General features: G+C 52.9%; 56 protein-coding genes. 26 read left to right on the forward strand and 30 right to left on the reverse strand.

All coding sequences use genetic code 11. The features are described 5' to 3' along the window. A partial coding sequence (locus AC0LWT_RS32470; RefSeq protein ID WP_474685438.1) for a hypothetical protein occupies nt 1-356 on the reverse strand: 356 nt, incomplete at its 3' end. Nucleotides 357-570: 214 nt separating this feature from the next. On the opposite strand from AC0LWT_RS32470, the gene AC0LWT_RS32475 reads away from it, so the two are divergent. Continuing rightward, a complete protein-coding gene (locus tag AC0LWT_RS32475) occupies nt 571-1620 on the forward strand; it encodes a hypothetical protein (RefSeq protein WP_474685439.1) in 1050 nt (349 codons plus the stop codon). 2438 nt (nt 1621-4058) lie between these two features. On the opposite strand, the gene AC0LWT_RS32480 is transcribed toward AC0LWT_RS32475, so the two are convergent. The 8 genes from AC0LWT_RS32480 to AC0LWT_RS32515 form a co-directional block, all read right to left on the reverse strand. Further along, nucleotides 4059-4502: a phage tail protein gene (locus AC0LWT_RS32480; RefSeq protein ID WP_474685440.1), complete on the reverse strand. Its 444-nt coding sequence runs from the start codon at nt 4500-4502 to the stop codon at nt 4059-4061. Between the two features lie 6 nt (nt 4503-4508). Then, the gene (locus tag AC0LWT_RS32485) at nt 4509-4709 is read right to left on the reverse strand and encodes a DUF6760 family protein (protein WP_474685515.1); all 201 of its coding nucleotides are present in this window, start codon (nt 4707-4709) and stop codon (nt 4509-4511) included. Beyond that, nucleotides 4706-5083, reverse strand: coding sequence for a phage tail assembly protein (locus tag AC0LWT_RS32490; RefSeq protein ID WP_474685441.1), 378 nt, complete (start codon nt 5081-5083; stop codon nt 4706-4708). The genes AC0LWT_RS32485 and AC0LWT_RS32490 overlap by 4 nt, the downstream gene beginning before the upstream one ends. An 81-nt stretch (nt 5084-5164) precedes the next feature. Then, nucleotides 5165-5599, reverse strand: a complete 435-nt coding sequence (locus tag AC0LWT_RS32495; protein ID WP_474685442.1) for a phage tail protein — start codon at nt 5597-5599, stop codon at nt 5165-5167. A gap of 63 nt (nt 5600-5662) precedes the next feature. Beyond that, nucleotides 5663-7396 (reverse strand): phage tail sheath subtilisin-like domain-containing protein, encoded by a 1734-nt coding sequence (locus AC0LWT_RS32500; RefSeq protein ID WP_474685443.1) that lies wholly within the window; start codon nt 7394-7396, stop codon nt 5663-5665. Between the two features lie 131 nt (nt 7397-7527). Beyond that, a complete protein-coding gene (locus AC0LWT_RS32505) occupies nt 7528-8337 on the reverse strand; it encodes a hypothetical protein (RefSeq protein WP_474685444.1) in 810 nt (269 codons plus the stop codon). Nucleotides 8338-8366: 29 nt separating this feature from the next. Then, on the reverse strand, nt 8367-8936 hold the full coding sequence (locus AC0LWT_RS32510) for a Pvc16 family protein (RefSeq protein ID WP_474685516.1): 570 nt from the start codon (nt 8934-8936) through the stop codon (nt 8367-8369). A 163-nt stretch (nt 8937-9099) separates the two neighbouring features. After that, on the reverse strand, nt 9100-11310 hold the full coding sequence (locus AC0LWT_RS32515; protein ID WP_474685445.1) for an AAA family ATPase: 2211 nt from the start codon (nt 11308-11310) through the stop codon (nt 9100-9102). 247 nt (nt 11311-11557) lie between these two features. Here AC0LWT_RS32515 and AC0LWT_RS32520 point away from each other — a divergent pair, with 247 nt between their 5' ends. Together AC0LWT_RS32520 and AC0LWT_RS32525 are read left to right on the forward strand one after the other, a co-directional pair. After that, nucleotides 11558-12649: a GGDEF domain-containing protein gene (locus AC0LWT_RS32520; protein ID WP_474685446.1), complete on the forward strand. Its 1092-nt coding sequence runs from the start codon at nt 11558-11560 to the stop codon at nt 12647-12649. A 137-nt stretch (nt 12650-12786) separates the two neighbouring features. Beyond that, a complete protein-coding gene (locus AC0LWT_RS32525) occupies nt 12787-13431 on the forward strand; it encodes an SOS response-associated peptidase (RefSeq protein ID WP_474685447.1) in 645 nt (214 codons plus the stop codon). A 135-nt stretch (nt 13432-13566) separates the two neighbouring features. On the opposite strand, the gene AC0LWT_RS32530 is transcribed toward AC0LWT_RS32525, so the two are convergent. Next, entirely contained in the window at nt 13567-13992 is a 426-nt protein-coding gene (locus tag AC0LWT_RS32530; protein WP_474685448.1) for a DUF1284 domain-containing protein, read from the reverse strand. A gap of 193 nt (nt 13993-14185) precedes the next feature. Between AC0LWT_RS32530 and AC0LWT_RS32535 the strand changes: the two genes are divergently transcribed. The 3 genes from AC0LWT_RS32535 to AC0LWT_RS32545 are packed head-to-tail and all read left to right on the forward strand — an operon-like array spanning nt 14186 to nt 16518. Then, complete coding sequence (locus AC0LWT_RS32535) at nt 14186-14596, forward strand: GntR family transcriptional regulator (RefSeq protein ID WP_474685449.1); 411 nt, start codon at nt 14186-14188, stop codon at nt 14594-14596. Beyond that, nucleotides 14571-15455 carry an ABC transporter ATP-binding protein gene (locus tag AC0LWT_RS32540; protein ID WP_474685450.1) on the forward strand — a complete coding sequence of 295 codons (885 nt, stop codon included), beginning with the start codon at nt 14571-14573 and terminating at the stop codon, nt 15453-15455. The genes AC0LWT_RS32535 and AC0LWT_RS32540 overlap by 26 nt, the downstream gene beginning before the upstream one ends. Beyond that, nucleotides 15445-16518, forward strand: coding sequence for a hypothetical protein (locus tag AC0LWT_RS32545; RefSeq protein WP_474685451.1), 1074 nt, complete (start codon nt 15445-15447; stop codon nt 16516-16518). Before AC0LWT_RS32540 ends, AC0LWT_RS32545 begins: the two co-directional genes overlap by 11 nt. Before the next feature lie 388 nt (nt 16519-16906). Here the strand turns inward: AC0LWT_RS32545 and AC0LWT_RS32550 are convergent, their stop codons facing one another. From AC0LWT_RS32550 to AC0LWT_RS32570, 5 genes are all read right to left on the reverse strand, one after another. Then, entirely contained in the window at nt 16907-17278 is a 372-nt protein-coding gene (locus AC0LWT_RS32550; RefSeq protein WP_474685452.1) for a hypothetical protein, read from the reverse strand. 214 nt (nt 17279-17492) lie between these two features. After that, entirely contained in the window at nt 17493-18734 is a 1242-nt protein-coding gene (locus AC0LWT_RS32555) for an FAD-dependent monooxygenase (protein WP_474685453.1), read from the reverse strand. 157 nt (nt 18735-18891) lie between these two features. After that, nucleotides 18892-19503, reverse strand: coding sequence for a TetR/AcrR family transcriptional regulator (locus tag AC0LWT_RS32560; RefSeq protein WP_474685454.1), 612 nt, complete (start codon nt 19501-19503; stop codon nt 18892-18894). A gap of 788 nt (nt 19504-20291) precedes the next feature. Continuing rightward, nucleotides 20292-20864: an NUDIX domain-containing protein gene (locus AC0LWT_RS32565; RefSeq protein ID WP_474685455.1), complete on the reverse strand. Its 573-nt coding sequence runs from the start codon at nt 20862-20864 to the stop codon at nt 20292-20294. Nucleotides 20865-20963: 99 nt separating this feature from the next. After that, nucleotides 20964-21680 (reverse strand): TetR/AcrR family transcriptional regulator C-terminal domain-containing protein, encoded by a 717-nt coding sequence (locus tag AC0LWT_RS32570; RefSeq protein WP_474685456.1) that lies wholly within the window; start codon nt 21678-21680, stop codon nt 20964-20966. 109 nt (nt 21681-21789) lie between these two features. Between AC0LWT_RS32570 and AC0LWT_RS32575 the strand changes: the two genes are divergently transcribed. Then, nucleotides 21790-22470: a DUF6022 family protein gene (locus AC0LWT_RS32575; RefSeq protein ID WP_474685457.1), complete on the forward strand. Its 681-nt coding sequence runs from the start codon at nt 21790-21792 to the stop codon at nt 22468-22470. A 61-nt stretch (nt 22471-22531) separates the two neighbouring features. On the opposite strand, the gene AC0LWT_RS32580 is transcribed toward AC0LWT_RS32575, so the two are convergent. Beyond that, nucleotides 22532-23314, reverse strand: a complete 783-nt coding sequence (locus tag AC0LWT_RS32580) for a class I SAM-dependent methyltransferase (RefSeq protein ID WP_474685458.1) — start codon at nt 23312-23314, stop codon at nt 22532-22534. Between the two features lie 331 nt (nt 23315-23645). Between AC0LWT_RS32580 and AC0LWT_RS32585 the strand changes: the two genes are divergently transcribed. From AC0LWT_RS32585 to AC0LWT_RS32635, 11 genes are all read left to right on the forward strand, one after another. Continuing rightward, a complete protein-coding gene (locus AC0LWT_RS32585; RefSeq protein ID WP_474685459.1) occupies nt 23646-23861 on the forward strand; it encodes a hypothetical protein in 216 nt (71 codons plus the stop codon). Nucleotides 23862-24857: 996 nt separating this feature from the next. Further along, on the forward strand, nt 24858-25589 hold the full coding sequence (locus AC0LWT_RS32590; RefSeq protein WP_474685460.1) for a FadR/GntR family transcriptional regulator: 732 nt from the start codon (nt 24858-24860) through the stop codon (nt 25587-25589). A 111-nt stretch (nt 25590-25700) separates the two neighbouring features. Beyond that, on the forward strand, nt 25701-26897 hold the full coding sequence (locus AC0LWT_RS32595; protein ID WP_474685461.1) for a M20 metallopeptidase family protein: 1197 nt from the start codon (nt 25701-25703) through the stop codon (nt 26895-26897). 27 nt (nt 26898-26924) lie between these two features. Continuing rightward, nucleotides 26925-28481 carry an ABC transporter substrate-binding protein gene (locus tag AC0LWT_RS32600; protein WP_474685462.1) on the forward strand — a complete coding sequence of 519 codons (1557 nt, stop codon included), beginning with the start codon at nt 26925-26927 and terminating at the stop codon, nt 28479-28481. Between the two features lie 87 nt (nt 28482-28568). Then, nucleotides 28569-29486 carry an ABC transporter permease gene (locus AC0LWT_RS32605; protein ID WP_474685463.1) on the forward strand — a complete coding sequence of 306 codons (918 nt, stop codon included), beginning with the start codon at nt 28569-28571 and terminating at the stop codon, nt 29484-29486. 50 nt (nt 29487-29536) lie between these two features. Further along, nucleotides 29537-30433, forward strand: a complete 897-nt coding sequence (locus tag AC0LWT_RS32610) for an ABC transporter permease (RefSeq protein WP_474685517.1) — start codon at nt 29537-29539, stop codon at nt 30431-30433. Between the two features lie 25 nt (nt 30434-30458). After that, complete coding sequence (locus AC0LWT_RS32615; protein ID WP_474685464.1) at nt 30459-31436, forward strand: ABC transporter ATP-binding protein; 978 nt, start codon at nt 30459-30461, stop codon at nt 31434-31436. Continuing rightward, entirely contained in the window at nt 31433-32422 is a 990-nt protein-coding gene (locus AC0LWT_RS32620; RefSeq protein ID WP_474685465.1) for an ABC transporter ATP-binding protein, read from the forward strand. Before AC0LWT_RS32615 ends, AC0LWT_RS32620 begins: the two co-directional genes overlap by 4 nt. A gap of 34 nt (nt 32423-32456) precedes the next feature. Next, the gene (locus AC0LWT_RS32625; RefSeq protein WP_474685466.1) at nt 32457-33269 is read left to right on the forward strand and encodes a carbon-nitrogen hydrolase family protein; all 813 of its coding nucleotides are present in this window, start codon (nt 32457-32459) and stop codon (nt 33267-33269) included. A 23-nt stretch (nt 33270-33292) separates the two neighbouring features. Further along, nucleotides 33293-34513, forward strand: a complete 1221-nt coding sequence (locus tag AC0LWT_RS32630) for a trans-sulfuration enzyme family protein (protein ID WP_474685467.1) — start codon at nt 33293-33295, stop codon at nt 34511-34513. Between the two features lie 55 nt (nt 34514-34568). Continuing rightward, nucleotides 34569-36536: a S9 family peptidase gene (locus AC0LWT_RS32635; RefSeq protein ID WP_474685468.1), complete on the forward strand. Its 1968-nt coding sequence runs from the start codon at nt 34569-34571 to the stop codon at nt 36534-36536. Between the two features lie 437 nt (nt 36537-36973). Here AC0LWT_RS32635 and AC0LWT_RS32640 read toward each other — a convergent pair whose 3' ends face one another. Beyond that, nucleotides 36974-37426, reverse strand: coding sequence for a hypothetical protein (locus tag AC0LWT_RS32640; RefSeq protein WP_474685469.1), 453 nt, complete (start codon nt 37424-37426; stop codon nt 36974-36976). Between the two features lie 231 nt (nt 37427-37657). Between AC0LWT_RS32640 and AC0LWT_RS32645 the strand changes: the two genes are divergently transcribed. Continuing rightward, on the forward strand, nt 37658-38557 hold the full coding sequence (locus AC0LWT_RS32645; RefSeq protein WP_474685470.1) for an alpha/beta hydrolase family protein: 900 nt from the start codon (nt 37658-37660) through the stop codon (nt 38555-38557). Nucleotides 38558-39277: 720 nt separating this feature from the next. After that, the gene (locus tag AC0LWT_RS32650; RefSeq protein WP_474685471.1) at nt 39278-39499 is read left to right on the forward strand and encodes a hypothetical protein; all 222 of its coding nucleotides are present in this window, start codon (nt 39278-39280) and stop codon (nt 39497-39499) included. A 349-nt stretch (nt 39500-39848) separates the two neighbouring features. Here the strand turns inward: AC0LWT_RS32650 and AC0LWT_RS32655 are convergent, their stop codons facing one another. From AC0LWT_RS32655 to AC0LWT_RS32670, 4 genes are all read right to left on the reverse strand, one after another. Further along, the gene (locus AC0LWT_RS32655; RefSeq protein WP_474685472.1) at nt 39849-40256 is read right to left on the reverse strand and encodes a hypothetical protein; all 408 of its coding nucleotides are present in this window, start codon (nt 40254-40256) and stop codon (nt 39849-39851) included. A gap of 290 nt (nt 40257-40546) precedes the next feature. After that, nucleotides 40547-40879, reverse strand: coding sequence for an ArsR/SmtB family transcription factor (locus AC0LWT_RS32660; RefSeq protein ID WP_474685473.1), 333 nt, complete (start codon nt 40877-40879; stop codon nt 40547-40549). A gap of 1 nt (nt 40880) precedes the next feature. Further along, complete coding sequence (locus tag AC0LWT_RS32665; protein WP_474685474.1) at nt 40881-41306, reverse strand: SRPBCC family protein; 426 nt, start codon at nt 41304-41306, stop codon at nt 40881-40883. 141 nt (nt 41307-41447) lie between these two features. Continuing rightward, on the reverse strand, nt 41448-42569 hold the full coding sequence (locus tag AC0LWT_RS32670; protein WP_474685518.1) for an NADH-dependent flavin oxidoreductase: 1122 nt from the start codon (nt 42567-42569) through the stop codon (nt 41448-41450). Nucleotides 42570-42788: 219 nt separating this feature from the next. Between AC0LWT_RS32670 and AC0LWT_RS32675 the strand changes: the two genes are divergently transcribed. The 4 genes from AC0LWT_RS32675 (at nt 42789) to AC0LWT_RS32690 (ending at nt 45150) form a co-directional block, all read left to right on the forward strand. Beyond that, the gene (locus AC0LWT_RS32675) at nt 42789-43211 is read left to right on the forward strand and encodes a MerR family transcriptional regulator (RefSeq protein ID WP_474685475.1); all 423 of its coding nucleotides are present in this window, start codon (nt 42789-42791) and stop codon (nt 43209-43211) included. 166 nt (nt 43212-43377) lie between these two features. Further along, on the forward strand, nt 43378-43710 hold the full coding sequence (locus tag AC0LWT_RS32680; protein WP_474685476.1) for a winged helix-turn-helix transcriptional regulator: 333 nt from the start codon (nt 43378-43380) through the stop codon (nt 43708-43710). A 238-nt stretch (nt 43711-43948) separates the two neighbouring features. Further along, nucleotides 43949-44677 carry an NAD(P)-dependent oxidoreductase gene (locus AC0LWT_RS32685; protein WP_474685477.1) on the forward strand — a complete coding sequence of 243 codons (729 nt, stop codon included), beginning with the start codon at nt 43949-43951 and terminating at the stop codon, nt 44675-44677. A gap of 14 nt (nt 44678-44691) precedes the next feature. Further along, on the forward strand, nt 44692-45150 hold the full coding sequence (locus AC0LWT_RS32690; protein WP_474685478.1) for a DUF2269 family protein: 459 nt from the start codon (nt 44692-44694) through the stop codon (nt 45148-45150). Between the two features lie 253 nt (nt 45151-45403). Here the strand turns inward: AC0LWT_RS32690 and modB are convergent, their stop codons facing one another. Next, nucleotides 45404-46075, reverse strand: a complete 672-nt coding sequence (modB, locus tag AC0LWT_RS32695) for a molybdate ABC transporter permease subunit (RefSeq protein ID WP_474685479.1) — start codon at nt 46073-46075, stop codon at nt 45404-45406. Next, nucleotides 46072-46929 (reverse strand): molybdate ABC transporter substrate-binding protein, encoded by an 858-nt coding sequence (gene modA / locus AC0LWT_RS32700; protein WP_474685480.1) that lies wholly within the window; start codon nt 46927-46929, stop codon nt 46072-46074. The genes modB and modA overlap by 4 nt, the downstream gene beginning before the upstream one ends. Before the next feature lie 172 nt (nt 46930-47101). Here modA and AC0LWT_RS32705 point away from each other — a divergent pair, with 172 nt between their 5' ends. Then, on the forward strand, nt 47102-48049 hold the full coding sequence (locus AC0LWT_RS32705; RefSeq protein ID WP_474685519.1) for a substrate-binding domain-containing protein: 948 nt from the start codon (nt 47102-47104) through the stop codon (nt 48047-48049). A 104-nt stretch (nt 48050-48153) separates the two neighbouring features. Here the strand turns inward: AC0LWT_RS32705 and AC0LWT_RS32710 are convergent, their stop codons facing one another. Beyond that, the gene (locus tag AC0LWT_RS32710) at nt 48154-48864 is read right to left on the reverse strand and encodes a DUF421 domain-containing protein (protein ID WP_474685481.1); all 711 of its coding nucleotides are present in this window, start codon (nt 48862-48864) and stop codon (nt 48154-48156) included. Between the two features lie 504 nt (nt 48865-49368). Between AC0LWT_RS32710 and AC0LWT_RS32715 the strand changes: the two genes are divergently transcribed. Continuing rightward, a complete protein-coding gene (locus tag AC0LWT_RS32715) occupies nt 49369-51375 on the forward strand; it encodes a transglycosylase domain-containing protein (protein ID WP_474685482.1) in 2007 nt (668 codons plus the stop codon). A gap of 96 nt (nt 51376-51471) precedes the next feature. On the opposite strand, the gene AC0LWT_RS32720 is transcribed toward AC0LWT_RS32715, so the two are convergent. The 6 genes from AC0LWT_RS32720 to AC0LWT_RS32745 form a co-directional block, all read right to left on the reverse strand. Next, complete coding sequence (locus tag AC0LWT_RS32720) at nt 51472-52347, reverse strand: hypothetical protein (RefSeq protein ID WP_474685483.1); 876 nt, start codon at nt 52345-52347, stop codon at nt 51472-51474. Nucleotides 52348-52632: 285 nt separating this feature from the next. Further along, entirely contained in the window at nt 52633-52917 is a 285-nt protein-coding gene (locus AC0LWT_RS32725) for a DoxX family protein (protein ID WP_474685484.1), read from the reverse strand. 94 nt (nt 52918-53011) lie between these two features. Beyond that, nucleotides 53012-53668: a hypothetical protein gene (locus tag AC0LWT_RS32730; RefSeq protein ID WP_474685485.1), complete on the reverse strand. Its 657-nt coding sequence runs from the start codon at nt 53666-53668 to the stop codon at nt 53012-53014. A gap of 13 nt (nt 53669-53681) precedes the next feature. Beyond that, a complete protein-coding gene (locus AC0LWT_RS32735; RefSeq protein ID WP_474685486.1) occupies nt 53682-54086 on the reverse strand; it encodes a hypothetical protein in 405 nt (134 codons plus the stop codon). Nucleotides 54087-54391: 305 nt separating this feature from the next. Further along, on the reverse strand, nt 54392-54739 hold the full coding sequence (locus AC0LWT_RS32740; RefSeq protein ID WP_474685487.1) for a hypothetical protein: 348 nt from the start codon (nt 54737-54739) through the stop codon (nt 54392-54394). A gap of 402 nt (nt 54740-55141) precedes the next feature. Continuing rightward, entirely contained in the window at nt 55142-56365 is a 1224-nt protein-coding gene (locus tag AC0LWT_RS32745) for a hypothetical protein (RefSeq protein WP_474685488.1), read from the reverse strand. Between the last annotated feature and the right edge of the window lie 444 nt (nt 56366-56809).

Here is a 56809-nt window from a genome sequence, read left to right on the forward strand (position 1 = left end):
GCCGCGCTTTCGGCGCGCCGTAATGCCGGCGCCGCGCTTTCGTGCGCCCCCGCAGCCGGCGCCCGGCCTTGCTGGGCCCGCTGCGCTTGCGGCGACCCGCTGTCCTCCAGCGCAGCCGGATCAGCCGCCGGCTGCCTCCAAACTGCCGGGACCGCCGGCTGCAGACCCGGCGCTGCGTTTATAGCTGCATGACTTAGCACCATGCCGCCTTTGGAGATCGCTGCTGCCATAGGCCCGCTGCTCTTGCCCTCTATGCCGCCGCTGCTGCTTCTATCGGCTATCTCTGCCGCCAAGCTCGCGCTCAACTCGGAGCGGCTCGCCATAAATCCGCCGGCAACCTGTTCAGGATGCGTCAAAGTTTGCCCACTTGCTGCCAACGAACCGCCCAACAAATCGCGTCCATCCCCTAAAACAACGTTACCCTGAACATCGGAACCAGAACTTCCGCCGCCTTTTCTCCTTGCGACCGTACCCAAGCTTGGAAAAGTACCTGGACTTTTAGCACCGGCAGCGTGACTTGCCGCCGCCAATTGAATGCCTGCATTCGCTTTTGGAGCGGTTTTCGCAATTGTGGCCGGATTCCCGGTTATACTTGCACGCAAGCTGCCATTTCTGCTTGCTGCCACATGCGAGCGTACATTTTCAATTAATCTTGCATGTACGCTTGGTGCATTTGCGCTACTGTTTGTAATTGCATTTATGCTTGCTGTTAAGCTCCTGCTAACCATTCCATTTATGCTTGCTGTTGAGCTCCTACCAGCCATTCCGCCCATGCTTGCTATTGAGCTTCTGCTAGCCACTCCAGCCACGCTTGCTGTTGAGCTTCTGCCAGCTACTCTATCCATGCTTACTGTTGAGCTTCCGCTAGCCACTCCATCCACGCTTGCTGTTGAGCTTCTGCTAGCCACTCCATCCACGCTTGCTGTTAAGCTTCTGCCAGCCACTCCATCCACGCTTGCTGGTGAACTTCTGCCAACTACTCCACCTATGCTTGCTGTTAAGCTTCTGTTAGCCACTCCGTCCATTCTTGCTATTGAACTTCTGCCAACTACTCCGCCTATACTTGTTATTGAGCTTCTACCAACCATTCCATCTATGCTTGTTGTTGAGCTTCGGCCAGCCACTCCATCTAGGCTTGCTATTGAGCTTCGCCCAATTAACCCATCTATACCTGCTATTGAGCTTCTGCCAGCCACTCCACCTAGGCTTGCTATTGAGCTTCGCCCAACTACCCCACCTATACTTGCTGTTGAGCTTCGGCCAGACACCCCACCTACGCTTGCTGTTGAACTTCTGCCGGCCACCCCATCCATTCTTGCTATTGAACTTCTGCCGACCACTCCATCCATTCTTGCTGCTGAGCTTCGGCCAGCCACCCCACCTATACTTGCTGTTGAGCTTCGGCCAGGCATTGCATTTATGTGTGCTGTTGAGCTTTTATTCGCTATTGCGCTGACTGTTACAAGTACTTTTGTTCCTGCATTTACGTATGTACTCTCAATTGGATTTGCATCTGCATTGGTATCTGCATTCGTGCGGACTTTCCTGCTAACTTTTGCAGGCCCATTTTCGTATGAAAAAGAATTTGTATATATAACAGAATCTGCTCCAGCAATGTGATGGCCCCCGGCAAAATTGCTTCTTGCCCCGGAAGCAGGTCCCTGGACGCTATTTCGATCCCGAGGGGCAGATTCCTTTATTTTTGCAATGACATTCAAACCTAAATCGGCAATCGATTCTGTGCCCGGCCGTACGATCGATCTTGTTGCTCTTGGCGTGCCGTCATTACTGCCTGCCCCTTCTAACATTCCTGCTCGAACACCAGAATTTACAGCCCCATAGTCAGCAGCCTGTGCGTGTCCTTTCGCAATCGATCTGCTCAACGTTTCCGCAGTACTTGCAGCCATCGCATTTGCACTGCCACTCGCACTAAGCTTTGTAATTGTACTGGCACCTGAACCTGATTGAGAGCTTGTTTTTGCATATATAACAGAATTTGCTCCAGCAGAGGGGCTAACTCCAGCGAATGGGCTCCTCATTCCAGAAGCTGGTTCCTGAGTACTATTTCGATCAGGTACTGCAAATTCGCTCATTCTTTCAATGACATTTGAACTCAAATCGAGTTTCGGATTTACAAACGGTTTTGTATGTATAACAGAAATTGCTTCAGCAGCGAGGCGGCTCCTTATGAAATCGCCACTCTTCATTTTTCCGATAACATCCGAACTCAAACCCGCTGCCCCAGCCGCAGATTTCCCAGCACGAGTGCCGGAATTTGCAGACTCGGAAGCACCGGACCGTGCGTTTGCTTTCGCATCCAATCTCGCACCAGCACTGCTTGAATCTACGCTTGCGCCGAAAGCGGCCGTACCGCTATGCAGCCTTGCGCCGATTACCTCATTGCCGCTACCGGTCTCAATAGCTAATGACCTTCGCAGTATTCTCTGGGCCGTCCCCTGATCATGCCGGGGGCTCTCCATCACAGGCCGCGATCGGGTTCCGGCCTCGTGCGAAGCGGGATTTCCCGATGTATTCCTTTGCTGCTGAACAAGCAGTCTAAGCTCCGTACGGCTGCTGTTTATTTTTGGAGCTGACTTGGCGCTTGCAGTCTGAGTCTCGGCAGAAAGGATTCCGGACACGGACTCGGTCTTTCGGACAAAAACAGGCGCGTTTTCCCGGCTGCGAGTATCTGCCCGTGCTGCATCATTCCCACCCTCTTCCGCTTGCCTTGCTTCCAACTGTGCGGCATTCGTTTGATCTGGCGCGGTTTTTCGCCAAATAACAGTATGTGCAGGTTTGTCCTTATCGTGAACAACCTGATAGCTGCTTGTTCCTTCGTACTGCCGCCGCATGGAGTGCGGAACCGCCGTGGTCAAGCTGGCGGCCGCAATAGCGGAAGGCGCGATGCGCCGGGCAATCGCCACCGGTTCGTTATCCTGGCTCCCTGTCGTATTGTAAGCGAAATGCCGCAGCACAGGTGCTGTCTTTCGAACGGTTTCCGCATGACGATAATCAATGCTCCGCTCTCTCCGAACGGACTCGCCAAAAGCTTCGTTTTCAACCGTTCGCAGCGGTTTGCGGGCCGCCCTTTGAGCCGGTTCCCCCATCCATACAGCCGAATTAGGGTGCCGCTGGGAGGTCGAATGTGTATGTAAGGATTCTAAATGAACGAATTTGGATAAAGCCGTATGATATAAACGGACTGCCGCCGTCCGGTTCGTCGCTGCACTCCTGCTGCCTGCCTGTCTGGAAAGCATCCGAACCGAAGCTGCAAACTGTGCAAAAGCACGCTGTATCGGCGGCGTTCCCCGCTGATTGTCGATAGTAATGTAACGCTGCCGCAGTTCGCGGCTTGAAGGCCGCTGATCCGAGGGCCATCTCAAAATGTGTTTTCCCTGCCCGGTTATTGCCGTGGCCGGGGGGCTTGCGCTTGTATTCGGCGGTGCCCCATGCACTTGCCCTGCGGTTGATGCCGGGTGTGAATTGTTTCCGCCAGAAGGGATGTTCGTTTTTTCCTTGCTGTTCTTTTTAGCGGTTGCATGGCCGGAACTTGTCCGGTCGATTTCATCAAGCTCTGCGGTCAGCTGCAAATCGCTCCGCAGTTCTTCGATCGCCATAAGTTCTGAAACGGCAGCTCTTCGATCTGTTGAAGTTACGGCCTGCTGCGGCAGCAGATGTCCGTAGCGCTTCACCCATTGTTCAAGACGATGGATCGTCTCCCGCTTGGTGGACAGCGGCGCTGCGTTCGGATGCTGCAAATTTTGCAGCTGCAGTTGGAGCCGGATGATCCACTCCCGTTCGCTCTCGTCTGCCGATGCCATAGGCCCATCTTCCAGGAGCATGTCGTTGATCCTGAAAATGAGTGCCAGCAAGCCTAAATAAGGCATGCGTCTAAAACCGTACTTGCCCATGATGCCGGAAGCAAATTGATTCGTTATGCGGGCAGTCCGGCCAAACGTGCCGGCGTCTGCCGCCGCCAAAGGGCTGCCGGCCCCTGCGGGCTGCTTCCTGCGGGGGATATGCGATTGTCGGGATAGCATGAACAATCCCCCTGCCCGTTATTTTTTGAAAATCGTCTTCAGGCCGCCGTGCACAAGCTCGATGGATTCGATGGCCACATTTCCGCTGGTCGCGTTTAACTCCGGGCCGTTCCATTTCACGGGAAATGCGTCAAAAAAATTCCAACGGCACACTTCCTGCCCGACCTGATTGTGCAAAATGACGGAACCGTTCTTGCGCTTGATTTTCCCTGCCGTGACGTTGTTATACCAGTCCCACAGCTCGCTGGAGCTGGTGATACCTCTTTTTAAAACGATGTTCGGGTACTTTGTATGCTCGATCATGTAATGGGGATGGGTGTTGACCCCGCCTTCCCATAGCGGCTTGACCTCTATTTCGGAGCGCATGCCGGAGACTTCGGAAAAACCGCCGACGATCAGCCCGTCAAGCTCGACCAAAAAGCGAAACGCGCCCGCGACTCCATGCGTTTTGAACTGCTTCATACCTTATCACCTCTTGCCGAACACGTCGAACGGATTGTCCGGCTTTTTGCCGTCGTCGTTCAGATTGCGGTTGATGCGCGATATTTCCTCGCACCATTTGCGGCGTTCCCGGTGCTCCATTGACATGATTTCATCGTGTGTCCAATGAAAATAGTAAGCGATGAAGCCGGCTTCCTCATAGATCTTGTCAATGGGATATCCGGTTATGCCCCCGCCATCTCGTCCAAAAAAGACACGTCCACATCAAATTCGTGCTCGCATTTCGGACAAACCGTATGCACTTTGGGCACTTCCATTTCGTTGATCTGGCGGTAAAAATTTTGCAGAAACGCAAGGTCTGCCGTGAACAATTTTTCCACGACCCGCGTATCGATAGCGCGCAGATCGCCTAATTTGGTAATGACGCGCGTTAGCAAAATGATCGTGAGGTAGCCGGGATTTTGCTGGACGCGCTGATCGCGCATCGGCAGTATTTCGTCGGCGGCCGTCGCAAGGCGCATCACGCCTCTTTTGTGCAGCGTGCCTTCCTCATCGACGTATCCTCTGGGGAGCTCGAATTCGTACTCCGTTTTAAAAGCCATGCTCGCTTCCTCCTTCATTTGAAAAAAGAAGAGCCGGAAGCTGAAGCGCAGCGCTCCAGCTCTCCTACTCTTTCGCTGCCGTTACTTCGTGCGCGTCATGCCTTCGTGGGCAAGCTCCAAATTTTCGATCGCGACTTCGTTGCCCGATCCGTTAAAGTTCGGAGCCGTATACTTGGACGGCCACGCTTCGATAACCTGCCATGTCGCCACGTCGCCGCCCTCTTCGTTGATTGCGATGATCGTGACGGTTTTGCGGGAAATTTTGCCCTGAATCGACTCGGACATCCAGTTGTACATATCCAAAGAGTCGGTTACGCCCCATTTCAGCGTGATGTTGCCGTATTTGGCAAGCCCCGGAAGTTTGCGAGGCGTAATGACTTCGTTGCCCTCGCGGTACTCGATGACGGACAGCGATGCGTCAAAGCCGGACACTTCGCTGAACCCTGCTTGCTGAATGCCTTCCACTTCGATTCTGAATCTAAAATTGCGGTATGGATCTTTACGTTCGACAGCCATATAATACCCCTTTCCTGATTATGAAAAAAATGATCGTCCGAGCGGGCCTGCTCTTCTCTCGCCTTACTCTTCTCTCGTCTTCTGAGTAATGCGGAAAATGACGAACTCGGCAGGCTTCACAGGCGCTACGCCGATGACGCAAATGAGCCGTCCGTTGTCGATGTCGTCCTGCGTCATCGTGCTTCGTCCGATGTTGATGTAGAACGCCTCGGCAGGACTGCCGCCCATCAGCGCTCCGTCTCTCCATACGCGCGTCAGGAACGCATCAATCGTGCGTTGTACGCGAGCCCACAGCTGCTCGTCGTTCGGTTCGAAGACGACCCAGTTCGTGCCGTTCTTGATCGACTCTTCAAGGAAAATGAACAGCCTTCTGACGTTGACATATTTCCATAAACCGTTGGAGGAAGCGGTGCGCGCACCCCATACGCGGATGCCTTGTCCGGCAAAATGGCGGATCAAGTTCACGCCTTGCGGGTTAAGGATATCCTGCTCGCCTTTGTTGTACTGGCAGTCGAGGCCTACGGCGCCGCGAACGACTTCGTTGGCCGGCGCTTTTTGCACGCCGCGGGTTTGGTCCGAGCGCGAGTAAATCCCGATGACGGAGCCGGACGGCGGGATATAAATGTTGCGCTTGTCCAGCGGGTCGAACACCTGCAGCCAAGGGTTGTACATCGCTGCATAGCTGCTGTCGAAAATGTTGCGGTGCGTCATCACGTCCGCCACTTTCGTTTTGTCGCGCGGAATGTCGAGCACGGCAAAACGGCTGCCGAGGTTTTCGCAATGCGCGACGAGGGAAAGCTGAACGTTCGGGTCCGTTACGCCCGGAACGGCCATAATGCTGACCACGTCGTTATCGATGAACGACTGGATGCCCGTACGCTTGCCGGGGCCGCGGTCTACGCCCATGAAATCGCCCGCGGACAGATTGGCGACGGAACCGTTGCTGCCGCCCGACAGCGCGATCTGGAACTTGCCGGCCGTCTCCTCTTCGCCGGAGAGCACCTCGAAAGGAGCTACGGCGCCGAGATCTTTGCCGTCGGTCAAATCTTTCACCGTTACGATGTTGGAACGGGACATGATTTTCTCGATATGGTTCGCTGCGGAAATGTTCAGGGACATCTTTTCATAAGTCTCCGCTTCATCCCCGTAAAAAACGTTGATCGTAAATTCGCAGGTAGTCAAAACTTTGGCAGGCAGCAAATTCGCGTCCGTCACATCGCCTGTAAGCTCGGAAGCGAGCTTGATGATGTTGTCTTGGGAAGCTACGATTTTGTTGTACTGCTTGCTGCCGTCCGCTTCGAAAGCGACGACGTCGCCTACGTTGAAGCCCGCGTTGTTTTTGACGCGGTATTGGTTCTCGCCCAGGTCCTCGTAGATTTGCGTCTTGGCCTTGCTCGCCGGAACGATGACCGCGCGGATTTGGTTGCCCCATGTGCCGGGATTTTTGGAAGTAATGCGTACAATCTTGGCTTCTTTGTTGCCTTCGGTCTGATTCGTCGCAGCTTTGGCGTCGGACGGCGCTACCCGCATGACAAAGCAGCGCGAGCCTCCGTTCAGGAAAAAATGTTCAACGGCATACGATAAAAAGCGGTAATCGCCAAATTCGTTTTCCGACAAATAGCTGCCGAACAAACGGTGAAAGTCCGCTACGCTCGTCACTAATTGAGGTACGCCCTCGATTTCTCCTCTTTGCGCGAGTCCTAAAAACCCGGCCGTACTTGTGCTTGCACCTTCCAACGGCTGCGCGCCGCTGTCAAACTCTTCCACATAGACTCCCGGTGATAAATATTCAGCCATTGTTCCCCGGTTCTGCCTGCAGGCGCTTGCTTGCCGCTTGATGCCGCCGCAGACATGATACCAGTTCTCTCCTTTCTGCTTGTGGTTTTTTGTATAGAAGATGGACGCATGCACCCATCCGCTAAATGAGGTTACGTTATGTATTGCGTTCCGAGGTTGGTGGTTTGGCCTTCCGCCACCATCACCTCCTTCAAGAACGGCTGGCCGCTCCCGCCGCCGGCGACGTGCAGGCGCACCGAAAACGAAGGCGCTCTGCAGCCTCCCAAAGCGATGACCGCTTCGCCGCGTTCGGTGCAGCGGGTCTCGACGGCGGGAAGCAGCAGCGCTCCCCGCGAATAGCTGCGGACCAGCGGCTTCGCGAGCCGGAAACGCTTCCGGTGCTCCAGAACCTCCGCAATTTGCACCGGTTCTTCCGGACCTTGCGGTCCGCGCTCTCGCAGCACGTACCGGCTACCCTCAACCATGCTGCCGGTCACAAAACCGACCGCAATTTCTTCCGCGCCTGCGCCGGTCTGCTCCGGCATCAGCCTGGCCCGCGCGCATTCTTCCGTCAGCACGCTGGCTGCGACCGGCGCTCCTTGCAGCGGCGCGTCCTTGCCGTCCCGCAGGCAAACCCTTATGAGCGGGGCGCCCGGCGGAAACGGATACGAGGGCAGCGGCTGCAGCTGCAGCCGAATTTGCTCGATGGAACGGGAAGATCGGGTGGAAAACGGGATTTGCTCTTGAAAATAATGTTCAGCGTCTATGCGGAGCCGGTAATCGCCCTCCGGTAAATCGTTGAATATATAGGATCCGTTCGATTTGCTGATCGCAATCGAGCGGGCGCCTTCGAGATGTACGGCGATATTCGTACCGATGGGGGCTTCTGAGGTGAATGAGTCTGACAGGCCGACAACCAGGGAAACGCGGGATTTCAAATGTACTTCGCGCCTGAGTTCCAAATCCGACGCCACCTGTCCTTTCCGGAATTTTAACCTTGTATGCGAATATCGCGTTCCAGCACCCGCTTCGTCGTCCTGATTCTTGTCGAATCGATTTGGACAGGGCCGACCGTGTAGCTCAGGGAAAGCCTGTAAGGGGTATCGGCAAAATTCCACATGTTCATCATGCTTTCTCCGGCGAACGGGTCCAAGACGATGCGCACTTCCTCCTCGCGCTCGGCCAGCGTGCCTACCGTCATGGAGCCCCGCAGCACCGAATTGTCGTACAGCACCTGCATCGCTCTCCCCAAAATCCGGTGCTCGTCAAGCGCGCGGGACTGCAGTTCCGCCGGCGATTGGACGGTAAGCAGGTAGCCGAGCTCGACCGACATGGGAGGAAACTGGATTTCGTGGGTCCCCCTGGATATCATCTGCGTCCGCCGGTTATCTCCGCTTTCCCTGACCGTATACAGGAAAAGAGACAGGTAGAAATCTCCTTTATCGACAGGCGATGCCAGACCGATCATCTCGGGCTGCGGGATGGGGTCGGGGGTCATGTTTTCTCTGAGCAGCTTCACTAAGGACGCGCTGACATCAGCAATTACGGAATAGTCGCCTATTGGATTTCACTCCTGCCTCTTGAAATGGCAATTATGTATGCGTGTAGAACAAACGTGCAATATGTCAAATCTTTACGTTAATCTTAAATCCTTTTTTATTATAATTGTATTTAAGTAGGATGACTACAGATTTCTTCATCTTTCCCATCAAAAATTTACCTTCTTAATAGTTCTCCAGATCCAGTTTTGCCACGATTTTCCCGGATTTTTGCAATTCATGGCGAATGGAGGCGATAATGTGGCGCATGCGTATCGGCTCTCCCGCTTCCGCAGCCAAAAACGCCGAAGACAGCACGACGTTTTTGATGTTGCCTCCGGCTATCTCGAACTTTTGCGCCAGGTATTTGAAGTCGACCTCGCTGCTGACGGGCGCCGCCGGCGGAAACATCGAGCGCCAGATCCGCTCCCGGTATTCCGCGTCGGGAAACGGAAATTTGATCACATAATTGATTCTCCGCAAAAAGGCCTCGTCGATATTGTTCAGCAAATTCGTCGCCAGAACCGTGATCCCCTGGTATTCCTCCATTTTTTGCAGCAAATAGGCCGTCTCGATGTTCGCGTATTTGTCGTGCGAATCTTTCACTTCCGACCGCTTGCCGAACAGGGCGTCCGTCTCGTCGAAGAAAAGCACGGCACTGCTCAGCTGCGCTTCGTGGAAAATTTCGTGCAAGTTCTTCTCGGTCTCGCCGATGTATTTGCTGATCACCTGCGAGAGATCGACCTTGTACAGCTCAAGCTGCAGCTCCCCCGCTACGACCTGGGCCGACATCGTCTTGCCCGTGCCGGGGGGACCGGCGAACAGCATGCTGAGCCCTTTGCCGTAGGCCAGCTTCTTCTCGAACCCCCAGTCTCCGTAGACGAGACTGCGGAATTTGACCTGGCTGCACGCATTGCGCAGCTGATCCTTTTGCTCCGGCGGCAAAATGACGTCCTCCCAGCCGTAGCGGGGCTCGATGCGCACCGCCTTGCGCTCCAGCCGGTGCTGAGCCTGCCGGAAGCATGCCCGGTACAGCGCGGGCGCTTCCAGCGCTGCGGCGTCCGCCGGGCGGCCGTCCAGCTGGCGCTGCCAGGCCGAATAGCCGGCGGCTAGCTCCAGCGACTGGCGGATCTGCCCGGGGGTGAAGCGGAATTTGCCGCTCATCACCCGCCAGTCGACGTCCCCCTGGACGCCGAGCTCTTCGGCGAAGCGCCGCCAGAGCAGCTCTCTGGCCGCCTCGTCCGGCACCTGCAGCTCGTGCTCCACCAGCAGGCGGTCCTTCGGCTTCCACTCTATGCGCAGCTGCTGCCCCGCCAGCAGAAACAGCAGGCCGGCATAGCCGTCCAGCTGCTCGTGAAACTGCTGCTGGCGCTGCCTCGCGGCGAAATCCGGCTCTTCCGGATACAGCGCTTCAAGCCGCGTAAAGCAAAGCACCGCCTGATGCAAAATCGCTTCGCGCATCACGGCCGCAAGCAGCCCGGCGAAGCCGGCCGGCTGCAAAAGAAGCTCCTCCGCGTTCACGAGGAGGAGCGGCTTGCCGAATGCGCGGGCGCAGTGCCGCACATGCAGTTTTTTGCCTGCGCCGGCGCTGCCCCACAGGCAGAAAGCAAGCCCCCGGCGCGCCGGGGCCGGGGCTTCGTAAGACTCGCGGACGAATGCCTGCAATCGCCGCTGAAAATCTTCCTGGATGAGCAGCGGCGGCGCGGCGTCATCCGGGTACACGATCGCTGCGGCCGGCTTCAGCCCGGCGTCCAGCTCGCCAGTGTCAAGCAGGAACGCGGCGATCCGCTTGTCCAGCAGCACCGGCTTCGAGAGCAGCGATCTGCCCGGCGGCTCGTGCTCCTCCCGCTGCAAAAAGTACCGGGCCAGCTTGCCGGCCGGGCCCAAAAATGTCGCGCGCCATGTCCGCATGTCCTCGGGCGTGCGGCACGCCAATTGCAGCGCCGTGCCGACATTAGGCGCTTTATTCGTCAAATCGTCCTGCAAAAATCCGAATAACCGCTCGTATTTGCGGTCCAGCTCGAGCGCCAGCGCCAGCAGCACGATGCGCTCTTCCACCTGCGAAAGCCCGAATACCGCCGACATGTAGACGAGCGGCAGCAGCACCTGGCTTTCCCGGCTCGCCCGCAGCCGCTCCGCAATCCGCTCCTCCCACTCCTCGATCTCTCCGAGGAGCTCGGCCTCCGTCTCCTCCTGCCGAGCGGCCTCTTCCGTCGCCTGCGCCCCTGCGAGACGCATGAATTCGTCCTCGGACACGAACATGCCGCGAAACGCGTCCGTCTGCGGGTCGGCGGTTTGAACCTGCCTTCTCGCGTACAGCAGGCGAAGCTTTTTGTCCAGCAGGCAAAGCTCGTCCGCATAATGCTCCCAAGCGTGCGTATAAGATTGAGCTGCCATAAATCCTCCTGACGGCCTGCATGCAGCGCCTTTTGCAAATTTCCAAAAATAATGTCGCATTCTATATACTTATGTCGAATCTACTAGTTCCTCTTGCCTAATTGGAAATCCTTTCTTACAATATCGTTAGCACCTCTGCGCAAATCCGGGCGAATACTCCTAATCCTGCTTCCAGCCTGACTGGAAATAAGGATGATTGCCGTTCATGCACCCATGGCCGTCCCGGTAGAAAAGGAGCCTGAAACTTTTGGAACAACCCCCGGTAAACGACAGCAATTGGAATCGGAAGCTCATTCGTATTTTTTGGTCGATTTTGTTGATATACGAAGCGGCTGCGACGATCGGTCTGTTCGTAGACATCAGTCGAACCCCTGATCAGTGGGGGCACAGTTTTATCCGATTCCAGGTGATTCCGACATGCTTGCAGTTGGCTCTTATGGCGATCGGCCATGCCGCTGTTTATTTGTTCAAGCGCTACAGCGATTTTATCATGATTGTCTGGACCATGACTATGGTCGGTCTTTTTATTATTTGCATCCCGGAATTAAACGACAAATACGAGTTGATGTGCATTCCCGTACTGCTGTCATCGAGTTATTTTCAGCGCAAGCTGATCGTTTTTGCATATGTATCGAGCCTTGTTTGCATCGTGATATTGGTTGCCGCCAATTTTTACAGAGGAATCGTGCCTAGCGCATATGAAATGATCGTGTCCGCAGCAGTCGTAACGGCAACCGCGGTCGTTTGTTTTGCCATAATGGATAAAGGTCTTGATTTAATTACCCAGCTTAAAGATTCCGTCGTCAGGGAACAGGAGCTGCTCATTCGCAACGTGATGATCGACCGGCTCTCCAAGGTGGACGCGCTGACAGATTTGTTCAACCACCGTTCGTTTCAGGAGCATACCGATCATCTCATTTCGCACATTCCACACGACACGCCGCTCGAACTCGCGCTTATGGATATCGATAATTTCAAAAGAATCAACGATACTTACGGCCACTGGGTTGGCGACGAAGTGCTGAAAACGATAGGCTCCATACTGAAGCAAACGTTAAGCTCGGACGATATGGCTTTCCGTTACGGAGGCGAGGAGTTCGCGGTGCTTTTTGTCGGGAAGCGGCACGACGAAGTGATGGCCCTGTGTGAAACGCTGCTGCACAAGGTGCGCGGCACGCTCATTCCCGAAATACCCGATCAGCACATAACAATGAGTATCGGAGTAGCTCCGTACGACCGCAATACGCTCAAAAAAGCCTGGTTCCAGCGCGTGGACGAATGTTTGTATACGGCCAAGCGGTATGGCAAAAACCGCATCTACGCCCAGACTGCCGATTAGCCCGGCTTTTTTTACCGCCGAACCGCATCCTTCGCGATGCGGTTTTTGTTTTTTCCGTCTGTACTTTTTTTCCGCCTGTACATGATTTTGGTCGTTTAGGCAAATAATAGCCAAAATCATAAAAGGTGGTCTTAACTATGTGCACATCGATATCGATGCTCGCAGACGTCTCGGAGGTTGTCGCGCAATTCCGCATTGACCGTCTGCTGTCGTACAGCTCCAACCGTTACGAAATCAAGCCGACCCAGTCGCTGTCCGCCATCGTAACGAACCGCAAGTCCGAGCGGCTGCTCGACGAATTCAGATGGGGGCTCATGCCGTTCTGGGCCAGAGACGCGGTGTGCGGCGACCGCGATTCGATTTTTCGCAGCGATGCGTTCGAGCGCATCGTCCGCAAGCAGCGCTGCGTCATTCCGTGCAGCGGCTTCTATATAAGCCGGACGGAGGGCAAGCGGACGCAGTGGCACAGGTTCAAAATGCGCAGCGGCACTTTCGGCATCGCCGGCTTGTACGATGTGTGGCGCTCCCCGTCGGGCGAAGAGCTGCGCACCTGCACGATGCTGATGACGGAGGCCAATTCGCTCGTGGCCCCTTATATGGGCCGGATGCCGGCTATTCTGGAAGCGGACGATGTCGACGCCTGGCTCCAGCCGGCCGTGAAAGACGCCCACTCCCTCCAAAAGATGCTCCGTCCCATGGAGGAACTGAGGATGGTGGCGAACCGCCTCGCTTCCCCGCAGGAAAAGCTCGAAACGAACACGGACGTCGGCGTGCTTGCCTGAAAGTCTGTCCTGCCTCCGCCGGGCCGTTCACCTGTCCGTTGGTCCCTCATGCCCGTTTGCCCGCCCCTGCGGGCGGACACATGCACTTAATAAAGCCGGGGAAAAGAACCGCTTGGCGGATTCTTGCACCCGGCTTTATTGCTTAAGCGGCGGCAGCTCCTCGCCCCGCGTGACAAGACGGACGCCTTCCGCGCAGACCCCGTACGGCTCCCAGGGACAGGTCGCGCATACGACGCTGATGTCCTTCGGAACGAATTCCGCCGCTATTTTGCCGAGAATTTCCTCCCAGCTCCATTCGGAGCCCGTTTGCAGACCGAGCATCTCCAGAACGGCGGCATCCTTCCGGTACACGCTTAGATCCTCGCAGTGCGGCCTCTGCTCATCGCTCGGAAAGGCGGCGCAAATCTCGTCGGGCCCCTCCACGATCACAATCCTCGTCTCCGGGCGGTTCCGCAGCGTCTCGTAAATTTTCGTCATATTGACGCAAAAATCCGGGGAATAACCCATCCCCCTGTAACCCAGCAAGCAAAGCAAATGGTGTCCTCGAAGCTTTATATGCATCGGATGGTTCTCCTTCAACTGATTGGCCTTCGTATATGACTTCGTGTATGACTTCGTGTATGACTTCGCGTATGTCTTCATGTAGATGATAGCACAAAAACAGATGCGGAAGGCTTGACATTTTTCCGGATCAACATGTATTATGTGTATCATATCAACTAGTACACTTGGTACATTCGAAAGGAGGAGCTGCATGTATCTTCATTTGGATGAACGGAGCCCCACTCCGATCTGGGAACAAATTGTCCAGCAGATCAAAGAACGCATTCTGCAAGGCGCCATTCAGCGGGGCGACAAGCTGTTGTCCGTACGCGAGCTTTCCGCCGCGCTGGTGATCAATCCGAATACGGTGAGCAAAGCTTATCAGGAGCTGGAGCGGCAGCATGTTATCGAAACGCGAAGAGGCAAAGGGACGTTCGTCGTCGATGCGCTCCCGGCAAAAGGAGACCGAGACAAAATGAATGAAATCCAAAAGGCTTTAAAGCTGCTCGTCGTGGAATCGTCATACGCGGGCGTAAACCGTGAAACACTGATCCAGTGGATCGAACAGTATTGGGAGGAACTTGGAGGTGCAAAGCATGTTAACCGTGCAAAATCTGAGTAAACGCATCGACGGGCGGCTTGTTCTGGAGAACATCGGCTTTGAGCTGAAGGCCGGCTCCATCGCCGGTCTGCTCGGACGCAACGGCGTCGGCAAAACGACGCTGCTGAAAACGATCGTCGGCATTCTCGACCCCGACGAAGGAGAAGTGCTGTTCGACGGCCGCGCCGTCGCCAGCGAACATGCGGTTCGCACTCATATTTATTTTGTGCCCGACCATACAGGTATGTTCAACAGCTACTCGGTAAGCGAGATCGTCAAGCTGCATCAAAAGCTGTACCCGGAGTTCGACGACCTGAAAATGGTCACGTTCATCCGGCAATTCAGCCTGCCGCCCCGGCAATCCTTGCGCAGTTTCTCGCGGGGGATGAAAGCGCTGCTGTTCATTCTTTTGGCGATATCCAGCGGCGCCCGCCTCATCGTTTTGGACGAACCGACCAACGGACTGGATGTCGTCGTGAAAAAGCAAATTATGCAAACTTTGCTGGAGGAAGTGGCGGAGCGCGAGCTATCCCTGCTCATTTCGACGCATCAGCTGGAGGAATTGGAAAAGATCGCGGACTCGCTGCTTCTGATGAAAGGCGGGCGGCTGGAGATGTGCATCAGCACCGACGATGTGAAACAGCAGTATAAAAAAGTGCAGGTCGCCTACGGCACAGGCGCGCTGGAACATCTCGCCGAAATTAAGGGTATCGAGCTGATCGGACAGATCGGCCGTGTAATGACTCTTTTGCTGAAAGAGCGGCCGGAGGAAACGCTGAAGCAGCTTCAGGCAACGAATCCCGTGCTGCTGGAAGAATTGCCGATGAAATTGGAGGATATTTTCGTAACGGTGCTGGGAGGAGATTCGCGTGTTTCATAAAGCGCTTTTGTTCAGAAACTACAAGCAGGCCAAATTTGCGATTTGGGCATTCTGGCTGATGACGCTGTTCACTTCCTATAAATTGTTCGATCATGCACAAAACTTGCAGAGCATGCTCGACTATTGGAAAAAATCAGGGAAAGCCGGTGGGTTCGAATACTATTTTTCCCCTAATCTTTCGAATGAAACGCTGCTTCAAATTTGTATCTGCGCAGTCATCGCCGTGCTCATGATCGGACTCGGCAGATCGAATCAAGGTCTGGAATATTCGTTCTCCTGGCCCGTCCGCCGGATTGACCTGTTTTTATCCAACTGGTGGCTTGGGGCGGCGCATATCACAGCGGCAGTAGCCGTCAGCTCGGGACTCAATTTTTTCATTTTGCATAATACCGTTTTGAAAGATTACCTGAAAGACAGCGTGCTTATGTACTACCAGATCCATGAGCTGTTCACGATGATCGGCGTTTTCACCTTCAGCCTGTTTGTCGGACTGATCGGCGCCAGCGTCGTTTCCCAATTTGCGATCGGCTTTATAGGCCTTTTCGTCCCCGGGGTCGTGTACCAGCTTTTGGAGGATTTCGCAGACAAGCACTATTGGGTGTTCACAGGGCGTCATTTTGTGACGAATCCTTACCTGTACGATTTTTTTGGCATCATTTCCTTTCCCATGCGTATGATCAAAATCACCGATTACGTGATGAGAGAGATGAATCAAGGCACCGCCGTTGCCCATGAGGTCTATACCGGGTACGGGAGCATATATGCGTCTCTCGTTGTGATCGCGGCAAGTCTGCTGTTGATCGTTAAAACTTCCGGCAAATCGACAAATGAAAATAACGGCAAAATGCTGCTGTACCCTCAGCTCATCCCTTATTTCAAAGCAAGCGTCATCGTCTGCGCCTTTCTGCTGGGAACGACGATGTTCAGCAACAGGTACGAAGACAATCCCAACCTGGCGGGGTACATATTCAGCCTTTACGCAGGCGGCATTCTTTTTACCGCCATCGCTTGGCTGATCGTACGCAAACTGATGGGAGTCCGGCTCGTGCTCGGACGGAAATAAAACAAAGGCGTCCCACACGAGGGGGACGCCGCAGCGCGACTGCGCCGGGGCAGCTGCTGCGGCGCGACGGTGCCGGGGCGGCGCGAACGGCGAGGCAGACGCGACGCAGGAACGTCGCGGCGTGACGGTGCCGAGGTGGCGCGAACGGCCCGAGACGCGCGGCGAACGGCGCCAATCCATAGTCTGTGGCCGGATAAATCTGCAGAAACCCCCGTGGCGCCGTGAGCGTCACTCCACAGAATGAAGCTAATTCAGGTCCGCTGCGTTTTGCGAAACCACACGCAAAAGTCACTCCCCTGCCTAGCTGCGCGAGGAAAACCTGCAAAAGTGCAGGTTTTTACTCGTTGATTCGCTTGCTGCGAACAATTCCTGCAAAAGTGCAGTCTTTTCACCGAGTACACGCGCTCAGATTCATTTCCAACGAAAATTCCTGTACTTTTGCAGGCTTTTCGCCAAAACGGACCATTTTCGCAGGAAATTCCTGCACTTTTGCAGGCTTTTTCCCCGGCCTGGCTTGCCAAGCCGTCTTAGGCTCCCTGCTGTGCAGCGCCGCAACCCGTGCGCATTGGCAAAAAGCAGATGCGCCGAAGTAGGCCACCTTTTGCGAAATCACACGCAAGAGCCACTTCCTTTGCCTAGCTGCGCGAGGAAAACCTGCAAAAGCGACCATTTGCATTTGACTTGGGAAGAGCTCCCAAAGTAGATGATTATGGCCGTTTCGCAGCAAAAGCCAGGCCTTCAATGTCACAAATTCGTTCAAACATCCGCAAAAGGCTTGTAGAAATAGAATGATGCTTCAGGGATCAGTGCGCCGGCACCGCGAGGATAGAGCGATGTTGTGGAGTTACTAAGGAAAAGAGAATGTATTTTTTAATGATCAAAATCCCAAATTGGCTCGCATTAACTTTCCTGCTAGCCTTGTGAGTCTTGCCCGAACAAAACTTCACCTTTTTCCAAAACGCCGTTTTTCCGCGCTAAATGTTGTCATTTAACCTCTGTTTCGAATTGTAATCCGGCAATTTAATCGAACTATACACTTCTTTCGACTCATCAACAGACAGGCTTTCTGAGTCAGAAGATTGTAAAGTGGCGAGCATCTGATTACGGAATTCCAGCTCCTTACTGGTACGAGGAAAAAGGACTGCCGCACCTTTATCGGCCAAAGCCTGGTTCGCTTCAGCAAAAGGCCGCATTAATTTTTCATAAGCAGAAAAGGCTTGTTCATGTTTTTCATGTGAAGCGATTTCTCCAGCCAGAATATAAGCGCCAACCAATGCGAGACTTGTTCCCTGTCCGGTTAAAAAGGACGGAGCAAAGGCAGAGTCACCTGTCAGCACCACTCTGCCCTTCGACCATCGGGGCATTCGAATCTGACTGACTATATCAAAATACATATCCTCAGCTTCCGTCATCGCCTTTACAAGTCGAGGAACTTCCCAGCCACTATCGGCAAATTTTTCTGCGGTCAACTTGCGTTGTTGGCCAGGATCCGGCCTCCCAGAAAAAGGAGGCTTTTCTAATGCGAACGCCAGAAAAGCAAAAAGCGTTTCACTGTCTCGGTAGGCCAACAATGCGGTATACAGCCCTGGTGTGGCATAGGAGATAATCTCATAGGACAGGCCCAGTTCATTCGGAATGGTGAATACGTTAAAACAATATCCAAGATATCGAGTAAACTGCTCCTCTTCCCCGAATACAAGACGGCGCGTTTTGGAGTGTATACCATCTGCACCGATAACAAGATCGAATCTTTCGCTATGACCGCTCTTAAATGTAACATCTACTCCATCATTGATGTCATTCAGAGTAGCAATGGAATCATTGAACATGTATCGAACCGGTTGATTCTTCGTTAGTTCGAATATTGCTTCCGACAACTTGCCTCGCGGCACTTCGAGATCCCGCTCTTCCTCTCCGCCGGTAAGCTCCTCCGGCTTCATGATGGCTGCAATGCTGCTATCCGGTTTGAGAAAAGTAAACTTCTTTGACTGACTGTGAGCTGCTTGGAGTTGTGGGAGTATTCCCATCTTCTCGACCACATCAATTGCCGTTCCTCGGATATCGATTGGGTATCCACCAGTACGGACTGTTTCGGCAAGTTCAACAATAGTTACATCGAAGCCATACTCACTAAGCCAGTAGGCAAGAGTCGGCCCGGCGATGCTTGCACCTGAGATCAATACTTTCTTAGCTTTACTTTTCTTAGCGTTTGTCATTAAGATTCTCCCTCCTTCAAATAAGGTACTATTAGTTCCTTATTCCAAGGATAACCTATTGACTTAGGATGTGCAATAAATTTATTTTTTCATAACAAAAAGCCACATTCCATACCGTTGGAATGCGGCTAATTAATATACTGTCAAACTTGGACTGTCAAATTCGGACAAGTGGCAAAAAAATGTCATCCACGATTTCTGTAATGGTCTGTTCAGTCAGCGCCTCATGAGTGGTGAACACTTCGTATCGGAGCAAATCGGCCGGCAGTGAAAGGATCCTTTCACTTATTCCTTTCAGGCTAACTTCTCCACGCTTCTCCGCGTTATTTAAAATAGTCCTTATCAGCATCGTCAACTGATCCTCGGTTTTGTTACCAATAAGCTGAGGTAGATAAGCGATAATATCCTTGCCGTGGTAGTCGACCATAATACCATGTATCGTTTCCGATCCAATGATTTGCAAAATTTCTGCAATCCGATTCAGCAGTATTATAACATCTTCACGCAAATCTCCTGTGTTCGGATCCTCAAGGGAGGGCTTGGGAATCAGTTTGGTAATAGCCGCAACCACAAGCTGCGTTTTATTGGGCCAACGACGGTACAGTGCGTTCTTGTTCGTTTTCGCCCGTATAGCGACTGCCTCCATAGTTAAAGTAGTATAGCCTACCTCTTTCCATTCATCCCATGCTGCCTGCAGAATTGCATTCTCCAAAATGTCACCTCGACGCCGTGTACCCTTGTTCTGCTTTCTATCGTTATTCTCGTCCATTATCTTTTGGTACGTCCCTTCTAAGTTTTATTATCACAACCTCACACCTGAAATTCAGCCTCAGTTTAGATGAGATTCTCTGCAACTACAGCAACTCCTTTCGGATTTTCTTAAATATGAGCGATCTCCAAATGTAGCAATTATTCGATGGAGTTCCCCCCGAGATCTATGCATGATCATCCAAGTTTCGGCGGGTTCACGTGTGATAACTAGCAAGGATAATGGCATAAACTAAACATTTTTGAACCCCGACTTCGAGATCGTGACGGTGCGTGGTTTGGGGTATAAAGCGGTGAGGCGCGTATGAACCCGATAAAAAAGCTACTTCCGAAAAAATCAGCCTTGCGCTTTCCTTGGTAGCATTGGTTTTTCTTATTATTTTTTAGCTCATACTTTTGGTGCTTTTTTTGAGCATCCAGAAAAAAAGGGGGTTCTCAAGAGCCTGAATAGTGCAAGCTTTTCACCAAAACGAACCATTTTCGCAGGAAATTCCTGCACTTTTGCAGGCTTTTTCCCCGGACTGGCTTGTCAAGCCGTCTTAGGCTCCTCGCTGTGTAGCGCCGCACCCCGTGCGGGAGAGACGCGCTTTGGAAAACGGATGCGCCGAAATAGGCCCCCTCCGGTTCTTCTTGCCCGCCACTTCTGATTTTCGCTGGTTTTCCGCGTGTTACCGGCTGGCCCCTGCTCCTATTGGCGAGCATCTTTTGCGATGGTTTCCGAAACGTCGTTCCGTACACTTTTCGCGATCAGGAGTAGGAGCTCCCGGAGAAGTGCAGCGGCGACTGCTGCTACCTGCCTCCGGCCGGGACTCTGTACAGCCCGTAGCCGTTCATCGGAACGATCGGGTGCTCGTCCACGGTCAGGCCCGCCGCGTTCGCGTTCAGCGCCACATCGACGAGCCAGCGGGTAAAATCGGCCACAGGCATCGATGCCATTTCATCCAGGCTGTAAAATCCCGCCGCATCGACTTCCACATTGTCCGGTACAGGCTCTCCGCCGATGTATTCCATTTCGAAAGCGATGTACAGGTTATGAATGCTTCTTGGAAGATCGCGCACTGCAACCACCCGTTTCACAACCGCTTCTACGCCCGCTTCTTCCAGCACTTCTCTTTGAATTGTATCGTGAATAAGCTCCATCTGCTCGATGTATCCTCCAGGATTCGTCCATCTTCCCAGCCCCGGCTCCTGGGCTCTGCGCACGAGCAGCACTTTTCCTTCTTTTACCACCAATGCACCGACGCCAACGCTGTAATTTCCCCAGTGCACGAAGCTGCACGCCGGACAAGCTCTTCTTGCAGCGCCGCCGATTTCCCGGGTTTCCAAAGCAGTCCCGCATGACATACAATAGTTGATCTCCATAAATTACCTCTCCAATTCTCAGGTGTGTTACCCCTGAACCTTATGCCCCTCATGTTCCTTATACTCTTGTGCTACGTACTCTCTTTGTCAGTTCTCACTTCACTCTTGTGGCGATCGTTTGGTTTCGAATCCGGCCAGGAGGACGTCGATTCCGAATAAAAATTCGTTGTCCCAGTCTACGGCCGTTGTATACGAAGCCAGCCGGGCGATATGGGGATAGTGCTCCTTGGGAAGCGCCTGAAACCGTTCGGATTGGGCTTTGCCCAGTTCATCCATATCCATTTGCTCCCTCTCGGCGCGGCCGGTTAAGCGGCTCTCCTCGTCCACAAAACCTAGCACGTAGTTTTTCAGCATGGAGGCCAGCCACGGAATATACGGGTCCCTGAACCCGGATTCGGCCAATAAGCGGAACAAAAATTCGATATGCGCCAGGCGGCTGGGACTCGCTGCAATTGTCGCGCCCATGATGCGGACAGCGTCTCTGTACCGGTGAAGCGTCCAGCGAAAATTCAGCGCCCACTGCCGGGCCTGCTCTTGCCAAGCCAGCCCCGCATCCGGGAATTCGGCTTCGGCGCTTATTTGCTCCGCTAACAAATGGAGCAGTTGCTCCTTGTCTTTTACATGATAATAGAGGGCCGCTGCTTTAACTCCGAGGGAATCGGCGATTTTCCGCATACTCAGCCGATCCAGGCCTTCGGCCTGCAGCATGTTCAAGACCGCCTTCACGATCCGTTGACCGTCGAGAGGCGTATGCAGCGGCTCTGTCTGCCCCTCGTGCAGTTCGGCCGCCGGTTGATGAATTCGCCTTCTAGCCATAATCACCCTCCAGTTTTTGTTGACAATTATACCACACCATATTAATCTAACGGTATTAAATTACAATTTAACATCGTTAAATTAAAACCAAAAAAAGGAGCTGCATATCATGACCGAAACTTCATTTACCACCCTTATCCGCAGCGCGGGGAAAATTTTATCCGTCTCATGGCGGGCGGCTTACGAGGAAAAGAAAGAGGAATTAACGCGGATGTTCGAAGAACATGGGGACCGGGCATACGGCGTGTGGATTCAGCAATTTATGGCGCCAGTCCTTGAACACTTGGCTGCGGAAGGCTATATCGTGAAAAGCGGCTTTAACAGGAAAGATTCCGTGGAAAATTGGGGGCCTCCCGAAGAAAGGGAACGGTGCATTTGGTATATCGTCAAAAGCGGAGACGGTATCCCGCTCGGTACGATGGTTTTGCAAGTGTATCATTCGCACGCGACGTTTTATCTCCCTCGGGCTCCCCGCCTGTTCGCTCTGGAAGTCACGGAAACGGAACAAATCGTATCCGCGCTTTCAAATGCCGCTACCCGCATCAGGTGGGATGTGAAAGAAGAGCGGCTGCAGCATCCGGACGCCGCTCCTGCCCGAGACGTCCGTTGGGCATACGCGACGGATATCGCAATCTCGGATTGCCTGCACGCCGCAGCCGACGGGCACATGTACAGCTGGACACTGGACGACTCGCTGTCCCATTGGGGCCGGTACGGCTGGGAGCTCGTTTCCGTCGTGCCCAAAGACGGCCATGTCATCGCCTTTTTCAAGCGGCCATGCCCGGCGTGACGCGAAATATCGCGTCGCCGAGCAAGGCCGCAGCCACGCGATAGCGCAGCCGCTCCGGCGATTATTTGCGCAGCAGCGCGCGCCACTCGTCGATCTCCAGCGAGGCGAGCCGGCCCTCCTCCACCCGGACGGCAAAATAGTTCTGCACCGCCGGATCGGCGCCGCAAATATAGCGCTCAACTTCCGCTGCCTGCTGCTCGGTTGCCGCGGTTCGTCTTACCCAGGCCGGGAAGGCGTGCCTTTTGCGGCTTAGCGCGGAGTTTTCGACGCGGAGCCCCGCTTCCCCGGCCAGTTCTTCCCACTCCCGAACGGGTAGACAGCGCACATGACTGGTGTCGCGCAGCCGTTCGAATTCGTTCATATACGCCCCGTAAGCCGGGTCGTCGGGAGCGACGTTGTCGATGAGCAGCAGCCTGCCGCCCGGCTTCAGAACACGGGCCGCCTCGCGCAGGAAAAGATGCGGATTCGGAAAATGATGCGCCGCAATCCGGCAGGTCACCGCGTCGAAAGTGTCCGCCAGGAACGGCAGCTTTTCGGCGTCCGCCTCCACGAACAGGACATTGCCGCACTGTTCGCGCCGGAGATGGCCTGCAGCGGCCTCCAGCATCGGCAGCGTCAAATCCGAGGCGACGACCTGCCTGACATGGCCGGAAAGCTTTTTGGCCGTATGGCCGCCGCCGGTGGCGATATCGAGCACCTGCCAGTCGGGCTGCGGGGACAGCCATTCCACGGCCAAATCGAGGTCATCGCCCTTGGCATGGCTCTCGCTCGCTACATATTTTTCGGCATGCTTGCCAAATTGATCCTGAACATTCTGCTTGATGAGGCGATCATCATTTTTCATTAATTATGCACCTCCAAATGGAATACCATCATTTCATTAGACGAAACCACATTGCATTAGACGAAACTAACAATTTCATTTTACCACTCCTTCATGCAAAAAGAAATAGAACAAACTCACTGCACAGCAGATACCTCCGTTACCATCTGACACAAAACCACACTCAATTATTCCCATATTTTACTGGATCTATAGATAAATCAGAGGTATATTTGTGTCAATGGACGGTACAGCGAATCGGAAGAATGGAAGGCATTAGAGCGCGGCCTTAGGCTGAGCAAATCCAACCTTTGAGCTGCTTTTACACGTATGCGAGAAGAGGTGAACAAATTTGTCTAAAAGAGGCGTTGGCGCTTTATTTTGTATCGTTGCTATTTTTTTGTATATTCTCCCCTACGCACTGGCTGCAATAATTGCATCTGGCGGGCGAATTGAAAATTACCAGATTTCTTTGGATATCATTGGAACAACTTTCCACACTGTTATGTATTTTTCTTTGATTCTGGGATTGTTTTATCTTGTCTGGTCAGAAGTTGAGAGGAAATGAACTCCTGATCCGTCAGGCTCCCCGAGAAAGCGACGGCGCACTATTAGGGCTGGCGGAACTGGGGGAGGCGTCTCATGCAGCCTTGCTCTCCAGCTCGCGTCTGTCCTAGAGCTGATTGCCGCTGCATGGCAGACTGTCATGAGGCGAGTTGACAGGGAAAAACCTGCAAAAGTACAGGTTTTTCCTGCTGGAATGGTTCATTTTGGCGAAAAGCCTGCGAAAGTGCAGGAATTTTCAGCGAAAATGGGCCAAAGCCCCTATGCGTAGCGAAAAAACTGCACAATTGCAGGAATTCTTCGTATCCAACGTATCGAGGCGCAAATTCCTGTATTTTTGCAGGTTTTCTTCGCACCGCCACCGCCACCGCCAGAAGGATTGTAGCTATCTGGTCAACCGACCGCCGTCATGCAGCGCAACACCGTGCGCTGGGAGCTGCGCGCGGGGCGGCCTGGCGTGGTTTTTCCAACAGGGGAATTGAACTCCCAGTTGAAAGCCGCCGTCTTTACGTGTCATGCATCGATAGCAATGGAAGCAGGCGGGGCGGCCGGACAAGCCCCAACGCGCGCGAATCCCTGCGCCGAGAGACTCGGCCTGCCGTCACGTACGGAGAAGTCTGCAGCTCCGGTCTGCCAATCGGCTTAAATCCATAGTTGACTCATAGGATTTATTATGTTTTAATGAGGATACAATTCGAATTCCTGCTCTTTCAAACTGCAATGCAGCCTCTTGGAGCCGCAAGAAATCCATCATACCAACGTGAGATTTAAGTGATATAATGTAACATCACCACTTCATTTTTATTTCAAAAGTTGGTTGCGCCCTTTGGCTTCAGCTGGCAGCTCTATTCGTCAGCTTTTATTCGTGTGAAATATGTTGACACTATTTTTTTCGATCCTTTATAATTTCTTCATAAGGAAGTCCCTCTTTTTTTTGGCTTTTTTAATGGTTTAAGGTTTGGACCTTAATGTATTATTTCACTGATAGCGGAGGGGTCGGATGCAGTCGACGGATACGCTGCAATTCCAAAAGGTATCGCCCAAAAAGGTCAGCGATTTTATTTTGGAGCAGTTGGAAGAAGCGATTATTTTGAAAGAGTTTTTGTCGGAGGAGCAGCTGCCCACGGAAAGGGAGCTGGCTTCCATGTTCAATGCCAGCCGGCTGGCGGTCCGGGAAGCCTTGTCCCAGCTGGAAGCGAACGGGCTCATCGAAAAACGGCTCGGCGCAAAAGGCGGGACGTTCGTCCTTCCGCTGACGATGAACTCGCACCGCCGCAACCGCGCGGAGATTCGGAAGAGCTGGGACCAGATGCTGAAGGTGTTCGAGTTCCGCTCGATCATCGAGCCTGAAGCGGCCCGCCTGGCAGCGGAGCGGATCGCCCCCGGCGACATCGGCCAACTGCGGGGCTACGTCGAGAAAAGCATGGAAGAAGATTGCGAACGCGAAATGTTCCGCTCGCTCGACGTCAAATTCCATCTGCTGATCGCCAAAGCGTCGGGCAACGTTTATTTCGAAAGGGCGGTTCGGCAAATCCGCACCAAAATCAATCCTGCGCTCGATCTGATGCCTTACAGCCCGAGCGTGAAGCTCGCCAGCTACGACAAGCACACCGTGCTGCTCGAAGCGCTTCAGGCGGGCGACGGAACGAAAGCGCGGGACATTATGAAGCAGCACATCGACAATACGGCGTCCGCCATTTATGCCAGAGTGTTCGGCGATACGGCGCCGTAAGTCGTGCTGTGAGCCTGTCCGGCGGAGCCTTTTTCCACCGGCGTCATCGGACAGACTCCTATGTACTGCATAAGCAATCATAGAACGAGCATCATTCGGGAGGTAGTTGTTGTGGAGCTTGATAAGTTGGTTGATTTGGCGGGAAATTTAAAAGAACAGGTCGTCGCATGGCGGAGGGATTTTCATCAGCATCCGGAGACGGGTTACGAGGAGTTCCGCACTTCCGGCATCGTCGCCGACCATTTGGCGAGCCTGGGCCTTGAGGTGCAGCGCAACGTCGGCAAAACCGGCGTCATCGGGCTGCTCAGAGGCGAGGAACCCGGACCTACGATCGGACTGCGGGCCGATATGGACGCGCTGCCGATTCAAGATCAGAAGACCGCGCCCTACTGTTCGCAGGTGCCCGGCAAAGGGCATCTGTGCGGACATGACGCCCATACCAGCATGCTGATGGGCGCCGCCCAGCTTCTCGCCGGGCTCGGCAAGCCGAAACGCGGCAACATTAAGTTCATCTTTCAACCGGCCGAGGAAGGGCTTGCGGGTGCCAAAGCGATGATGGACGACGGAGCGCTCGACAATCCGAAAGTGGATGCGATGGCCGGGCTCCACGTCTTCCCGGCTTTGCCGACGGGCTCCCTGTCCGTAACCAAAGGCGTCGCTTTTGCCTCGGCCGACAGCCTGTACATCAAAATCATCGGCAAAGGCGGACATGCCGCCCGGCCTCACGAAGCGGTCGATTCCATCACCGTTGCCGCCCAGGTCATTTCCGCCTTGCAGCACATCGCAAGCCGCCTGGTCGATCCGCTCGACACGGTCGTCGTCACGATCGGCAAAATTCAAGGCGGCTATATGGGCACAGCCATCGCCCCGGAAGTTGAAATGACCGGGACGATCCGGACGCTGAATCCGGCGCTGCGCAAGCAAATGCCCGGTCTCGTCGAGAACATCGTCCGCGGTGTGACCCAGTCCTTCGGCGCCGACTACGAGCTGAAGTTCAATATGGGCTACCCGATGGTCATCAACAACGACGATATGGTCGATTTTATGACCCGAACCAGCGAGCAGGTGCTAGGCGGAAAAAAATGGACGTACGTCAATCCTTCGACCGGCGGGGAAGATTTCGCTTTTTATTCCGAAGCCGTGCCGAGCGTGTTTTTCCGTCTGGGTGTCAGCAACGATCAGGAATACACCGGCTATCCCCTGCATCACCCCAAATTCGATCTGGACGAAAACGCGCTCCCTTACGGAGTCGCCATGCTTTCGGCCTTAGCGCTTTCGTACCTCGCGGATTCAACGCAAGCCAAATAAACAGCACCGAAAGGGAGGTCGTTTCATTTGAAATGTTTTTACGCAAAAGGGTTAACCGCCGTTCTGGCCGCCATGCTCGCCGTAACCGGCTGCAGCACGGGAGCAGGCAAAGAAGGCGCCGCCGACGCATCGCCGAAAGCTTCGGCCAGCGCAGGCGGGCAAGTTCTGACCATCGCCAACAGCACCGACATCGAGAGCTTCGACGCGCACAATAACAACAACACGCAGAGCGAGGCCGTCCTGGTCAATGTGTTCGATTATTTGATCAAGAACGACAGCTCGCAAAAGAAAGTCCCCTCCCTGGCCACTTCCTGGGAAAAAGTCGATGACACCACTTGGAGATTCAAGCTGCGTCAAGGCGTCAAATTCCATAACGGCGATCCGTTCACTGCCGCCGACGTGAAATTTTCCCTGGAGCGCGTCGCTAAGGACGGCAAGCTCAAGCAGAACACCTACTACAAAAACTTTAAAGAAGTCAAAATCGTTGACGATTACACCGTCGATATCATTACAACGGAACCCGATCCGCTGATGCTGAACCGCTTGTCCCGCATGGGCGCCGATATGCTGCCGTCCAAATATATTCAGGAAAAAGGCGTCGACGCATTCCTGAAAGAACCGGTCGGCACCGGCCCGTACAAATTCAGCAAATGGACGAAAGACGACCGCATCGAGCTGGTCAAAAACGCCGACTATTTCGGCGGAGCGCCGAAATGGGACAAAGTCGTTTTCCGCTCGATTCCCGAAGCTTCCACCCGGGTATCCGAACTGATCGCGGGCGGCGTCGATATCGCAGCAGGCGTGCCTGCGACGGACATCAAACGCATCGAAGGCTCCGGCAATAAAGTGGCCCAGGCTACGATCCAAAGGGTGCTGCATATCATCATGCGGACGACGCCCGGCACTGTAACCGCCGATCCGAAAGTTCGCGAAGCCATGGATCTGGCCATTAACAACAAGGCGATCATCGACAGCGTCGCAGGCGGTGCGGGCATTCCTACAAGAACCTCCGTTACGCCGGGCAATTTCGGCGCCGATCCGAGCTTGTACAACCAATATGTATACGATTTGGACCGCGCCAAAGCGCTGCTGAAAGAAGCCGGCTATGCAAACGGCGGACCTGAAGTCACCTTCTCCTCCTCCGTCGTATATAAGGAAATTGCCGAAATGACCGCCGCCATGCTGACGGAAGCCGGCTTTAAGGTGAATCTGGAAATTTTGGAAGCAAGCAAATTCAGCGAAAAATTGAATTCCAAAAAATTCAACGAGCTGTTCCTGCTCGGCGTCGGCAACTCGCTGTTTGACGCGTCGAACAACTACAACCGGTTTAAATTCGCCAATGCCAAGGGCGAGACGGATTACAACAACCCTGAAGTCGAGCAATTGCTGCAGGCTGCCGATAAGAACATGAGTCCCGAAGACCGGGAAAAACAATTCCAAAAAGTGCAGCAAATATTAGCCGTCGACAGACCGACCATTTACCTGTACCAAATGAAAGGCATCTACGGCATCGGCTCCAAAGTCGATTACACGCCGAGACTGGATGAAATGTATTTTGCCGAAGACGTTACACCTAAGAAATAACCGGATTGCACCGCATGAAAAGGGAGGATCAGCCTTATGTTCCTCCCTTTGCGTTTAGGATGACCATTTGGGAGGGAGGCGCTGTCCTTGGGTAAATATATCGTCAAGTCGCTGCTGCAAATGGTTCCCGTGCTTTTTTTGATCTCGACGATCGTCTTCATTCTCGTGCACGTCACAGGAGATCCCGTGTCTCTGATGCTGCCGGAGACGGCTACGGAGGAAGACCGCGCGGTGTTGTCCAAAGCGCTCGGACTTGACCAGCCTTTATACGTTCAATTCGGCTTGTTTTTAAACAGCGTGCTGCACGGTGAGTTCGGCAGGTCCTTTCACTACGGCCAGCCGGCGCTGCCGCTGGTGCTGGAGCGCTTGCCGGCCAGCTTCGAGCTGGCGCTTGCGGCCATGGTGATCGCAACGGCTATGGCCGTGCCGCTCGGCATCATTTCTGCGATCAAGCGCAATACGTTCCTTGACTTGTTCATTTCCGGCATCTCCGTGCTGGGCAAAGCGATGCCTAACTTTTGGACGGGCATTATGCTCATCCTGCTATTCTCCGTCATGCTGGGCGTATTCCCCGTATCGGGAAGAGGCGGGTTCGGGCATTTGGTTCTGCCTGCCGTTACTTTGGGAGCCGGCGTCGCCGCTCAGATGACGCGCCTCATCCGCTCCAGCATGCTGGAAATTTTGAATCAGGAGTACATTCGAACCGCCCGAAGCAAAGGTCTGCTGGAAACGATCGTCATCTGCAAGCACGCTTTCCGCAACGGCCTGATTCCGGTAGTGACCATCATGAGCCTGCAATTTACGAGCTTGATCGGCGGCACGCTGATTACGGAAACGGTCTTTTCCTGGCCCGGGCTCGGGCAGCTGCTCGTCTCTGCGGTGAACACGCACGATATGGCGATCGTACAGGCGGCGGTTTTTATTATCGCCATCATCGTCATCCTCGGCAATCTGGCGACGGATCTGGTTTACCGCTTTCTGGACCCTCGTATTAAATACAACTAGCGAAAGGGGGAAGCGCCTTGGCCTTGTCAGCGGAAACGCAGCCCGGAAGCTTGCCGCCAGATCATTCGAAAGACCGCGCCAAACCCGGGCGGATCAAGCATTGGTTAAAGCTTCTGCTCAAAAGCAAAACCGGCACCGTAGGCGCCGTGCTGGTCGCCGCCGTATGCCTCGTCGCGCTGCTGGCGCCCGTGCTGGCGACGCACGATCCCGCCAAAGTGAATCCGATGCAAAGATTGCTGCCCCCGATGTGGCTGGAGCGGGGAACCGCGGATCATATACTCGGGACGGATAATCTCGGCAGAGACATATGGAGCCGCATCGTGTACGGTTCACAGGTATCGCTGATCGTCGGCATCTGCGCCGTCGTCGTGTCCGGAGCGATCGGCGCCGTGCTGGGGCTGATTGCGGGTTATTACGGCAGATGGATGAATACGGTCATCATGCGGGTGGCCGATTCATTCATGGCAATCCCTTCCATTCTGTTCATGCTCGTCGTGCTTGCCGTGTTGGGGCCCGGGCTCGGAACACTCATCTTCGTCATCGGAGTTACGAACTGGGTCTCTTACGCCAGGGTCGTCCGCGGCGAAGTGCTGAGCGTGAAAGAGCGGGATTTCGTCAGAGCGGCCAAAGCGGTGGGCGCGAAAGATTTTAGAATTATTTTCACCCATATTTTGCCTAATGTGCTCTCCTCTTTCATTATCATTTCTACTATGAGCGTCGCGACGACGATTATTATGGAAGCCTCGCTAAGCTTTCTCGGTCTCGGCATCAAGCCTCCGACCGTGTCTTGGGGAGGCATGTTAAGCGATGGCCGGCAGTATTTGGCAACCAGTTGGTGGGTGGCCACATTCCCGGGATTGGCGATTACGGTCACAGTACTGGGCGTCATCTTTTTGGGCGACTGGCTGCGGGACGTGCTGGACCCTCGCATGAAGACGAAAGAATAACATTACGAAGCGGGGGGAACCGAGTATGACAACGAGCTTGCTCGAAGTGAAAGGGCTGAAAACGTATTTTACGACCGACGAAGGCGTCGTGCCGTCCGTTAACGGCGTAAGCTTCTCCGTCGCGCCCGGCGAAACTTTGGCTATCGTAGGGGAATCCGGCTGCGGCAAAAGCGTCACTTCCCTGTCGATCATGCGGCTCGTCGCTTCGCCGGGAGAAATCGTCGGCGGCGAAATCCGCTTTGAAGGCCGCGATTTGCTCAAGCTGTCGCGCCAGGAGATGCGCAAGCTGCGCGGCAGCGAAATTTCGATGATTTTTCAGGAGCCGATGACTTCCTTGAACCCGGTTTTTACGATAGGCAATCAGGTTGGCGAAGTGATCCGGCAGCATCAGCGCGCGAGCAAGCAGGAAGCCAAGCGGAGAAGCGTCGAGCTGCTTGAGCGCGTCGGCATCGCCAATGCCGCCAAAGTGGCCGCCAGCTTCCCGCATCAGCTATCCGGAGGCATGCGGCAAAGAGTCATGATCGCCATGGCGCTCGCCTGCCGTCCGAAGCTGCTGATCGCCGACGAGCCGACCACTGCGCTGGACGTAACGATTCAGGCGCAAATTTTGGAGCTGATCGCTACGTTAAGCAAGGAGCAAAACACCGGCGTCATCCTCATTACGCACGATCTCGGCGTCGTCGCGGAGATGGCGGACCGGGTGGCGGTCATGTACGCCGGCGAAATCGTCGAAGAAGCTTCCGTATATGACCTGTTCGCGCATCCCGGGCATCCGTATACGATCGGTCTCCTCGGCTCGCTGCCCAAATTGAACGAACAAAAGGATGAGCTCGATTCGATTCCCGGCATGGTGCCGAACCTGCTGCACATGCCGAGCGGCTGCGCCTTCCATCCGCGCTGTCCGTACGCCGACAGCCGGTGCTCGGCCGTCAAGCCGGAGCTGGAACTCAAAAAGGACGGGCACCGGGTCAGATGCCTGCGCGCCGAGGAGGTGTCGTTATGAGCGAAGCCAAAGAACGGAGCCTGCCGCTGCTTAGCGTAAACGGGCTAAAAAAATATTTCCAGCTCAAGCAGGGCATTTTCTTCAAAAAGACGGGATACGTCCGCGCTGTGGACGGGCTCACTTTCGACGTGTATCCGGGTGAGACGCTCGGCATCGTAGGCGAATCCGGGTGCGGCAAATCGACGATGGGGCAAATGATCGCCCAACTGCTGGAGCCTACCGCAGGAGAAATCCGGTTTGACGGCCGGCAGTTGGGCGAGCTGAACGAAGCGGAAATCCGGCACGTCCGGCGGGATTTACAAATCGTGTTCCAGGACCCTTTCGCCTCGCTAAATCCGCGGATGCGGGTGTTCGACCTTGTCGCCGAGCCGCTCAAAGTACATCATATCGCCAAAGGCCGGGAGCTGCGGGACATGGTTATCGAGCTGCTCGAAACCGTCGGGCTCGGCGCGTACCACATCGACCGCCATCCGCACGAATTCAGCGGCGGCCAGCGGCAGCGCATCGGCATTGCCAGGGCGCTCGCCCTGAAGCCGAAGCTGATCGTCTGCGACGAGCCCGTATCGGCGCTCGACGTCTCGATCCAGGCGCAAATTCTCAACCTGCTGAAAAAGCTGCAAAAGCAGTTTCAGCTGACTTACATTTTCATCGCGCACGGCTTGCCGTCCGTGAAACATATCAGCGACCGCATCGCCGTCATGTACTTGGGCCGGATCGTGGAGTTGGCCGACCGCGACGATTTGTTTGCAAGGCCGCGCCATCCGTACACGGAAGCGCTGCTTTCCGCGGTTCCGGTTCCCGATCCGACGCTGCGCAAGAAGCGCGTTTTGCTCACCGGCGAGCTGCCCAATCCGGCCAATCCGCCGCAGGGCTGCGCGTTCCATCCCCGCTGCCCGTACGCCAGCGATTTGTGCCGGCAGCAAGCGCCGGTGCTGGAAGGAGGCGCGCATTCCGTCGCCTGTCACCACCCGTTAAACGGCGAGTAACCCATTTGCACAAATAAGGAGCTGTGAGGATAAAATGGCTTTTCAACTGGTTATGGCGCAATTGATCTCCACCGACGACAAGCATATCAACCTGAAAAAAGCGGAGGCCGCCGTTCAGGAGTCGGTCTCCGTGCACGGCGCGCAATTGATCGTATTTCCCGAAGTGTTCATGAGCCATTTCCCTATCGGCACGCCCAAGGACGTTTCTTTAAAAGATGCGGAGCCTGTTGACGGCCCTTTCGTTCAAGGGATGGCGCAGCTCGCAAGAGCTCACGGCGTCTGGCTTATTTTCGGCATGCGGGAAGCGGTGGAAGACCCTCAAGAGGAACGCGTCTACAACACGACCGTAGTCGTCGATTCGAACGGTGCGGTGGTCAGCGTGTACCGGAAAACGCATCTGTTCGACGCCTTCGGCTATAACGAATCGCGCAACATCAAGCCGGGCGACGCGCTTTTCAAACCGATCGACACACCTTTCGGCAAAATCGGCCTGTTCGTCTGCTACGAGCTGCGATTTCCGGAAATTGCCCGCTACCAGGCGATGCACGGCGCGGACATCATCATCGTTCCTTCAGGCTGGGTGCGTGGCCCGATGAAGGAAATGCATTGGACCAATCTCGTCACGACAAGAGCGATCGAGAATACGGTCTTTGTCGTCGCGTGCGATAAAATCAGCGATAACTTTTACATCGGGCAAAGCCTCGTCGTCGATCCGATGGGCGTTACGATGGTCGCCGGGCCCGAGACCGAAGCGCTCATCCCGTGCCGCATCGATCTCAAACGGGTCGAAGAGGTGCGCGCGAAGCTGCCTTCCTATGTGCACCGGAGACCTGAGCTTTACGAATAAACCCCATGAACGGAGGGAACCCGATGAAAGAAGGCTGGACATTCGACACTTTGGCGATTCATGCCGCGCAAAAACCGGACGACCGGACGGGAGCCGTCTCCCAGCCTGTCGTCCCCGCCGTCGCCTACGCGTTTCCGGACGTTGAAACGGCTGCGGCCGTCGTAGCCGGAAGCATGCCCGGAACGTATTACGGCCGATACGGGAACCCTACGACCCGCGCGCTGGAAGAAAAAATAGCCCTGCTCGAAGGCGGAGAAGACGCCGTCGGGCTGAGCAGCGGAATGGCCGCGGTTTCCGCGGCTCTTTTGGCTTTTTTGCAGCATGGGGACCATGTCGTCGTAACCAAGGACGTTTACGGGGGAACTTACAATTTTATGACGCTGCTCGCTCCCCGCTTCGGCATTGAGTGCGATTTTGCCGACTGTACGCATCCGGACAGCGTGCTGGCCGCCATCAAGGAAAACACCAAAGCGATTTATGTGGAAACCCCTTCCAACCCCAGGCTCACGGTGCTGGATCTGGCCCAGCTTTCCTCCATCGCCCGGAAATTTCATATTCCGCTCATTGTCGACAATACGTTTATGACGCCATGCTTGCAGCGGCCTCTGGAGCTCGGTGCGGATGTGGTCGTGCACAGCGCTACGAAATATTTGAACGGCCACGGCGATGTGCTGGCAGGCCTGGTCGTAGGCCGTAAAGACGTTATCGATTTTATCCGCAAGCGGATTGCCGGGGATCTCGGACAGCATTTGAACGCATGGGACGCGTTCCTCATTCTCCGCGGGCTGAAGACGCTGGGCATCCGGGTCAGAACGCACTGCGACAATGCGATGAAGGTCGCCGCCTACCTGGACGGCCACCCGCAGGTCGAAGCCGTTTATTACCCCGGGCTTCCCTGCCATCCCCAGCACGCGCTGGCCAAGGCGCAGATGCAAGGCATGGGAGGCATCGTCTCCTTCGAGGTGAAAGGCGGCCTGGAAGCCGGCAAAGCTTTCATCAACCGGCTGCGCCTGGCTCTGATTTCTTTCAGTCTCGGAGACCCGGAAACGCTCGTTCAGCATCCGGCTTCCATGACCCATTTCTCGATCCCGGAGCGGGAAAGGCAGCGTTTTGGCATCACGGACGGCCTGATCCGGCTTTCCGTCGGTTTGGAAAGCGCGGCGGACATTATCGCGGATTTGGAGCAGGCCTTAGCGCCCGCCGCCGGCGAAAAGAAGGGCCGGGTCATCAGCCAGGCGCTTTGATCCCCGGAAGGCGGAAATGCAAGGCCACGAAACGGAAACAGAGGCGGAGGCGAGCATGCTGAAACGAAAAATAACAACGGAAGATTTGTACGAATACCGGTGGATCGCCGACCCGGCAGTCAATTCGGCTGCCGGCCTGGTTGCCTACACGCACAAAACGATCGAGCGCGATAAAAATGACTACCGGACGTCCATTCGGGCCGTCGGGCTTGACGGCAGCGGCGACCGCGCTTTTACGTGCGGCGCCGGAGACGGAGCCCCCGCCTGGTCGCCGGACGGCGGGTCGCTCGCCTTTTTGCGCGCCGCCGCCGGAGCGGCGGGCCGGCAGATCTGGCTCCTGCCCGCGCAAGGCGGGGAGGCTCGCCCGCTGACCCGTGCGAAGCACGGCGTCAGCGCGTTCGTCTGGGCGCCGGACGGGCAGGCCATCGCCTTCACGGCGCGGGCCACGGCCGCCGGGGAAGAAGCGGCCGCGCCCGACCAGGTGCGCGTCATTGACCGCACAAGCCCGAAAGCCGAAGGCTCCGGCTGGTGGGACGGCTTGTACGCGCACCTGTTCGTGCTCGATGTGCGCAGCGGCCGCATCGCGCAGGTCACGTCCGGAGCCTATGACGCGGCTCAGCCGTTTTGGCTGCCGGACGGGCAAAGGCTCGGCTTCCTGGCCAAAATCGCGGCCGATCCCGCCCAGGACATCGACCTGTTGGCCTTCAACGATGTGTACACCGTCCGCGCCGATGGCAGCGAGCTCGTGAAGCATACGGACTCGACTTTACTTATCAGCCAAGCCTGCTGCTCCCTGGACGGCAGAACGATCGCCCTCATCGCGAACGACCGCGCTTACGGCAGCGCTACGCACAACCGGATTTTTTTCGTTCGGGAGGACCGCCTTTCCTGCATAACCGGGCTGCTGGAGATGCAGATCGGCAATTTTGCGCTTAGCGATATGAAAGCCATCGCGGCCTGTCCCCTGATTTTTGCCGACGACTCCTCCGTGCTTGCGCTTGGTTCTCTGCACGGCAGCGTGCACGTCTACCGCTTTTACGAAGATGGCTCCTTTGAGCAAATAACCGCCGGGGACAGAGACGTGTACCAATTCGGCGTTACGGCCGATGGACGGCATTTGATCGCCGCCTCCACCGAACCTTTGCTGCCGGGCGATTTGTACAGGATCGATTTACAGACGCGCGAAGAACTCCGGTTGACGGCAAGCAATGACGCTTTTTTGGAGCAGCTTGAGCTGAGCCGCCCTTCTTCGTTCTGGTTCAAAACTTCGGATAACTGGGACGTCCAGGGCTGGATCATGACGCCTCCGGATATGGAGCAGGACCGGAAATACCCGCTCATTTTGCAAATTCACGGGGGCCCTCACGCCTTGTACGCCAACGATTACAGCCATGAGTTTCAGACACTGGCGGCGCAAGGATACGTCGTTCTTTATACGAACCCGCGGGGCAGCTTCGGCTGCGGCCAAGACTTTGTGCGCGCCTGCCGGGGCGATTTTGGAGGGCGGGATTATGAGGATTTAATGGATGCTGTCGATTACGCGCTGGGCCATTTCGGCTTTATCGATGAAACGCAGCTGTATGTGACAGGCGGCAGTTACGGGGGATTCATGACCAACTGGATCGTGGGCCAAACCCGGCGGTTTCGCGCCGCAGTCACGGATCGGTCGATTTCGAACTGGCTCTCCTTCTACGGCATGAGCGATATCGGCATCTCTTACACCGAAGGGGGAATCGAAGGAAACCCTTGGGACGATCCCGAAAAGCTGTGGAAACGCTCGCCTCTCGCTTACGTGAAGCAGATCGAAACGCCGCTGCTGATTCTACATGGCGAGCAGGACCACCGCTGCCCCATCGAGCAGGGCGAACAGCTGTACGTCGCCTTGAAGCGCCTCGGCAAACGCACGCAGTTCGTCCGCTTCCCGAACGCCAACCATACGCTGCTGAAAAGCGGCAAGCCTTCGCTGCGCGTCGAGCGCCTGAACCGGATCATCGCCTGGTTCAACGACGACCGGGTCGCGTGAGCGCGCGATGTGAAAAGACGCCTGCACAACCACTTCCGCAAGTGGGGGTTGGGGCGTCTTTTTTCCGATGCCGGCGCGGAAAACCCGCTCGCTAACGGGGCCGGCCGGCTGGTTGTGCACTACTTGGCAGCGCAGGTGCGCCGCGCCGTACCTTCCAGCGCGCGGTGTTGCGCTGCATGACGGCGATCGGTCGACCACGTCCCGTCGGGTGCCCCGGATGTGGGCAAACTCGCCCACTACTGGCTGCACATCTGCTTTGCGACGTTGGGAGCAGAAAAACTGCAAAAGTCAGGCTGTTGAGAAACCCCCTTTTTTCCTGGATGCTCAAAAAAAGCACCAAAAGCATGAGCCAAATACCCCTCTCAGATCGTTTTAAATCAATTTTTTCTCTTCAAGATGAGTGCCCCCACATAAAAATTGATCTGAGAGGAAACCCGTTAGACTTTCTCAACAGCCTGAAAAGTGCAGGTTTTTTCGCCTTGCTGCGCTTGTCTCGAACAATTCCTGCAAATGTGCAGGCTTTTTCGCTCAATGCGGGGCTCAGGGCCATTTTCACCAGGAATTCCTGCACAATCGCAGGCTTTTCCGCCAAATGGGCCACATTCACGAAAAAAGCCTGTACTTTCGCAGGCTTTTGGCTTGCCAACCTGCTGGCTAACTGCAACACAGGTGCAGAAAAACTGCAAAAGTGCAGGTTTTTTCGCCTTGCTCCGCTTGTCTCGAACAATTCCTGCCAATGTGCAGGCTTTTTCGCTCAATGCGGGGCTCAGGGCCATTTTCACCAGGAATTCCTGCACAATCGCAGGCTTTTCCGCCAAATGGGCCACATTCGCGAAAAAAGCCTGTACTTTCGCAGGCTTTCGGCTTGCCAACCCGCTGGCTAACCTCATGGGGTTCCTCCCGCCTCCAGCTTCAATCCTAATCCTCGTATGGAATGGCTGCGAACTCTGCGTGTATAATCACTTTGTCTGGATTGAACAGGAAAAGGGAACTATTCCCGAAGGAATGGTTTGTACAGTGTTTCCCTCCAGTTCGTATGCCCTATTCACTCATACAGGGTTCTTTGCATAAATTAATGGATACGTTTAGCATTGGATGAAGTTCGAGGAGATGACATAAATATGCAAGAAGAGAAAGAAGTGAACAGAAGTCTGCTTGCCGGCTGCCGGGAGGTTGAACTCGTCGATGAGCAAACAGGTGTAACATTTCCTATGATAGTTATGTACCCGACATGTACTCCTGAAAAAACCGAAAGACTAGGCCCCTACTATTTGGATGTTTCGAAAAACGCCACACCGCAAGAAAGCGTATTCCCCTTGATTTTAATCTCTCACGGCAACGGCGGTTCGCCTCTTGTCTATCGGACGCTTGCCCGCCATTTGGCGCGTAACGGGTTTATCGTAGGCATACCTGAACACCCCTTCAACAATGTGAAAAATAACACCATGGCAAATACGGTCGAGAACCTGACCCAAAGACCCCGGCATATTCGGGCGGCTGTCGATTGGTTTTTCAGCAGCAAGGATTTTGCGGGTGTTTTAAAACCGGGTGCCGTTTCGCTAATCGGGCATTCCATGGGCGGATACTCGGCCTTGGCAGCAGCGGGAGGCGTGCCGACTTCGTTCCCGAATGAGTCTGCGGACGGGCAATCCCATCACATCCATGTTACACCCGAGCCCAGAATCAAATCATTGGTTCTTTTGGCACCGGCATCCGTCTGGTTTAAAGCCGATGGCGCATTGAATGCGGTCGACATCCCCATTTTCATGCTCGCTGGAGAAAAGGATTCCTTTACGCCTTATTTTCATGTACAAATTATTTTGAACGGGGTCCCCGATCGTGAAAAGGTTCAACACAGAATCGTTGAGAATGCCGGGCATTTTTCATTTCTGAGCCCATTTCCGGAAGCCATGACTAATCCATCTTTTCCTCCCTCGCAAGACCCGCCGGGCTTTAATCGCGAGAGCTTCCAGCATGAATTAAACGTGGAGATCACAGATTTTTTGCTGCGTACCACATAAAACGATACAATACTCCGGAGAAAAATGCGGGGCAAAGGTTTGCTGGCAGGATGATTTTAAAGGCAGCGCAACCGTTGGCGGAGCGGCTGAACCACCTGCAAAACCTGCAAAAGTGCAGGCTTTTTCTCAGGAATCCGGTCATTTGGAGAAAAAGCCTGCGATTGTGCAGGAATTCCCGATCAAAATGGCCCTGAGCCCCATATTCAGCAAAAAAAACTGCACTTTTGCAGGAATTTTTAGAATCCAGAGTATTAATCGGCAAAAAGCTGCACTTTTGCAGGCTTTCTGCGCACCCCCCAAGTAGGTGCACTACCCCCATGCATGCGAGGTTTTCAGCCGCCTGACTTTCGCGGGCTTTCTGCGTTCTGCCAGCGATGTGGGCTCCAGCCCAGGCTAGTCACCCAACGACCTCCTCGCATCGTTCCGAGAGGCTGTCGTGAGCCGACGCCTGGCCGCGGCGGACGTGGGCCCCTCTCGGGCCCCTCCTCCGAGACTACACCAAAAGCATCACGACAACCGTCGTTACCGCGAGTCCGATCAGCATCGGCAGCAGGTTCCTTCTCGCCAGCTCGAACAGCGTAACGGCGATGCGCGATGCGAACGGCACGCTTACGCTTTCTTACCCGCATTTTGCAATCAGGGCATTTGACGGTAAATCCGTAACTTGTGGTACAATAGAGCGGAAGCTTTGAACCATGCAGAGAGAAAGGAGATGGTGCGATGGCCCGCAACTATCGTTTGCACACCGATGCCGATTTTCAGGAGGCTGTAGAACGGCAAGCCAGCATCCGGATTTTCAAAGATGATCATATCGTAGATTCGAACGCCGTTATTTTGCGTTTTAGCGATACGACTGTCGTCGTTCAGACCAGGGTCAGCGAGCTGACTTACTACGACCGTGAAGCTTGCGAGTTTTTCGAAATGAAACGGACCGGCGGATAAGGGTGCAGCCCACGCTTAACCGGGACAAACATGCCGCCTTTGACATAAATGCAGCCACATCTAGGGCAATTTCCTACATTCAGACTCATTCGTCAGCCCCCCCCTTAAAAATTCCCATTATTCATGTGATCCCGAACACTTCTGCGGGCACCGCTTCCTTGATCGCCTTCGCGCATTGGTTCAACGTGCTGCCGGTCGTAACAACTAAAAATACCGCTCCTTTACCGGTTTTGTAGAAACCAATAAGTGAGCGGTATTTGTTGGTTTGCTGCTGAACTATCGCGATGAACTCGCGATCCGTCGGTTTTATATTACATTTTTTTGCATAGGTACGCTTTCTTCGTGCTATTTATCTTAAATTAATATAATAGCTGGTCGTTGAAGGGCTGGCAACAAACTGAACGTTCCCTGAACCAATATTATTAAAGTTTGCATCATATGCGGTAACTGCAAACAGATAAGTTTTCCCGGGTACAAATCCGGTAATATATTTACCAGTCGCAGTCTGAGAACCAAATTCATAAGTATAATTATCAGTTAGATTAATAGCACTGTAGTCGTATCTATATAGATTAGGAACTGACCTCCAAGAAAAATTAATAGAAAATGAGGCTAGCTGAGCATTCGAAATTTGATTAGCAGCTACTACACTTGCAGCGGTTGAGGAAGCAGCCTGATTGTTATCTTGAGCGAAAGCTGGAACAGCAGAAGCAAATAAAAGACACGTTGCGAAAGTGGATGCGATCAGTTTTTTCATTGCTAAAACACTCCTCTTTAATAAATTTTTTCCGTCTCACAAAAATACCAAATAAAGGAATTAATTTCTTTTATCACCCCTTTAATGTAAATATATGTTTGTTACATATACAATTTAACATCATCATACAAATATTTCAAGTAAAATTATGGTAATTTTATCGTGTGAATAAGCAACTTCTTCGCTTATTCAGAAATTTATATACATATTATCCACAGACGATGAAAATCATAATTTCCTAAACAATAGAAAAAGAACCGCGCAGATGCCCATTCCGCGCGGTTCTTTTTCTATTCCGGAGACTCGTCCGACTCCACGTAATGCTTGAGCACGGACAAGCGATTTTCCCAATATCGCTCGTAATAAGCCAGCCAGCGCTTCAATTCGAGCAGCGGCTCCGGCTCCAGTCTGTACCGCGTCTCCCGGCCGACCTTCTGCTCTTTCACGAGCCCCGCATCGGCCAAAATGCGCAAATGCTTGGACACGGCAGTCCGGCTCATCGGAAAGTGGCCGCTGATGGCGGTGACGGGCATTTCGCGGTCGCTGAGCAGCTTCAGCAAGCTGCGGCGGGTCGGATCGGCGATGGCCTGAAACACGTCGTGTTTCGGGGACGGTTCAGCCATTTCAGGCCTCGACGTAAGCGGCCAGCTTTTTTTGAATTCCTTCCCAGCCTTGTGCCATGTTGCCGCGAACGACCGTGTGCGGCTGTCCGAATTCGGTAACCTGGTCGATGTCCCAGCCCGAATGGATCAGCGTAAATTCCGTTTTGCCGTCCTGATCGGCGAGCTCGAATGTGAGCGTCCAATCTTTGCCCCACCGGAAAGACAGGCGGTTCGGAGGATCGATTTCCGTTACTTTGCAAGGAGACTTGCCGAAATGACCCGCTTCCAGGTGAAACTCATACCCTACTTCAGGCTTAAAATCATTGGGCATAAACCATACGGCAATGCCTTCCGATGTAGCTACGGCGTTCCATACTTTCTGAATCGGCGCGTTCAATACAATAGTCTGGCGAATATCCGGCAGTGTCGGCTGGCTTTTGTTTTCCATAGTTCAGTAGTACCTCCAGTTCATAATACGAAACCAAAAGGTTTCTCTTTATATATTACGAAACCTTTTGGTTTCGTGTCAAGCCAGCTAACTGGCAGGTTACTTCAAGGTAATAGAAAAAGTAGCCTATAGGCTACTTTTCTATTTACCAATTTTAAACCAACCTGGCGATGCTTGAATAACATTCCAAAGTTTTTCTGGAATATGAAGCTGGTCGCGTTTCGAAACGCTCAGCTCAGAAGCGACCTCGGCTTCACGTCCATTTGCAACCTTTTCAACCCAATCGGGGTTCATCATTAACGCATGCCCGATGGCGATTAACGGTAATCCTAATTCCATAGCTTTAAGAGCATCATCCGGTGTTATTATGGAACCGGCCGCCAACACAGGTACCTTACCGTTTGCTCTCTCAAGAATCAATTCAAGCCTTGTTTTTTCATCTTGACTATCTACCGGCTTGGAAGAAACATGATCTAATGAAGCATGTATATAATCTAAATTTTGTTCAACAAGGAAATCAATTAATTCATATGTGTCTTTCATTCGTAATCCGCCCACTTTGGAGGATTCTTCAGGGGAAAAACGATATCCTAACATGAATGGTTTTGTAGCGTGCATTTCAATTACCTTTTTGATTTCTTCAATAATTGCCGATGGAAAACGCAGTCGATTCTCAAGTGTTCCCCCCCATTGGTCTGTCCGTTGATTGGTTGCCGGAGACCAAAAGTTTTGAATTAAAAATCCATGGGCTCCATGAATTTCGACGCCATCAAATCCAGCTTCAATCGCTCTTCTCGTTGTATCGCCAAAAGCACGTATAGTTGACACGATTTCCTCATGGGATAGCTCCCTTGTTTCTGCACTTGGACCAAAAGTAGTAACCTCAGGTTGCAATGCACTCGCACTGACTGCATCCAATCCAGGCAAGGCTTTATCGCCTGCATGAAAAATCTGCAGTACAGCAGGGGAACCTCCACTTTTGGCTGCATCAGCTAATTTTCGTAAACTTGGAATAAATTCATCGTTGTATCCGGCAAATTCATTCGTAAAACCTTGCCCATTAGGTGTAACATGAGTACAACCTGTAATGACGAGTCCTACTCCATTTGCTCTTTGTTTGTAATAGTGTACCTCTTCATCCGAAATGGTAAGGTCGTCATTACTTGACCAGGTTGTCATAGGTGCCATAACGACTCTATTCTTGATTGTTATTCCGCTTCTGAATGTGAAGGATTTAAATAACTTACTGTATGTTTGATTCATTTCATTAACCTCTCTATCCAGTATTTTTCTGGTGCTATTATTACCATTCTGATCCATCGCAACCCTCCCTGTTACAGGTTCTACCTTAATGTAATTTGTTGACGTTAGGGTAAGTCAAGCGTAAATTTTCATATGAATAAGCCAAGATTATTGGATTTTCATAATCCTCTATGATATTCTTTTAGTTACAGTAACTGTAACTAGAGGTGGGACAGGTAAATGTTGTATTCAATGAAATATGTAGTGGAGAACTTAAATATATCGGCAAAGACACTTAGATTTTATGAAGAGCAAGGGATTCTGCCAAATGTATCTCGTGATGAAAACAGTCGAAGAGTTTATACCGAACAACATATAGATTGGATATCTTTTATTCGTTGTCTCAGAGCGACAGGAATGTCTCTTGCTAAGATAAAAGAATATAAGGATCTTTTTGAAGTAGGAAATGTTACCTTCTTGCAAAGACAAGAAATATTGGTGAACCATAAATTGGAAGTGCAGAAGAAACTTGAAGAAGACTTAAAGCATTTGGAGGAAATAAACTATAAAATAGCCATGTATGAACTTCAGAAAGAAGAGGTTAGGAAAAATCCGAATTATAACTTTAAATGCCATGGTCTGGAGCTTAAGAATGTGAATTAATGTATTTTTGTTTTATGGGATAGTAGGGCGGAGGTGAATACTGCATTCGTTAATGTCTTTATCCTTTTTAGTTTCAACGATTGACTTGATTGTAGAGCTATCGTAAAATTTTGTTATGTTAATTTTAGGTAATGCACTTACTTAAAAGTAAGGGGATGATTTATCAATGATTCATCAGCGTGAATGTCCAGTTGAGACACTCATTCATGTTTTAGGTGGCAAATGGAAGCCAATGATTTTATGGCATTTGATTGAATCCAAACAGAGATTCAACGATCTGGAAAAGCTTATACCTGATGTTTCACAAAAAATGCTTTCACAACATCTCCGAGATTTGGAACGAGAAGGCATAGTCGATAGAACGGTCTACCCTGCTGTCCCTCCAAAAGTAGAATATTCTCTTAGTGAATACGGCAGAACATTGATTCCTGTAGCAGAAGTCATGTGTGCTTGGGGAGAAAACCATAATAAGCGGAAATATGAAGAGCCAGCGTCATAAAGCTGGTTCAATGAACTTGCACACTAATTCAATCAACTCAAAACAAAAGCTGCCACGGGATTCCGGGCAGCTTTTGTTTACCTACAGTCGCACTCCTGATATGAATTAATTATCGGGTTGGTCATGCTTACTTTTAAGTAAGTACCCTACTTTAAAGTGGGTTCTTAACATAATTTTGAAGCGATGCTAAGCTTGAGTTAACCAAATGTTGGGGTCCATTTAAGAGGAGGAAAGAACAATGAAAATTATTGTTTTTGGAGCGACGGGGAATACAGGGAAAAGAGTGTTGGTACAAGGGATAAAAATGGGGCATGAAATGACCGCATTTGTGCGAAATTCTGAGAAGCTTCATGATCAACTAGGTGAGCATTCCGCAAAGCATGTGAAGGTGATCGTGGACGATATTATGGACCCGGTGAGCGTCGGTGAGGCACTCGCGCATCAAGACGCCGCTATTATTGCGGCCGGCCATGCGGGCCAGGGAGAAGAGTTTGTTCGTATCGTCGATAACATTATAAGCCAATGTGAATCCCAACCTAGTTTCTCTGGGCGGGTATGGATAATGGGAGGAGCCGGCCTGCTGGATATTCCATATACTGATCTTATCGGCAACAATTTACCCGGCTTCCCACCTGAGTATAGAAATCACAACCGGAATTTCGAAAGGCTACAACAGACTGGGCTCGATTGGTCCATTATGTGTCCGGGAACAATGATTGATTCGAGAGAGCATCCAGATCCGGTTCATCTACATGTAACAACGGAAACCTTGCCCGTTCCGATTCCGGAGACGATCAGGGAATATTCCGAGGCAGATATAGCCGGTCACTTGTTCAGCCGACTTCAAGAGCTGAATGTTGCTTATGACGATGTCGCAATATGTATGTTGAACCATCTTGAGCTCGGAGGAGCGTTTAAAAGAAAAAGGGTCGGTCTAGCCTATCAAAGCAATATTACGGTGCACTGAGGAGAAGGGGGATAATGGGTTTGTTTGGATTACTGCTCGCTTTGCATATATTGGCTTCGATCGCCGTAATTGGCCCCGCTATCGTGATGCCCATCATTCGAAGATCCGCTAGAACCGTGGGCCAGATGCACTTTGCTTTTGGTATAACGACCAGACTTGCCATAATGCTTAAAATTGGCGGAACCGTACTTATTTTAACCGGGGTTTGGCTTATGATCATAACCAAGATGGGGTTATCCCAAATGTGGCTGAATGTATCCATCCTTTCATCGCTGCTCATGGTCGTCATGATCGACGGATGGATCGAGCCGCGTATGAAAAAGATCATAAAGATCATATCTGAAAGTCAAGACCATGGTAATGAAATACCCGCCGAGTTCGGACTGCTGATAAAAAAGATCGTACCAATCGAGACGGCAGTACAGCTGCTGATGATTGCCATATTGGTGCTTATGGTCGTTAAGCCATTTTAAAGAAAAGTAATTGCTAAGTATCTTGAATATCGAAAGGTGATAATTACTGGGCACGGAATGGCTTTTCGTACCCTAGTAGGAGAGATAGGTGAAGTACCGCATGCTTCTATTATCGAGTATTACAAATAGAGGAGCGTCAAGTTAAACAAACGAGGAACGATAGCTTAATAATAAGGGGTTTCACATATTAGATACGTCTAATATGTGAAACCCCTTATTTAATAAATTTAGGTCTTGATAACCGTGGCGATGCTTATTTTTTACCGCTAACCGCAAACAACATGATAAAAGATATAATAATGATCGCACCGGCCCAGCACCAGGCAAGCGTCGAATCCCCCGACTCCACGGCGATATAGATCGCTGTCGGCAGTGTCTGCGTTTTGTGCGGAATGTTTCCCGCAATCATCAGCGTCGCACCGAACTCGCCCAGCCCGCGGGCAAACCCGAGTATGTACGCCGTCACGACAGAACGCCAGGCCATCGGCAGCGTAATGAATCGCAGCACCTGCCACTCGCCCGCCCCCAACGACCGGCCTGCGTCTTCGAGGTCCCGGCTGACCGAAAGAAACCCGGTCTTCATCGTTTGATACACCAAAGGAAAAGCTACCGCGACCGAAGCGATCACGGCAGCCCCCCAGGTGAAAATGATCGACTGGTCGAACAAGCGCTCCATCAGGTAGCCGATCCAGCTTTTTTTGCCCAGAAACACCAGCAGGATGAAACCTACGACCGTAGGAGGAAGCACTAGCGGCAGCAAAAACAAAGTTTCCACCAGCGTCTTCCCTTTAAAGCTGCGCCGCGACATCCCCCATGCCGATAATCCTCCGAGCACTAAAACAAACACGCTGGAAAAGACGGCCACCTTCAAGGAGATCAGAATGGGAGAAACAAACTCATTCCAATCGATTGACGGCATGATCATTTAGGCACGGTAAAACCGTATTTTACGAACACGTCCAGCGCTTCTTTCGTTTGGAGATAGGCGTAAAAATCGGCGGATTCCTTGCTGTGCTTGGTCGCTTTCACAATGCCGATAGGATACTCGATAGGCGTGTATGATTTCGGATCGGCGCTGAAGGCCACTTTCACTTTTTTCGAAGTGAGCGCATCGGTTTTGTATACGAAACCGGCCTCTGCGTTGCCGGATTCCACATAAGTAAGAACTTGGCGCACATCTTTGCCCTGCACCAGCTTGGATTGCAGCGAGTCCCACAATTTGGCGTTGGTGAGCGCTTCTTTTGCATAAGTCCCTGCCGGTACCGTTTGCGGTTCGCCCACGGCCAGATGCTTAATATCCGTACCGGACAAATCCTCGACCTTTTGCACGGAAGCTTTGCCGTCGGCAGGCACCACAACGACCAATTCGTTGATCAGCAAATTTTTTTGCTGTGCGCTATCGATCAGCTGTTTGTCGACGAGAGCTTTCATATTTTTGGTTGCAGCCGAAAGAAATACGTCGGACGGGGCTCCCTGCTCGATTTGCTGCTGCAAAGCGCCGGAAGCGCCGAAATTAAAGTTCAGCTTTATATTTTTGTTCTTGCCTTCATAAGCGGTTTGAATCTCTTTCAACGCATCGGTCAAGCTTGCCGCCGCCGAAATCGTAAGCTCCACTTTTTCAGCAGGAGTCTGGGTCGTTTGAGCAGTGGCTGCAGGCGTTTGCGACTGGGTCCCGGCAGTTGCCGCCGGCTGTTCCTTCTTCTCTGCGCAACCCGTGAAGACGGCAATGGCAATCCCGAGCAGCAACAACAGACTACTGGCTTTAACTCTTTTAAACATATGAATCCCTCCACCTATAAAATATAATCTATCTAAATATATTTAGACCTATTTAATTCTAAATAATTATACTGAATCCCTGTATACTAGTAAATATCTAACATTAAAATTGAAATGCCGGAACGATCCGCTTATGATGAATATACATGCAAACGGAAAGCAGGTGGCCATTATGACAGCCGACATCTCCTATACGACTGAAGAAATAGCGAAACTTTTGAAAATATCCAAGCTGACCGTATACGACTTGATCAAAAAAGGCGACCTTCCGGCCTACCGGGTCGGCAAGCAGATGCGCGTGGACGCGACGGATCTGGAGGCCTACAAAAATCGGGCAAAAAGCGGGAATCCCGCAGCTTTCAGAGCGGACAGCCCCGCGCCTGCGGCACGAAGCGAATCTCCGGCATCTTCGGCCCGGCCACTCGTCATTACCGGACAAGACGTCAGTCTGGACATACTGGCCAAATACATGGAAAAAAAAGCGCCCGGCTTCCGGCCGCTCCGCTCCTATGTCGGCAGTCTGGACAGCCTGATTTCGATGTACCGCGGCGAGTCGGATATCGTCAGCACCCATCTGCTGGACGGGGATACCGGCGAATACAATCTCCCCTATATCCGCAAGCTGCTGATCGGCTCCTCCTACGTCGTCGTCAATCTTGTTTCGCGCAATGCAGGTATGTACGTACCCCGAGGGAATCCGAAGCAAATTGGCAGTTGGGCCGATCTCAAGCAGCCCGGGCTGCGGATCGCCAACCGCGAAAAAGGCTCCGGCGCGCGCGTGCTGCTGGACGAGCAGCTGCGGCTCCACGGCATCTCCCCCCAATCGCTGCTGGGGTATGACGAGGAAGAAACGAATCACCTTGGCGTAGCCGGCAAAGTCGCCTCCGGACAAGCCGACGTCGGCGTCGGCAACGAGAAGGCCGCTCACCTGGTCGGCGGCGTCGATTTCATCTGCATGATCCGGGAGCGCTACGATCTGGTCATGCTCAAAAAACCGGAAAATCTCGAATGGATCGAGCAGGTCAAACAGGTTTTGCAATCCGAGCCGTTTCAAAGCGAGCTGCGCTCCATCCAAGGCTATGACCTGTCTCAGACAGGGCGCATTTTGCTCGAAACATGAACCAAAAGACCGCAAACACCAAAATACCGCAAACCCGTCGTTTTTCGCAGGATTTGCGGTATTTTGGGTTGTTTAAGTTGCTCCGGCTGCTCCGATCGCCCCGGTTACTCCACATCGATCGGATGCCGAATACGATCCTGATACAAATCGTAGAACATCTCCCCGTTGGTCCCCCTGACCGCGTAACATACCTCTTCCGCCTTGACCCCCCGCTTTTTCAGCTGCGCGGAAAGCCATTCCGGCGATAACCCGGTCAGGCGCAAATTTTCCGTTACGACTTGTCCGTCCATGATCAGCTCAACCGGGAACTGCGGCTTATTAACAGGGTAAAGCAATTGCAGGTCCTTGCGCAAAACAGGCATGTATTCCGGCTTTTTCAACACGGACAGCTTCCCGTTGATTTCCAGGACGGCATACTCCACTTCTCCGGGGTCAAAAATCTGAACTTCCCTTAATTCCTGATTTAACGAATCGAGCGAAACTTTGATTTTCCTCAAATTCTGCTCCAAAATTTTGCCATGTTCGATGACGACCGTAGGCTTGCCTGCCAGCCATTTGCGCGACTTGCGCGATTTTAAAGAAATGTACGAAATGAGATACGCAATCAGGCTGAACGTTAAAAAAGAAACGATCGGATTCCATATCCTTAGCTGGGTGTTGAACGCGAGATTGGCCGTAATCGCCCCCAACGTAACCGATGCGACAAAATCATGATAGGTCATGCGCGCAATCGTATGCTTGCCGATAACACGGGTAATAGCCATCATAAGAATAAATGCAATCAGCGTCCGAAAAGCCGTATCAAGCAGCACCATAGCGTTTCGCCTCCTGACCGCTAGTATTTGTAATATGTTGGAAAACATGCGCGATCCGGCTATATAGTTATGGCCGCCCAAGACGGCGCAGCCGGAGGTGGCGGCCGGGTACGGTGCCCGGGTAGTCCAAAAAACTGCAAAAGTGCAGGCTTTTCCCGTGAAAGCGGCTCGTTCGAGCGAAAAGCCTGCGATTGTGCAGGAATTTTCGATGAAAATGCATCTGAGCCCTTGTTCGCGGCGAAAAGCCTGTACAATTGCAGGAATTGTTCGTTGCCGGCGTCACAACGGGCAAAAAACTGCACTTTTGCAGGTTTTCCTCGCACTGCCGGGTAGATGTGCTGCCTCCTCGAGCCCGAGACTCGGCTAAGACGGTCGCCCTTTGCCAGCAAGGGCTGCCATGCCCCATTCCCACTTGCACAGTGGGTTTTGATAGCGTCTTGCTGTATAGCGTCGCATTCCTTGCCTGCCTTGCGAATCCTATAGGCGCAGGCAAGGAGGATTTTGATGAATACACCGAAACAGGCTTCATCTTCATTTTTGAAAAACAAAAAGCTGTGGGCCTCTGTCGGCGCTGTTTTGTTCGCGGGCGCGGCAGGCTTGGCCACCGGCTGTTATTTGTACATTCGCGGGCTCGATGTGTCCAAGCTGGACCAGCCGCTGCCGGAGCCGACCCTCGTGCTGGACCGCTACGGAAAGCCCGCCTCCCAACTATCGGCATCGAAAATGAACCCGGTATCGCTGTCGCATATGCCGAAAACGCTGACCGATGCGATTGTCGCCGTGGAGGACAAAAGATTTTACGAGCATTCCGGCGTCGATGTGCAGGCGGTTGCCCGGGCGCTCGTCCGCGACGTTCTGCGGGGCGGCTACTCCGAAGGAGCAAGCACCATCACCCAGCAGCTTGCGCGTAACTTGTTCCTGAATGCCGACAAAACAATTGGCCGCAAACTGCGCGAAACCGCCTATGCGTTGAATATCGATATGACGTACAGTAAAGACGACATTTTGGAAATGTATTTGAACAGCATTTATTTCGGCGAGGGCAGCTGGGGGGTGCAGAGCGCGGCTATGACCTATTTCGGAAAATCCGTGCAGGACTTGTCCCTGCAGGAGTCCGCGCTGCTCGCCGCCCTGCCCAAAGCGCCGAGCCGCTATTCGCCGTTTCAGAACGAAGCCCAGGCGTTGGAGCGGCGGAACACCGTGCTTGCATTAATGCGCGAGCAGGGGAAAATCACGGATCAAGCTTATTTGCAAGCGAAAAACTCGCCGCTCGGCGTCGTCAAAAACAACAAGAAGGGCGAGCTGAAAGGCCGCTATCCCGCCTACGTCGACGCCGTGATCGAAGAGGCCGTGAACCGTTACGGCTTCACGGAGGAGCAGCTCCTCACCGGCGGCCTGCGGATCACGACCGAGCTTGATCCGGCGGCGCAAAACGCCGCCCTTGAAGTTTACGGCAACGACAGCTTCTTTCCGGACAGCAAGCAGGATCAGTTGATCCAGAGCGGCGCCGTCATCCTCGATCAGAGCAGCGGCGGCATCCGCGCCGTTGCGGGAGGGCGCGGAGACGGGGTGTTCCGGGGGTTCAGCCACGCCACGCAGCTGAAGCGGCAGCCCGGCTCCGCCTTCAAGCCGATTGCCGTCTACGGCCCGGCTTTGGAGAAGGGCTACACCCCCGCTTCGGTCCTCTATGACGGACCGCTTAATATCGACGGCTACCAGCCGGAAGATTGGGACCATCAATCGAGAGGCAGCGTCACGATGCGGGAAGCGATCGTCTCTTCCTGGAACGTCCCGGCCGTATGGCTGCTCAAGGAAATAGGCATCGGCAGCGGTCTGGCCTTCGCCGACCGGCTGGGCCTGACGCTTCCGGCGGAAGACCGCCAGCTCGGCATCGCCCTCGGCGGTCTGTCCAAGGGCGTCTCTCCTTTGCAGATGGCGCAGGCGTTCAGCGCCTTCGCCGCCAAAGGCGTTCTGCACAAGGCGCATACGATTGCCCGGATTGAAACCGGCGACGGCCATGTGCTGGTCGAGGCGAACGCGAAAGGCGAGCAGGTGATGCAGCCTTCCACCGCGAATGCGATGACTTCCATGCTGCAGGAAGCCGTTATCCACGGGACCGGCCGCAATGCCGCCATGAACCGGCCGGTTGCCGGCAAGTCAGGCACGACCCAACTGCCGGACACGGACGAATTCAAAGGCGCCGGCGCGAATGCCGCGAAAGACGCCTGGTTCGTCGGCTACACGCCGGAGCTGACGGCCGCGGTCTGGGTCGGTTACGACTATACCGACCGCAACCATTACTTGACTACGTCGGGCGGCGCCGTGCCGGCCGTGCTGTTTCGGGAAATGCTGTCCCGCGCCCTGGCGCAGACGCCGGCCGCTGCATTCGATATTCCCGCGGCTGTTGACGCTGCGCCGGAAGCCGCGGCACCGTCACCCTCTCCATCTTCCGCATCGACGGAGCATTCCGAAAAGCCCGGCCACGGCCATGGCAAAGGGAAGAAAAAATAACCGCAGCTGTCCGCGACGCGGCTGCGGCAAAAAAGACGCCTGATCCCCGCTCGTACAGCGGCTGGACAGGCGTCTTTTCATTTTCGGAGCGTTTCCTCAATCGTCCTCATTCTCGTCGTCCGACTTGCTATGTTTGTCACGGCCTTCGGACTTCCCGTTTTTTTTGGCTTGTTTCTCGTGTTTATCCTCGTTCTGCTGCGCCCATTTGGTTTTTAATTGCACCTGCATGCTGCCAGCGTCGAGACCGTATTGATCGGCGATTTGTCCAAGCACCTGTTGACGGGCGGAATCCGACTTCAAATCCACGGAAGCCAACAATTGCTTGATCCAGGCGGCGGCCTCCGCTCCTTTAAGATGAATCGAGCCGCTGCCGCCAGGCTTCAGGCTGAGCTCGTACCCCGCTCCGCCCGGCCCGTGCGTTTGCTCGATGCGAAGCTTAAAGTTTTTACCGTCCACTTTCAGCTCCAGTTCGTCCAAACCGGGGTAGACGCCCTGCGTTTGCACAGGCGGGGTCGCTCGCGGCCCTGCCGTCGGCGTCGGTGACGGCGCTTTCGTGGACGATGCCGCCGCAGCAGTCGGTGTCGGGCTCGGCGTTGCGGCCGGCGTCTCTGTCGGCGCTGCAGTCGGCACCGCCGCAGACGCGCCCCCCTGCCCGGAAGCCGCTCTTATGTAGGCTGCTTGATGCTTGCTGTTGAGGATGACCTCGACCTGGTCGCCCGGCTTCAAATCCGGCAGCAGCGCCTTTTGCTCGTCGCGGTAGACCCAAACGGATTTGGCCAGCGGCATCGTTTGTTCCCCGGCGGCAGTAGTTATAGTTACGCTGGCCCCATCGCTACTAATGGATTTGAACGTGCCGGTCGCCGTCTCCGAAGCCGCGGAATTCGACGATTGCGCGGCATAGGCTGTCCAGCCGCACAGCGCCAGGACGACGCATACGATAACGGCGATACTTATTGACGCTCTTTTTTTCATTGCAAATTCACCTCTACCACAACGTTCGGGCGCAAATCCGGTTTTAAGGCGGTCCCGCAAGCAGAGGTGCCTCTGCCGCCCGAGTCAACCGCATCGCGTGCGGCTTTCTACGATTTTCCGATCCTCCGAACAAACGTCGCAGATTTGTAATGCAAATGAAATATCATTTTCATCTTGTTTTAATGTACCTGGGCTATTCTATATATGACCCCCCTTTAATATATACATTTAAGACCCACAAAGCCCGTTGCTTGTGGGTCTCTTTCTTGTTTGCGGCAGCCGCCGTCAGCCGGGGAAGCTCGCCAGCGCGGAACTATGAATGACAGTTACGGCGACGGCGATAATCAGCAGAACGAGTGGGAATAGCGTCTGCCTTGCGGGATCTTTGCCACGAAGATGAGCCGCTACGGCGCCTAACATCGTGACGGCCAGCAAAATTCCGGCCCACGCCGCCCAACTGGGCGTCCAAATGCCGACGATGACGGCGATCGCGCCCACCAGTTCAACCAGCCCGGTAAATACCCGGAACCATTGGGGCAATTTCAAACGGTCAAAATTGTCCACATGCATTTTGATAAAATTCAGTCATGTAAAAACAGGTCACAAGCTGGTATTTTATTACCAAATGTGTGACCTGTTTATTTTCAACGGCTCTAGTTCGTTATTATTTATATACGCTGTCGGTTACAGAATCTGAATCTTTGTTTGATTCTTTAGAGTATTTGTCTTTCACTAATTTTGTGAACTTCTCAATCCTCTTGTACTCAGGCTGATCATTTCCTTCAGAGTACAATTCAATAGAGCCATCACTTGAGTATTTTCCTTGATTTATAGCGACAATGCCATATCGATTATTTTGGGGATCTTTAAATAAAAACAAGACGTATTCTTTTCCAGTAGCCATTCCTTTATACCCTTCATAAGAAGAGATGACTCCTTTGAAAGTGCCAACAGGCTCCACGACATTAATAGTTTCTTTTTTGTGTAGATTTCCTTTAAAAACCTGTGCAATTTCAATTGACGATTCGGTATATAAATCATCAATTGTACCAATGTCTGTAGTTGTAAGAACTTCACGCCCGGATAGTTTTCTTCCTTTTACTATCACTTCTGCATGTTTTTCAAGTTCATCAAGAGTTGGGTATGCTTCGGACTTCCCCTCTGATATGCTAACTTTATTACCGTCTGACTCAAAATTCGAAGCTAAAGTAAAGTCTGGGAGATTTGAAGCTTTACTCTTTATCGTTTCGCTAGAGATGGCAAAGGCGGAGATAGCAGCAATGACAATAGCTGTAACTCCTAACTTTGTATTTTTTTTCATATAATCACGCCCCTTATTGATATAGAGTATTGATTTTGGCAAAATCCCACCATGTAGGAACTTTACTTCCAAGCCAGTCATACTGCATCATAATTGTTGGATTCGTTGTTTTACTAAGATCATCATGGTGAAGGCCATAGACATGTCCCATTTCATGGGCAGCTGTTTCATACTGCTTGGATGAATCAATTTTATCCATCATATATTTATTCAATTTTACTTCATCGTATCCGGAGTAATGATAAAATGGAATGCTTGCTTTGGTTTCATAATCACCAGAACCTATATCGACTGCCCCAATGCCGGCGTAATGGTAGGTCATGCCATACCAAGTAACCGCAGTATTATTAACCCCATACCATTTTAAATGTAAGTCTGACCCTGGGCTTGATGCATTTGGTGAGTAATAAGCTTCCACATTACTGCTAGAATCATAAGCATAAGATCCTGCGCCTGCAATATCATGGTACCCGTAAGAGTCTATCGTAGAATCAAATTTAAAGTTTAAATGTGCATGGTGAGAGTTGTAAGTCTGATAGATATAGTACGGTGCTGCAGCTGCTACTGATGTACTGAGAATAAAGATTGTGCTAAATAATAAAAGCGGCGATTTATCTATTGGTAGACTTCACTCAATCTGCTTCCAATTTCCCGCGTTTCTCTTGCACAATATACGATCATAAAAAAAGGGTTAGAAGCTTGACTTCCAACCCATTAGAGTTATTATTTTCTGGCATCATAACCTACAATTTGGTCTGTTTTGGGGTCTATATATATGCCGATAGGCCCAACCATTCCATCATTTTTAGTTTTAAAAGTCACTTTCAGTATCTTCTCTGGCTCTTTATCTGTTAGCTTAGTGGGAACATCGTTCCATTTCACCTCTTTTACTTCTGCTTGTTTCCAGTTGCCTAGAACTGTTTTCTGTTCTTCTTTAGACACCTGAGCCCAAGCTATACTTCGAATGTGTGACCATGAGTCGTTAGGGGCATTTTCTATTTGCTGCCGACTCGAACATCCAAAGATAAGCAGTAATAATAAAAGAATCGTGGACTTTTTCACTCTGCTCATGGGATCGCTTCCATCGTAAGGGTAATTTCTTCGCTTAATTAAAGACGATGTTGAGTATGTATATGTTTCATGTTTTCAATATTCCTCAGTCCATCTCCATTATCCTGTCAGCTAACTTAATCCCCTCTATTCTTGTCAGTATGAACTATTATACCTCAAACTGACGTCAGAGGATCCCTAAATAACGTCAGAATAGGGTGCTTATGAATATTAATTGACACTTCCGAAAAAGGGTTAACCATGCAAACAAGAAAAGCGCGCAACAATGGTACACCATCGTTACCTGTCTGACCAGTGCGAGGTCTGGATCCCCGTTGTTCATAAATAATGATTTCAGGGCCGCCTTGAAGGCGGCCCTTTTTAAATTTCTGCGTGCTTTACGGCTGGTTGCTTCCGACTCGCTTACGGCCGCACCCATTTGGCTCCCTGCCAGGTGTGGATGTAGTACCACGTTTCCCCGTTAGGGGACTTCCAGACGCGTGAAGCGGTGACGGTTTGCGGCGTAAAAGTGAGCGCGTCGTTCGTGGGCGAGTTATCCACATAGGGTATATCCAGCGCAATCGACGCTTCGGTCAGCTCGAGGCGGGCATCGCTCAGCTTCACCCCGAGCTTGGCATCGTTCTGGAAATCCCCGGTCAATCGGGACGAGATTTCCTTGGCCGGGTTGATCCATTTACCGGAGCCGTCCGCCAGAACGAAGTACCAGTCTTCTCTTTTGCCGATCGCATGAACGGTTTGCGGCTGCTGCTGCCCCACCGGCTCCGCGTAGGAGGAGAAAGGAACTTGGAAATATTGGAACGGGACAGGAATGTCGAGTTTAAGGTCGATCCGCTCCACCCCTTCAATTCCAAGCCCATAAGCGTCATCCGAATGAATCCATCTAAGTCCCTTCGGGGTTTCGATCTGATACCAGACGCTTGGAGGGACCATTCGCGATCGCTGAGTATATTTCGCGACAGGCTTCACCACTTGAGGAGTCAGCTTTGGCTCGTCAGTCAACGACTTTTCGAAGGGAATCATGTACACGTCGCTATCCTGTGCAATAGCTATCATGCCGTCCACCGGAAAGCCTACATATTTCTCTACATAATGGTAGGGGCGAATCCACTTTTCTCCCATCCAAGAAGTTCGGATCAAATACCACTTATCATTCGAATAACAAGGGGTGTATGGATCGCATACATCGATGGAGGCAACCGCTTGCACCTTTTGCGGTGAGAGCGTATATTCGGTTGTTTTCATCGGCGAATCATAAATGGGGGTTTCCTGTTCAAGCAAAGTCAGCGTTTGCTCCCGAACTTCCAGTTGGCCGTACTTGTACGCGCCTTCCTTCAAGTTAATCCATACTTCGCCAAGCCACGTCACAACCTTCACCTTATCCTGATGCGTAATGCCAAACAGCTTGTCGCTCTCGATCGGGGCAAGCCGGACCGATTGAAGAGCGCTTAGCGAGCCGATTGCCTCATCCGGTTTTGCTTTGTTGGTTGCATACAACGTAAATTCGTCAAGCAGGGTAACATAAGGCATATCGCTTGGCGCGGCAAGAGCCTGCTCTGCCTGGGTGAGCTGCGGACCGGACGGTAGAGCTATAGCTACAGCCAGCAGTAAAGTTAAATATTTGTTCATCCTGATCATGCTCCTTTGCCAAGTTAGACGTAGGTTCCACCGGAAAGTTTCTTTGATTGGGAAAATGGAACGCTCGCCAAAAAGCTTGTTTCGACGGGCTATCCGAACCTCCCCCTGCCTTCCCTGCCAAGCTTTGCGAGCCGGCCCATCATCGGCAACGCTGCGTAACCAGAGGGGCCCTGATTTGGGAAATAGCCGCTTTTTCCGGGGCGGGCGCCTCTCCCGGAGTAGGTCGTGTAACTGCGAAACTGGACAGGAAGCAGCTTGGCAAGGAGGAAACCTGCGAAAGTGCAGGTTTTTTCTTCGATATTGGCTTATTTTTGCGAAAAACCTGCAAAAGTGCAGGAATTTTGGCTGAAAGTGAATCCGAACCCATGTGTTCGGCGAAAAGCCTGCACAATTGCAGGAATATGTCGAGACCAGCGTATCCACCAAGCAAAAACT

The sequence above is a fragment of the Paenibacillus sp. sgz302164 genome (assembly GCF_056120505.1).

What these genes read in the sequence shown, in the direction of transcription:
- AC0LWT_RS32480 (WP_474685440.1), bottom strand. Translation starts at nt 4,502, where the DNA reads ATGAAGCAGTTCAAAACGCATGGAGTCGCGGGCGCGTTTCGCTTTTTG.
- AC0LWT_RS32490 (WP_474685441.1), bottom strand. Translation starts at nt 5,083, where the DNA reads ATGGCTTTTAAAACGGAGTACGAATTCGAGCTCCCCAGAGGATACGTC.
- AC0LWT_RS32495 (WP_474685442.1), bottom strand. Translation starts at nt 5,599, where the DNA reads ATGGCTGTCGAACGTAAAGATCCATACCGCAATTTTAGATTCAGAATC.
- AC0LWT_RS32500 (WP_474685443.1), bottom strand. Translation starts at nt 7,396, where the DNA reads ATGGCTGAATATTTATCACCGGGAGTCTATGTGGAAGAGTTTGACAGC.
- AC0LWT_RS32515 (WP_474685445.1), bottom strand. Translation starts at nt 11,310, where the DNA reads ATGGCAGCTCAATCTTATACGCACGCTTGGGAGCATTATGCGGACGAG.
- AC0LWT_RS32525 (WP_474685447.1), top strand. Translation starts at nt 12,787, where the DNA reads ATGTGCACATCGATATCGATGCTCGCAGACGTCTCGGAGGTTGTCGCG.
- AC0LWT_RS32530 (WP_474685448.1), bottom strand. Translation starts at nt 13,992, where the DNA reads ATGCATATAAAGCTTCGAGGACACCATTTGCTTTGCTTGCTGGGTTAC.
- AC0LWT_RS32535 (WP_474685449.1), top strand. Translation starts at nt 14,186, where the DNA reads ATGTATCTTCATTTGGATGAACGGAGCCCCACTCCGATCTGGGAACAA.
- AC0LWT_RS32540 (WP_474685450.1), top strand. Translation starts at nt 14,571, where the DNA reads ATGTTAACCGTGCAAAATCTGAGTAAACGCATCGACGGGCGGCTTGTT.
- AC0LWT_RS32555 (WP_474685453.1), bottom strand. Translation starts at nt 18,734, where the DNA reads ATGACAAACGCTAAGAAAAGTAAAGCTAAGAAAGTATTGATCTCAGGT.
- AC0LWT_RS32560 (WP_474685454.1), bottom strand. Translation starts at nt 19,503, where the DNA reads ATGGACGAGAATAACGATAGAAAGCAGAACAAGGGTACACGGCGTCGA.
- AC0LWT_RS32565 (WP_474685455.1), bottom strand. Translation starts at nt 20,864, where the DNA reads ATGGAGATCAACTATTGTATGTCATGCGGGACTGCTTTGGAAACCCGG.
- AC0LWT_RS32570 (WP_474685456.1), bottom strand. Translation starts at nt 21,680, where the DNA reads ATGGCTAGAAGGCGAATTCATCAACCGGCGGCCGAACTGCACGAGGGG.
- AC0LWT_RS32575 (WP_474685457.1), top strand. Translation starts at nt 21,790, where the DNA reads ATGACCGAAACTTCATTTACCACCCTTATCCGCAGCGCGGGGAAAATT.
- AC0LWT_RS32580 (WP_474685458.1), bottom strand. Translation starts at nt 23,314, where the DNA reads ATGAAAAATGATGATCGCCTCATCAAGCAGAATGTTCAGGATCAATTT.
- AC0LWT_RS32590 (WP_474685460.1), top strand. Translation starts at nt 24,858, where the DNA reads ATGCAGTCGACGGATACGCTGCAATTCCAAAAGGTATCGCCCAAAAAG.
- AC0LWT_RS32615 (WP_474685464.1), top strand. Translation starts at nt 30,459, where the DNA reads ATGACAACGAGCTTGCTCGAAGTGAAAGGGCTGAAAACGTATTTTACG.
- AC0LWT_RS32620 (WP_474685465.1), top strand. Translation starts at nt 31,433, where the DNA reads ATGAGCGAAGCCAAAGAACGGAGCCTGCCGCTGCTTAGCGTAAACGGG.
- AC0LWT_RS32625 (WP_474685466.1), top strand. Translation starts at nt 32,457, where the DNA reads ATGGCTTTTCAACTGGTTATGGCGCAATTGATCTCCACCGACGACAAG.
- AC0LWT_RS32630 (WP_474685467.1), top strand. Translation starts at nt 33,293, where the DNA reads ATGAAAGAAGGCTGGACATTCGACACTTTGGCGATTCATGCCGCGCAA.
- AC0LWT_RS32635 (WP_474685468.1), top strand. Translation starts at nt 34,569, where the DNA reads ATGCTGAAACGAAAAATAACAACGGAAGATTTGTACGAATACCGGTGG.
- AC0LWT_RS32640 (WP_474685469.1), bottom strand. Translation starts at nt 37,426, where the DNA reads ATGAGGTTAGCCAGCGGGTTGGCAAGCCGAAAGCCTGCGAAAGTACAG.
- AC0LWT_RS32645 (WP_474685470.1), top strand. Translation starts at nt 37,658, where the DNA reads ATGCAAGAAGAGAAAGAAGTGAACAGAAGTCTGCTTGCCGGCTGCCGG.
- AC0LWT_RS32650 (WP_474685471.1), top strand. Translation starts at nt 39,278, where the DNA reads ATGGCCCGCAACTATCGTTTGCACACCGATGCCGATTTTCAGGAGGCT.
- AC0LWT_RS32655 (WP_474685472.1), bottom strand. Translation starts at nt 40,256, where the DNA reads ATGAAAAAACTGATCGCATCCACTTTCGCAACGTGTCTTTTATTTGCT.
- AC0LWT_RS32660 (WP_474685473.1), bottom strand. Translation starts at nt 40,879, where the DNA reads ATGGCTGAACCGTCCCCGAAACACGACGTGTTTCAGGCCATCGCCGAT.
- AC0LWT_RS32665 (WP_474685474.1), bottom strand. Translation starts at nt 41,306, where the DNA reads ATGGAAAACAAAAGCCAGCCGACACTGCCGGATATTCGCCAGACTATT.
- AC0LWT_RS32670 (WP_474685518.1), bottom strand. Translation starts at nt 42,569, where the DNA reads ATGAATCAAACATACAGTAAGTTATTTAAATCCTTCACATTCAGAAGC.
- AC0LWT_RS32675 (WP_474685475.1), top strand. Translation starts at nt 42,789, where the DNA reads ATGTTGTATTCAATGAAATATGTAGTGGAGAACTTAAATATATCGGCA.
- AC0LWT_RS32680 (WP_474685476.1), top strand. Translation starts at nt 43,378, where the DNA reads ATGATTCATCAGCGTGAATGTCCAGTTGAGACACTCATTCATGTTTTA.
- AC0LWT_RS32685 (WP_474685477.1), top strand. Translation starts at nt 43,949, where the DNA reads ATGAAAATTATTGTTTTTGGAGCGACGGGGAATACAGGGAAAAGAGTG.
- AC0LWT_RS32690 (WP_474685478.1), top strand. Translation starts at nt 44,692, where the DNA reads ATGGGTTTGTTTGGATTACTGCTCGCTTTGCATATATTGGCTTCGATC.
- modB (WP_474685479.1), bottom strand. Translation starts at nt 46,075, where the DNA reads ATGATCATGCCGTCAATCGATTGGAATGAGTTTGTTTCTCCCATTCTG.
- modA (WP_474685480.1), bottom strand. Translation starts at nt 46,929, where the DNA reads ATGTTTAAAAGAGTTAAAGCCAGTAGTCTGTTGTTGCTGCTCGGGATT.
- AC0LWT_RS32705 (WP_474685519.1), top strand. Translation starts at nt 47,102, where the DNA reads ATGACAGCCGACATCTCCTATACGACTGAAGAAATAGCGAAACTTTTG.
- AC0LWT_RS32710 (WP_474685481.1), bottom strand. Translation starts at nt 48,864, where the DNA reads ATGGTGCTGCTTGATACGGCTTTTCGGACGCTGATTGCATTTATTCTT.
- AC0LWT_RS32715 (WP_474685482.1), top strand. Translation starts at nt 49,369, where the DNA reads ATGAATACACCGAAACAGGCTTCATCTTCATTTTTGAAAAACAAAAAG.
- AC0LWT_RS32720 (WP_474685483.1), bottom strand. Translation starts at nt 52,347, where the DNA reads ATGAAAAAAAGAGCGTCAATAAGTATCGCCGTTATCGTATGCGTCGTC.
- AC0LWT_RS32725 (WP_474685484.1), bottom strand. Translation starts at nt 52,917, where the DNA reads ATGCATGTGGACAATTTTGACCGTTTGAAATTGCCCCAATGGTTCCGG.
- AC0LWT_RS32730 (WP_474685485.1), bottom strand. Translation starts at nt 53,668, where the DNA reads ATGAAAAAAAATACAAAGTTAGGAGTTACAGCTATTGTCATTGCTGCT.
- AC0LWT_RS32740 (WP_474685487.1), bottom strand. Translation starts at nt 54,739, where the DNA reads ATGAGCAGAGTGAAAAAGTCCACGATTCTTTTATTATTACTGCTTATC.
- AC0LWT_RS32745 (WP_474685488.1), bottom strand. Translation starts at nt 56,365, where the DNA reads ATGAACAAATATTTAACTTTACTGCTGGCTGTAGCTATAGCTCTACCG.